This is a genomic window from Streptomyces sp. NPDC056144 (assembly GCF_042264145.1).
Taxonomy (GTDB): Bacteria; Actinomycetota; Actinomycetes; order Streptomycetales; family Streptomycetaceae; genus Streptomyces.
This window is the reverse complement of record NZ_JBHJVF010000014.1, coordinates 54,557-108,284: the sequence shown is the minus strand read 5'-3', so window position 1 is coordinate 108,284 and position 53,728 is coordinate 54,557. Positions and strand designations below refer to the sequence as shown.

Below are 53,728 nucleotides of genomic sequence, written 5' to 3'. Positions count from 1 at the left end.
GGCAGCGGGACCTGGCCGACCTGGACGCCCTTCTTCGCGGCCTCCTTGAGGAGCGAGGGGTGGCCGTTGAGCATGCCGACGTCACCCGCGGCGAAGGAGGCGAACGCGGCCTTGCGGTCGAGCTTGCCGGGGGCGACGGGGCCGGTGAGGCCCTTGCCGACGAGGTCGTCCTTGAGCCAGTCGAAGGTGGCGACGTTGGCCGCCGAGTCGACGGCGTACCGGTCGCTGAAGTCGGTCCAGCCGCCCCCGCCGCTGAGCAGCCACATCATGGCCTCGGCCTGGGCCTCCTCGGGGCCGAGGGGCAGCGCGAAGGGGGTGCGCACGCCGTCGTCCTTGAGCTTCTTCGCGGCGGCGGCCAGCTCGTCCCAGGTGGTGGGGGGCTTGGCGCCGGCGGAGGTGAAGAGGGCCTTGTTGTAGAAGAGGGTGCGGGTGGAGGCGACGAACGGCAGGCCGTACTGGATGCGGTCGGTCTCCCCGGCGGCGGCGAGCGCGGGCAGGAAGTTGGCCTGGACCGGGATGGAGAGCAGGTCGTCGGCGGGGTACAGCTTGCCGTCGGCGGCGTAGTCGGCGTAGGCGCCGATCTGCGCGATGTCGGGGGCGTCGCCGGCCTTGACCATCTCGGCGACCTTGCGGTCGACGTCGGTCCAGGACTCGACGCTGACCTCGACCTTGACGTCGGGGTGCTCGGCCTCGTAGGCGGCGACGAGGTCGTTCCAGTACTTCTTGGTGGTGTCCCCGCCGGTGAGGTCGTAGTCGGCGGCGACCAGTCTGAGGGTCACGGGCCCGGAGTCGCCTCCGAGAACGCCGCATCCGGAGACCGTCGCGGTCAGTCCGAGGGCGGCGGCGGCCGCGGTCAGTCCAAGGAATCGTCGCCGCTCCACGGCTCATCCACCTTTGGTCGTCAGTTGCTCGTCATTGAGCCGATCGCGCTGCGGGATCCGTCCCGCAGAGAGCCGTCAGTCTCCCCTGCCGCCGAGCGAGAGGTCTAGTCCACTCACGTATCGCTTGCGCAACGCCGACGGGACCATGGACCCATGAGGTGTCCAGCAGGGGTCCCGAATTTGTATCCGAGCGCAACAATCCAGGTAAGTGGACTAGACCTATGAGGGGGCCGCGCGACAGACTGTCCCCCGTGAGACACGTCATCGCCCTGGATGTGGGCGGCACCGGCATGAAAGCCGCCCTCGTCGGGGCGGACGGCACCCTGCTCCACGAGGCCCGCCGCGCCACCGAGCGCGAGCGCGGCGCCGAGGCGGTCGTCGAGACCATCCTCGGCTTCGCCGCGGAGCTCCGCGCCCTCGGCGAGGAGCGGTACGGCGAACCCGCCGCCGCGGCCGGAGTCGCCGTACCCGGCATCGTCGACGCCGAGAACGGCATCGCCGCCTACTCCGCCAACCTCGGCTGGCGCGACGTACCGCTGCGCGCCCTCCTCAGCGAGCGGCTCGACGGCGTCCCCGTCGCCCTCGGCCACGACGTCCGCACCGGCGGCCTCGCCGAAGGCCGGATCGGCGCGGGCAACGGCGCCGACCGCTTCCTCTTCATCCCCCTCGGCACCGGCATCGCCGGCGCCATCGGGATCGCCGACCGCATCGAGACCGGCGCCCACGGCTACGCGGGCGAGATCGGCCACATCGTGGTCCGCCCCGGCGGCATCGAATGCAGCTGCGGCCAGCGCGGCTGCCTGGAGCGGTACGCCTCCGCCTCCGCCGTCTCCCTCGCCTGGGCCACCGCCTGCGGCGACCCCGACGCCGACGCCGCCGACTGCGCGAAGGCCGTCGCCTCCGGCGACCCGCTCGCCGCCCGCGTCTGGCAGGAGGCCGTCGACGCGCTCGCCGACGGGCTCGTCACCGCGCTCACCCTCCTCGACCCCCGCACGCTCATCATCGGTGGCGGTCTGGCCGAAGCCGGGGAAACCTTGTTCACACCACTTCGGGCCGCGGTGGAGGAACGGGTCACGTTCCAGAAGCTGCCCGCCATCGTCCCGGCGGCCCTCGGGGACACCGCCGGATGCCTGGGAGCGGGCCTCCTCGCGTGGGACCTGCTCGCCGCCCGGCAGGACGGGCACGACCGGCACGACCAGGCCGACCGGCACGACCAGGCCGACCGGCACGACCAGGCCACCCGGGCCGACCAGCACGCCCCGCGCCCCACCGACTCGGAGGTTTCCGCCTGATGGCCGATCACAAGGTTCTCGCCGGCGCACACGTCGTGCTGCCCACCGGGATCGTCGAGAACGGACGCGTGATCGTCGACGGCGAGCGCATCGCGGGCGCGGCTCCCGAGAGCGCCGAGACGATCGACCTCACCGGCCACTGGCTCGTCCCCGGCTTCGTCGACATGCACAACCACGGCGGTGGCGGCGGCTCCTTCACCTCCGGCACGGTCGAGGACGTCCTCAAGGGCGTCCACACCCACCGCGAGCACGGCACGACCACCGTCGTCGCCTCCTTCGTCACCGGCGACATGGACTTCCTCGTCCAGCGCGCCGGACTGCTCTCCGAGCTCGCCGAACAGGGCGACATCGCGGGCCTCCACTTCGAGGGCCCGTTCATCTCCCCCTGCCGCAAGGGCGCCCACGACGAGACGCTGCTCCGCGACCCGCACCCGGCCGACGTCCGCAAGCTCGTCGAGGCCGGACGCGGCCACGCCAAGATGGTCACCCTCGCCACCGAGCTGCCGGGCGGCATCGACTCCGTACGGCTCCTCGCCGAGCACGGCGTGATCGCCGCGATCGGGCACACCGACGCGACGTACGAGCAGACCGTCGACGCGATCGACGCGGGCGCCACCGTCGCCACCCACCTCTTCAACGCGATGCCCGGCCTCGGACACCGCGCGCCCGGCCCCATCGCCGCGCTCCTGGAAGACCCGCGGATCACCGTCGAGCTCATCAACGACGGCACCCACCTCCACCCCGCCGCCCTGGAGCTCGCCTTCCACCACGCGGGCGCCGAGCGGGTCGCCTTCATCACCGACGCCATGGACGCGGCCGGCTTCGGCGACGGCACCTACATGCTCGGCCCGATGGAGGTCGAGGTGAAGGACAGCGTCGCCCGGCTCGTCGAGGGCGGCTCCATCGCCGGCTCGACGCTCACCCTCGACCGCGCCTTCAAGCGCGCCGCGACGATCGACGGCCTCCCCGTCGAGTCGGTCGTCCAGGCGATCTCCGCCAACCCGGCGCGACTGCTCGGCGTCTACGACCGGGTCGGCTCGCTGGAGCCCGGCAAGGACGCGGACATCGTGGTCCTGGACGCGGAATTCACCCTGAAGGGCGTCATGCGCAAGGGCGAGTGGATCGTCGACCCGACGAAGGCCTGAACCGCAGGGAAACGGCGGTCGGTCACAGGTCTGGGCCGCCCGCCGTTCCTTTGGCATGATCGGTGCCCGCCGACACAGACATCAACGGAGGGTGGCCGCGTCATGATCCTCACCGTCACCCTCAACACGGCCCTCGACCTGACCTACCGGGTCCCCGCCCTCACCCCGCACGCCTCCCACCGCGTCACGCAGGTGATCGAGCGCCCCGGCGGCAAGGGGCTCAACGTCGCCCGCGTCCTCGCCACCCTCGGGTACGAGACGGTCGCCACCGGCTTCGCGGGCGGCGCGACGGGCGCGACCCTCCGCGAGGCCCTCGCGGCCACTCCCGTACGCGACGAACTCGTCGAGACGGCGGGCCCCACCCGCCGCACGGTCGCGGTCGTCGACAACGCGACCGGCGACACGACCCAGCTGAACGAGCCGGGGCCGGGCATCACGCCCGCCGAGTGGACGGACTTCCGCACCCGCTTCACGTCACTCCTCGACGGGGCAGCGGCGGTCGCCCTCTGCGGCAGCCTCCCGCCGGGCGTCCACGTCGGCGCGTACGCGGAGCTGATCCGGCTCGCCCGTACGGCCGGGGTCCCGGTCCTCCTCGACACCAGCGGCGAACCGCTCCGCCGGGGCATCGCCGCCCGCCCCGACCTGGTCAAGCCGAACGCCGACGAACTCGCCCAGCTCACCGGCTCCCGCGAACCCCACCGCGCCACCCGCGACGCCCGCCGCCGCGGCGCCCACGCCGTGATCTCGTCCCTGGGCCCCGAGGGCCTCCTCGCCGCCACCCCCGAGGGCCTGTGGCGCGCGGCCCCGCCGGCCCCGGTGAAGGGCAACCCGACGGGCGCGGGCGACTCGGCCGTGGCGGGCCTGCTCTCGGGCCTGGTGGACGGCGTCCCCTGGCCCGACCGCCTGGCCCGAGCGGTCGCCCTCTCGGCGGCGACGGTCCTCTCCCCGGTGGCCGGGGAGTACGACGCGACGGCTTACGCGGAGCTGCTGCCGAAGGTGGCGGTCACCCCCGTTACTGCGTGACTTCCAGCCAGTCGAGCAGCACGTCGCACTGGTTGCCGGTCTCGCACGAGATCTTGATCTCGTTGTCGCCCTTCTGGAGGTCGACCGGCGCCCAGGTGGTCTGCCAGTTCTTCTCCAGGTTCGGGTCCGTGGACTTGATGAAGTTCTTGAGCCCGAGCGGCGAGGAGTTGGCCTTGCCGTTGACCGTCAGGGTGGCGTTGGCGTCGACCGCGGGGATCGCGTAGCGGACGGTCAGGCGGTACGAGCCCTTCGTCGGCATCTTCGCTTTCCAGGTCACCGAGGAACCGACCTGGTTGAAGCCGGAGACGTACACGCCGTTCGCGCCCTCGGCACCCGGCGTGACCTTGTCCGTGGCGGCCGAGCCGCCAAGCTTCAGCGTCGCCGCGTCCTGCTTCGGGAGTTCGACCTTCGTCGGCTCCGTGCTCGGGGCCTTGGTGGGGGGCTGTTCCGAGGACTGCTGGGAGGGCGCGGCCGAGGAGGTGGCGCCTCCGCCGGCCTGGTCGTCCTTCTTGTCGCCGCCCTGGTTGCTGATCACGGCCGCGGCGATGCCGACGACCACGACCGCGACGACCGCGACCGCGCCGATCAGCAGGCCGCGGGTGTTCGGGCCGCGGCCGCCGCCGCCGCGCTGGGGCGGCAGGGGCGGCGGGGTCTGGCGGGGCGGCTGGCCGTACGTCTCCGGGGCCGCGTACTGCGCGTGCGGCTGGCCGTAGGGGGGCTGCTGATGGCCCGGCTGCTGGCCGTACGGGGCCTGCTGCTGCGGCGGCAGGTAGCCCTGCTGGCCGCCCATCGTCGGGCCGCCGCCGTACTGGCGCTCGCCGACCGTCCTGACCTGGTTGTACGAGGTCCGGGGCACGCCGGGCTGCGCGGGCGCGGGGCCTGGGTAGCCGTAGCCGCCGCCCTGCGGCGCCTGGGCGCCCGCTGCCTGACCATCCGCGTACAGGTAGCCGAACGGATCGTCGTCCTCGGGCTTGTTCGCGCCGTCGTTTCCGGCAGCCATCCGGGCCTTCCTCTCCATGCTCGCCAGCCGTCGCCGACCGGCCGAGCCTACCTCGAACAGACCAACGCCCGGCGAGGGCCTTGACAGCGGGAGAGGCGACGGAGCCTCAGCCGGCCCTGCGGTGGACCTTGGCGCGCGAGCGCTTCTCCACGTACATCCGCTGGTCGGCGGAGTTCAGGACCTCTTCGACGGTCATGCCGCACTCGGCCCAGCCGATGCCGAAACTCGCCCCGACGCGGACCGCCCGCCCGTCCACCCGGATCGGCGGAATGATCGCGTTCCGGAGCCGTACGGCGAGGTCGGCGGCGTCCGCCGAGCCGAGCCCGTCGGCGAGGACGACGAACTCGTCGCCGCCGAGCCGCGCCACCGTGTCCCCGTCCCGGACGCCGGTGGTGAGCCGCCGGGCGACCTCGACGAGGACCGCGTCGCCCGTGTGGTGCCCGAAGCGGTCGTTGATCGACTTGAAGCCGTCGAGGTCGCAGAAGAGGACCGCGAGCCCCTTCGTCCCGTCGTCGGCCTCGCCCGAGGCGGCGGCGGGCGCGACGGTGTGGACGTGGTGGTCGTACGGCCCGGCGCCGTGCCCCGCGTCGAAACCGAAGCCGTGCTCGTGTTCGTGCTCGTACGGGGAGTCGTAGCCCGACTCGTAGCCCGACTCGTAGCCGGAGTCGTAGCCCCCGTCGGCTCCGCTCTCGTACCGGGCGGCGCCGCCGTATCCGCCGTCGTGGCCGCCGCTCTCGTGGCCACCGCCCTCGTACCCCGCGTACGGCCCGCCGGCGCCGACCGTCTGGGCGGCCGGGCGCTCGCAGATCCGGGAGGAGAGCCGGGAGCGCAGCTCGGCGCTGTTGGGGAGGCCGGTGAGGGCGTCGTGCGAGGCCCGGTGGGCGAGCTGGAGCTCGTGGCGCTTGCGCTCCTCGATGTCCTCGACGTGGGTGAGGAGGAAGCGCGGTCCGTCGGCGGTGTCGGCGACGACGGAGTTCCGCAGGGAGACCCAGACGTACGTGCCGTCGCGCCGTCCGAGCCGCAGCTCGGCGCGCCCGCCCTCGGCGGAGGTCCGGAGCAGGGTGCCTATGTCCTCGGGGTGGACGAGGTCGGCGAAGGAGTACCGGCGCATCACGGACGCGGGCCGGCCGAGGAGGCGGCAGAGGGCGTCGTTGGTGCGGAGCAGCCGGCCGTGCTGGTCGCCGCCCATCTCGGCGATGGCCATGCCGGAGGGGGCGTACTCGAAGGCCTGGCGGAAGGACTCCTCGGAGGCCCTGAGGGCCTGCTGCTCGCGCTCCAGGCGGACGAGGGCGCGCTGCATGTTGGAGCGGAGCCGGGCGTTGCTGATGGCGATGGCGGACTGCGAGGCGTACATCTGGAGCGCCTCCTGTCCCCACGGCCCGGGGTGGCGGCCGTTGCGCGGGCGGTCGACGGATATGACGCCGAGCAGCTCGCGGCCGGAGCCCGAGGCGTACATGGGGGCGTAGAGGCGGTCGTGGGGGTGCCACTCGTCCTCGAAGCGCGGGGCGGGGCCGTCGGTGTGCCACTGGGGGACGTCGTCCTCCATGAGGACCCAGCCCTCGGTGTGCGGGATGAACCGCAGGTCGCCCCAGGCGTCGCCCATGGCGAGGCGGCGGTCCCAGGAGGCGCGGGAGCCGACGCGGCCGGTGATCAGGGCCTCGGCGGCGGAGCTGCCGGCGAAGGCGGCGACGACGAGGTCACCGTCGGGGCGTACGAGGTTGACGCAGGCCAGCTCGTAGTTGAGGCCGGTCACGACACCGTCGGCGACGGTCTGCAGGGTGTCCGCAAGGCTGCGGGCTGTGTTGAGATCCGCCACGACCTGATGCAGCTGCCGCAGGGTCGAGAGACGGACGTACGGCTCCGACTCGGTCTCCATCGCTCGCTCTCCCCGAGACCTCGACAGCAACTCCAGGGTTCTCATCGGCTTCGTGCTCACTGTCCCTGCCACTGAATCACAGTGAGCTGTGCACTCGGTACACAGGGTCAGCAAATAGTGCCCTCTGTGACTCAAGTCACAGCAGGTCATGGCGGGTCGCGTGCAACCCCTGGGCGAGGTCTGGACCTCACCGGCACCGGTCCTAGGACCGTCGGGGGATGCCGGGTCTGGTCCCGGGGCCCGATGCGGCGCTCTCCGCGCTCGGACTAGCGTGCGGGTGTGCTCCAGACGACCCCTCTCCCGCTCCGCGCCGCCCCGCCGGTCACCGACCTGGCCATCCCGCATGCTGAGGGGGTGAGCAACGACGAGTTCCGCGCGGCGATGTCCCGCCTCGCCGCCGGCGTGGTCCTGGTGACCGCGCACGCGCCCGACGAGGGCCCGCGCGGCGAGGACGTCGGCATGACGGCCACCGCCTTCATGTCGGTCTCGCTCGACCCGCCGCTCGTCCTCGTGAGCCTCCGCAACGGCTCCCGCATGGACGACCTGCTCGCCGAACAGCCCCTGTGGGCGGTCTCCGTCCTCGCGGAGAGCCAGCGGCAGGTCGCCGGCTGGTTCTCCATGAAGAACCGCGTCAGCGACCGCCTGCTCTTCGACGGCGTGCCGCACACGCGCGGCGAGGCGAGCGGGGCGCTCCTCCTCGACGGGGCGCTCTCGGTCCTGGAGTGCCGGACGGAGAGCCGGGTCGTGGCCGGCGACCACACGCTGGTCGTGGGACGGGTCCTGACGGCCGGCCTGCCGACGGCGGACGGCAGCGGCCCCCTGACGTACTTCCAGGGCAAGTACCGCCACCTGAGCTGACCGCCAGCTGAGCTGACCGCCACCTGACTGACCGCCACCTGAGTTGACGGACTCGGCGGCCCGTCAGCCCCAGTCGCCGCCGCCGCGCGACTGGCGCGTGCGCTTCGTCTCCGAGCGCTGCTTCTTCTCCCGCAGCCGCCGCTCGTTGATCCCGCGCGGGATCTTCGTCGCCCTGCGGGGCTTCGGCGGCGGTGCCGTCGCCTCGGCGAGGAGCGCGGCGAGGCGGACGGCGGCCGTCTCTCGGTTGCGCCACTGGGAGCGGTGCTCCGACGCCCGTACGGACACGACGCCGTCGACCAGGCGGTCGGCGAGGCGCTCCAGGGCGCGGGCCTTCCACACCTCGGGCAGTGCGGTGGTGGCGGCCAGGTCGAAGCGGAGTTCCACCTTCGAGTCGCTGGTGTTGACGTGCTGCCCGCCGGGCCCCGACGACCGCGAGAAACGCCACTGGAGCTCGGCCTCGGGAAGCGAGACGGAGCCGCGGATGGGATAGGGACCGGACATGTCATCCATGTTCCCCGGAGGGGGCCCGGGGAGTCATCCTGTTTTCGCGACGCCGCATCCGGGAACCGTGGGCGGCGGAAGCGCGTTTCTCCAGGCGAGCGACGACATCACGACGAAAGTAGGGACTTTCCATGGCTGTGAGCCTGTCCAAGGGTGGCAACGTCTCCCTGACCAAGGAGGCCCCCGGCCTCACCGCCGTCACCGTGGGCCTCGGCTGGGACGTCCGCACCACCACCGGCACCGACTTCGACCTCGACGCCTCGGCGATCGGCGTGGACGCGGCCGGCAAGGTCGTCTCCGACGGCCACTTCGTCTTCTTCAACAACAAGTCGACGCCGGACCAGACCATCGTCCACACCGGTGACAACCGCACCGGCGAGGGCGGCGGCGACGACGAGCAGATCAACGTCAACCTCGCGGGCCTCCCGGCGAACGTCGACAAGATCGTCTTCCCGGTCTCCATCTACGACGCGGTCAGCCGCTCGCAGAACTTCGGCCAGGTGCGCAACGCGTACATCCGCATCGTGAACCAGGCCGGCGGCGCCGAGATCGCCCGCTACGACCTCTCCGAGGACGCGGCCGTCGAGACCGCCATGGTCTTCGGCGAGCTCTACCGCAACGGCGCGGAGTGGAAGTTCCGCGCGGTCGGCCAGGGCTACGCCTCCGGCCTTGAGGGCATCGCCCGCGACTTCGGCGTGAACCTCTAAGAAGCACCCGCAGCGCCACCGAGCCCCCGCCGGGATCCCCGGCGGGGGCTCTACGCTCGGCCGGGTGATCGTCGAAACGCTCGCCCCCAAGGCCCTGGAGGACGGCGCGGCCCTCCCCGGCGCGCTGCTCACCGAACTCACCGCGCTCTACGCGTCGAACGAGGAGTTCCACGAACTCAGCGGCGACTTCCCGGACCCCGCCGACGTCCGGCCCGAGCAGGTCGCCGCGGCCCTCGCCGACGACCTCGCCGAGCCGTCCGCGGAGGTCCTCCTCGCCCGCTCCGAGGGCCGCCTCGTCGCCGTGGCCGTGACCCTCGGCCGGCACCCCGACCCGGCCGACCCGGACCCCTGGCTCGGCCTGCTCCTCGTCCACGCCGGGGAACACCGCGCGGGCCACGGCCGCCGCCTCGCCGCGTACGTCGAGGACCGCTTCCGCGCCCGGGGGCGCGAGGGGCTGCGCCTCGCGGTCCTGGAGAACAACCCGAAGGCGCTGGCCTTCTGGACGTCCCTCGGGTACGAGGAGACGGACCGCCGCCCGGACCTGGCCAAGGGCCGGGCGTGCGTGGTGATGCGGAAGAGCCTGGTCTGACCGGCCCGGCGGCCCCCTACGGCTTCGCGGGCTTCCCGTCCCCGTACAGCCAGACCTTCCACAGCTCGTCGAGCTCCTCCTTGAGGTCCGCGCCCGCCACGCTCTCCGCGTACGCCGTGAAGTCCTCCGTCGACGCGTTCGCGTGGCGGTACTTCGCGGGCCAGCCCTGGAGGATCTCGTCGAAGGCCTCGTCCCCGACCGTCTCGCGCAGCTGGTGGAGGACCATCGCGCCGCGCTGGTACACGGGCGGGTCGAAGAGGTTCTCAGCGGCGGGCGGGTCGGCGGGCGGGAAGGCCCAGTTGGCGTCCTGGGCGTAGGCGCGGTCGAAGTGGGACTGGGCGGGGACGTCCTCGTACTCCTCCGTGTACAGCCATTCGGCGTACGTGGCGAAGCCCTCGTTCAGCCACAGGTCCTTCCAGGTCTCCGGCGTGACCGAGTTGCCGAACCACTGGTGGGCCAGCTCGTGGACGAGGGTCGTGCGGTCGAAGGAGGCGGCGGGGAAGACGGGGCGGGTCTGGGTCTCCAGGGCGTACCCGAGGGTGCCGTCCTCGGTGACGGTCGCCCCGGCGGCCGAGAACGGGTACGGGCCGAAACGCTTCACCTGACGGGAGAGGATCTCCGGGATCTCGCCCCGCAGCGCCGCGCTGGCCTTCGCGACCGAGGGCTCGGCGGCGGTGAGGACGGGCAGGGAACCGGGGCCGGTCGCCGACGCCGTGTCGTACCGGCCGATGGCGACGGTCGCGAGATAGCTCGCCATCGGCTCGGCGGTGTGCCAGACGGAGGTGACCCGGCCGTCGGGGTCCGTCCGCAGCTCGCTCCTGACGCCGTTGGACAGCGCTTCGAGCCCGGCGGGGACGGTGAGCCGGATGTCGTAGGTGGCCTTGTCGGAGGGGTGGTGGTTGCCTGGGAACCAGGTCATCGACCCGGTGGGTTCGCCGACCGCGACCGCGCCGCCGTCGGTGCGCAGCCAGCCCTCCTTCGAGCCGTCCGCGTCGGTGACCGGCTCCGGGACACCCGAATAGGTGATGTCGACCGTGAACTCGTCGCCCTCGCGGAGGTCGTCGTGGGGGCGGATCGTGAGCTCGTCGCCCGCCCTGTTCTGCGCGGCGGTGGCGCCGTTCACGCGCGCGCCGGTGACGGTGAGCCCGGCGAGGTCGAGGTTGAAGGCGCTGAGGTCCTGGGTGGCGCGCGCGGTGATCGCGGCGCTGCCGTCGAGCCGCCCGCTCGCCGGGTCGTAGGCGAGGGTCAGGTCGTAGTGGCGTACGTCGTAGCCGCCGTTGCCGAGCTTCTGGAAGTACGGGTCCCGCAGCCCGGCGGCCCCGGGCGTTCCCCGTACGCCGGTGGCGTCGTCGTCGCAGGCGCCCGCGAGGACGGCGAGGGCGAGGAGGCCGGCTGCGGCGCCGAAGCGGCGGCGCCTGCTCACGTGCGCGTACACATCCACGTACCGATCCTAGGCAGTGTTCACAATTCGCACGAAAACGGCGGTGACGCCCGGCGGGGGAACCGGGCGTCACCGCCAGTCGAGGGTGACCCGAGAGGGTCAGTTCGCGAGGGCGGCGACGCCGGCCTGGGCGAACTTCTCGTCCAGGTCGCCGGAGGGGGCGCCCGCGACGCCGATGCCCGCGATCGGGGCGCCCTTGGCGGTCACCGGGGCACCGCCGGCGAGGAAGAGGGTGCCGGGGATGTCCTTCAGGGTCGGCGCGTTGGCGAGGCGGCCCGCGAGGACGGAGGTCGGGGCGTTCCAGGAGACGGCGGTGAAGGCCTTGCGCTCGGCCGACTCGTAGGACTGCGGGCCGGCGCCGTCGCCGCGGAGGGTGACGATGGTGTTGCCGTTGCGGTCGACGACGGCGACGGAGACGCGCTGGTTCTCCTTCTCGGCAGCGTCGAGCGTGGCCTGCGCGGCCTTCGTCGCGGCCTCGATCGTGAGGTGCGTCGACTGCTGGAGGTTGTCGTTGCCCGCGTCGGCCTTCACGACGGCGGCGGGGGCGGCGGCCGGGGCGGAGGCGTTCGCGGAGACGGCACCGAAGGTACCGGCGGCGACGACAGCGGCAGCGGTGGCACCGAAGAGGATCTTCTTCATGAGGAACTCCGTGAGGTGAGAAGGAGGCGGAGGCCGGGTGCCCCGTTCGCTCTGAGATCCATCCTGTGGCCGCCCCCGGGGCCTTTCGGTCCACGGTCCGGCTGCCCTCCTCACGCACACTGGTGGACAGGCGGGTCAGCCGATCGGTTGATGCCCACCTGGCCCTAACGGGCCAGGATGGACAGATACCCCCAGGTCAGAGCAGTACATCGGAGCGAAGGGAAGGCCGGCAGGTGACCACGACCCAGCCGCCCACCGGGAGCGACCAGGACCCGGACGCCCCCTGGCTCGCCCGCGTCATGCACATCGCGTTCTTCCTCCTCCTCGGCGCCTCCCTCGCCCGCTTCCTCCTCCGGCACCCCTGGGAAGCCCGCAGCCCCTGGATCATCGCCCTCTCCGGCGCGCTCGCCTCCCTCTACCTCCTCGGCCCCGTCCTCGGCACCCGCGCCGCCCCCCGCCGCATCGCCTGGCTCGGCACGGTCGTCGCCGTCTGGATCGTCCTCGTCGTCCTCGCGCCCAGCTTCGCCTGGTGCGCGGTGCCGCTCTTCTACACCGGCCTGCGCACCCTCCCGCCGCGCGCCGCGCTCGGCCTCGTCGTTCTGCTCACCGCCTTCGTCGTCTTCGCGCAGGTGCAGCTCGCGCACGGCGGCTGGGACCCGAACCTCGTCGTCGCGCCGCCGGCCGTCGCCGCCATCGCGACGGGCGTGTTCGTGTACTCGGACCGGCAGGCCGCCCGGCAGCGGGCGCTCATCGACGACCTCATCCGCACCCGCCGCGAACTGGCCGCGATCGAGCGCCGCGAGGGCACGCTCGCCGAACGCCAGCGGCTCTCGATGGAGATCCACGACACCCTCGCCCAGGGCCTGTCCAGTCAGCAGATGCTGCTCCAGGCGGCCGACCGCACGTGGGACAGCGACCCGGGGACGGCCCGCCGTCATGTCCGTACGGCCGAGTCGATCGCCGAACGGAACCTCGCCGAGGCCCGCCGCTTCGTCCACGACCTCGCGCCCGCCGACCTCGCCGAGGGCGGCGGCCTGGAGGAGGCGCTGCGGGGCCTGGCCGCGCGGGAGGCGGCGGAGTTCCGGGTGGACGGGTCGCCGGTGCCGCTGCCCGACCGGGCGCAGTCGGCGCTCCTGCGGATCGCGCAGGGCGCCCTCGCGAACATCCGCGAGCACGCGGGCGCGACCTCCGCCGCCCTGACCCTGACCTACCTCGACGACCTCGTCGTCCTCGACATCGCCGACGACGGCCACGGCTTCGACCCGGCGCTCGCCCGCCCCGACCGGGGCGACCGGGGCCACGGGCTGCCCGCCATGCGGGTCCGCGCGCAGCAGCTCGGCGGCACGCTCACGGTCGAGTCCGCCCCCGGCGAGGGCACGGTCCTCTCGGCGTCCATCCCCCTCACCCCCGCTTCCCCTCTGGAGTCCTGATGTCCGTACGGATCCTCCTCTGCGACGACCACGTCGTCGTCCGCGCCGGCCTGCTCGCCCTCCTCGGCAGCACCCCCGACATCGAGGTCGTCGGCGAGGCCGGCAGCGGCGAGGAGGCCGTCGCGATGGCCGCGAAGCTGAAGCCGGACGTCGTCCTGATGGACCTCCAGCTCGGGGCGGGCATCGACGGGGTGGAGGCGACCCGCAGGATCGCGCCCACCGGGGTCCACGTCCTCGTCCTCACCACGTACGACACGGACGCGGACATCACGCGCGCGATCGAGGCGGGCGCGACCGGCTACCTCCTCAAGGCCGAGCGCCCCGAGGAGCTTTTCGCCGCGATCCACTCGGCCGCGCAGGGCCGCACCGCGCTCTCCCCGCCGGTCGCGAGCCGCGTCATGGACCGGATGCGGGGAGCGGCGGGCCCCTCGCTCACCGACCGGGAACGGGACATCCTCGGGCAGCTGGGGCGCGGGCTCGGCAACCGGGAGATCGCCCGGGCGCTGTTCATCAGCGAGGCGACGGTCAAGACCCACCTGGGCCGGATCTACGCGAAGCTCGGCGTGGACACCCGGGCGGGCGCGGTGGCCGTGGCGAAGGAACAACGCCTCCTCCCGTAGCTGCTACCGTGCGTGGCCATCCGACCGCACCATGTGACGTGGCGGTCTCAGTCTCCGTGGGAGCGCACGTGAAGCTCGCCATCGTCGGCGGTGGCCCCGCCGGCCTGTACCTCTCGATCCTGCTGAAGCGGCAGGACCCGTCGCACGACATCACCGTGTACGAGCGGAACCCGGAGGGTTCCACGTACGGCTGGGGCGTCACCTACTGGGCCGGGCTCCTCGACAAGCTGCGCGCCGGCGACCCCGAATCCGCGGCGGCCGTCGCGGAGGCGTCGGTGACGTGGAACGACGGGGTCGCGATCGTCCGCGACGAACGGACGGTGCACCGGGGCGACGCGGGCTTCGGCATCGGCCGCCGGAAGATGCTCATGCTCCTCGCGGACCGGGCGGAGGACCTGGGCGTCACGGTCTCCTTCGAACACGACATCACCGGCCCCGACGCCCCCGAACTGGCCGACGCGGACCTGGTCGTGGCGGCCGACGGGGTGAACAGCGTGCTGCGGGAGGCGCACGCGGAGCACTTCGGCAGCGCGACGACGGCCGGCCGGAACCAGTACATCTGGCTCGGTACGACGAAGGTCTTCGACTCGTTCAGCTTCGCGTTCAAGGAGACGGAGCACGGCTGGATCTGGTGCTACGCGTACGGGTTCAGCGGCGAGCGGTCGACGTGCGTCGTGGAGTGCTCCCCGGCCACGTGGAAGGGGCTCGGCCTGGACACCGCCGACGAGCCCGACACCCTCACTCTTCTTGAAAAGCTCTTCCACGACCTCCTCGACGGCCACGAGCTGATCGGCCGGGCGCAGGCCGACGGGGCGCCGCAGTGGCTCACCTTCCGCACCCTCACCAACCGGGTCTGGCACCGCGGCAACCTGGTCCTCCTCGGCGACGCGGCCCACACCACGCACTACTCGATCGGCGCGGGCACGACCCTGGCCCTGGAGGACGCGCTCGCTCTCGCGGCCGCCCTGCGCCGCGCCCCCGCCGACGGCCTGGACGCGGCGCTCACGACGTACGGGAAGCGGCGGCGCGCCGAACTCGTCTCGGCGCAGAGCGCGGCCCGGTACAGCGCTCAGTGGTACGAGAACCTCCCCCGGTACATGCGCCTGGAGCCGTCCCAGATGTTCGCGCTCCTCGGCCAGCGGCACTCCCCGCTGCTCCCCCACATCCCGCCCCAGCTGTACTACCGCATCGACCGCGCGGCGGAGCAGCTGGAACCGCTGCGGCGCCTCAAGCGGTGGCTGGGCCCGCGGGTGGCGAAGGCGGTCCACGGCCGCCGCTGAGGCGTGACACCATCGGCAGGTGCTCGACATCGGCTACTCCCTCTCCCGACGCTTCCCCGACCCGCCGCAGACCGACTACCGGCGGGCGGACGTCCACGCGCTGCGGCACGACCTCTTCTGCGGGGACGTGTACCTCGCGGACACCGAGACGGACCGCGAGGTGTCCACAGCCTGGGGATGGGTACCGGTGCTCGACTTCGCGTGGGCGCTGTGCGACATCGTCGAACAGCTCGACCAGGACCCGCGCGGCAGCCGCGCGGCACAGCCGCAGTACGCGGAGCTGGACTTCACCGAATCCTCGGACCGGATGCTCTTCGAGCGACGGTTCGGGTGGGTGGACGTGGAGGCGGACTGGATGCCGGGGGACGAGCCGCCGGTCACCTTCAACCACGCCGAGCTGCGGCGCGAGGCGCGCGACTTTCTCCACGACCTGATCGCCGACCTCACGGACATGCACGAGGGCCTGTCCGACAACCCCGCCATCTGGACCCTCCAGTCCCGCTTCCCCCGCACCCCGTAACCCGCCACTCCGCCGCGGACCGCGCCCGCCGCACCCCCGTGTGGGCGGCGCCCCGCCGTTTCGTTGTGGGCCGCGCCCGCCGCACCCCCGTGTGGGCAATCGTCCCGCAGGGCGGGACGGGTGGGCACACGGGACGGCGCCCTCAGCGGCGCCTCGCACCCCGCGCCTGAACCCGCACCGGTACCGCACCGCACTGGGGGTGCGGGTCCAGGCACGGAAGCCTCGGGCGCCGGCAAGGGCGCCGTTCCGTTGTGCCCACCCGTTCCGCCCTGCGGAACGACTGCCCACAACGAAACGGCGGGCGCGGCCCACACGGGGGTGGGCACCGGCCCCCGAGCGGGGCACCGCCCACCGGGCGCGGGCACGGCCCCGTGCGGCCGGGGGCCGTCAGTCCTCGACGCGGAGGCCCAGGTGGGTGGCCAGGACCGGGGCCAGGTCCAGGAGTTGGGTCGTGGAGATGCGCGCGCCCGAGAGGCAGTCCACGCCCCGCGCGACATCCAGCCGGTGCACGCCCCGCAGGTCCACGTCCTTCAGCCGCGCGGCGGAGAAGTCCGCGCCCGTCAGGGCGCAGTCCACGAACTCCACCCGCTCCAGCACCGCACCCCCGAAGTCCGGCTCACTCAGCACGCACCCTTCGAAGACCACGTCCTTCAGCTTCGCCGCCCGCAGGTTCAGGTAGTCGCTCTTCCCGCCCCGCACCACCACCCGCTCCAGCACCGCCCCGTGCAGCTGCGCCCCGCCGAGCCGCGCCTCCACGAGCTCCACGTCCCGGAACTGGGCCCCTGACAGGTCGGTCCCCACTCCCCGTACCCCCGTGAGCACCGAGTCGAGGAACCGGGCTCTCGTCAGCCGTGCCTCGTCGAGCCCGCAGTCGCGCAGCGCGCAGTCCAGGAAGCGGGCGCCTTCGCCGGACTGCCCGGTCAGGTCGAGGCCGGTCAGCTCCAGGCCGTCGTAGTCGCCGTCCGGTTCGAGACCGCCCTCGTACGGCGTGAGGGGAGGCAGCCGGAGCTCCGGCCGTCGCGCGCTCGCCGTCGTGGTCTTCTTCTTCGCCATGCCCCCATGGTGATCCACGCCACTGACAACGCGGCGCCTCGATGTCACAAACCCGGGGCCGCCGTCCGTCCTCCCCGTGAACGGGAAAACGCCACCGCACGAGGGAGAGCGACATGCGCAAGCTCACGATCATCGGCGCCGGCTTCGCCGGTCTCACCGCCGCCATCACGGCCGCCGAGGCCGGCGCCAAGGTGACCGTGTACGAGGCCCACCGGACCCCCGGTGGCCGCGCCCGCACCGCCGAGGGCCCGTACCGCACCAACGAGGGCCCCCACGCCCTCTACAACGGCGGCCCGCACTGGACCTGGCTCAAGCAGCGCGGCCTGATCGGCAAGGGTGACATCGCCGCCCTCCCGCCCGCCGAACTGCTCCGCTTCCGCTTCCAGCAGGACGGCGCCCTCCGTCACGTACCCCCGCTCGGTCTCCTCCGGCTCGCCCGCCGCGCCCCCGAGCAGGCCCCGGTCGACCTCGACTTCCACACCTGGGCCCGCGGCCTCGCCGGCGAGCGGACGGCACGTCAGGCGGCCACGTTCAGCGCCGTCGCGCTGTTCCACCACGACCCCGGCGCCCTCTCCGCCCGCTTCGTGCAGGAGCGCCTGCACCGCGTCACCGGCTTCCCGGCCGAGGCGCACTACCTGCGCGGCGGCTGGGGCGAGCTCATCGAGCGGATGGTCGCGCGGGCGTGGGAGATGGGCGTACGGATCGAGACCTCGGCCCGCGTCGACGCCCTCCCGACCGACGGCGGCCCCGTCGTCGTCGCCACCGCCCTGCCCGCCGCCGCCCGGCTCCTCGGCGACCCGTCCCTGACCTGGGACAGCGGCCGTACGGTCCTGTTCGACCTGGCGCTGCGCACCCGCAAGGGCGACCCGTTCATCGTCTCCGACCTCGACGCTCCCGGCTGGATCGAGCGGTTCACGGCCCCGGACCCCTCCCTCGCCCCCGCCGGGCAGCAGCTGATCCAGGCCCAGCTGCCCATCGGCCCCGACGCGGCCAAGGCGGACGGCGTCGCCCGTGCCGAACGCCTCCTCGACCTCGCGTTCCCCGGCTGGCGCGAGCGGACCGTCTGGCGGCGCGAGGCCGTCTCCCAGGGCCGTACGGGCGCGGTCGACCGCCCCGGCAGCACCTGGCGCGACCGGCCGGCCATCGACCGGGGGGACGGGATCTACCTGGTCGGCGACCAGGTCGCCGCGCCGGGCGTGCTGTCGGAGGTCTCGTTCACGAGCGCCGTCGAGGCGGTCTCCCTGGCCATGCGGAGCGAGGTGCTTGACCTCAAGCGCGCTTGAGGTCGCACGCTCGACACCAAGCCGCCAAGCCGAGCCGAGCCGCCAAGCCGAGCCGCCCCAGGAAAGCGAGTCCCCGTCATGCACGCCATCCGCCTCCACGCCTTCGGCCCCGCCGAGAACCTCACCTACGAGCAGGCTCCCGACCCCGTCCCGGGCCCCGGCCAGGTCCGTATCCGTGTCGCCGCGGCCGGCGTGCATCTGCTCGACACCGCCCTCCGCGAGGGCGCGACGGGCCCCTTCCCCGCCCCCGCCGAACTCCCCACGATCCCCGGCCGCGAGGTCGCGGGCACCGTCGACGCCCTCGGCGAGGGCACCGATCCGGCCTGGCTGGGCAAGCGGGTCGTCGCCCACCTCGGCATGGTCCCCGGCGGGTACGCCGAACTCGCCGTCACCGACGCCGCCCGCCTCCACGAACTCCCCGCCCATCTCGGCGAGGCGGAGGCCGTCGCGATGATCGGCACGGGCCGGACGACGCTGGGAATCCTCCAGTTCACCGAGCTCGGCCCCGGCTCGACCGCGATCGTCCCGGCCGCCGCGGGTGGCATCGGCACGCTCCTCGTCCAGTACGCGAAGAACGCGGGCGCCACCGTCATCGGCCTCGCCGGCGGCCCCGCCAAGGTCGCCCTCGTCGAGGCGAACGGGGCCGACCTCGCCGTCGACTACACCCTCCCCGACTGGCCGGAGAAGGTCCGCGCCCACCTCGACGAGACGGGCCGCGGCGCCGCCACCGTCGTCTTCGACTCGGTCGGCGGCGACACCGGCCGTGCCGCCGTCGACCTCCTCGGCCCCGGCGGACAGCACGTCGTCTTCGGCTGGTCGGGCTCCGGCGGCGGCCTCCACGACGGCGAGCCGCTGACCTTCACGCCCGAGGAGCTCGCCGGACGCGGCATCACGTCCGAGTCCGTCCTCGGCCCCGTCATGCTCCGGAAGGCGGGCGGCGACATCCGGACGCTCGAACTCGCCGCCCTCGCCGCCGCGGCCGACGGCACCCTCCGCCCGGCGGTCCACCGCTTCCCGCTCGCGAAGGCGGCGGAGGCCCATCACGCCCTGGAGAACCGGGGCACGACGGGCAAGGTGGTCCTGATCCCGTAGACCGGACCGGGGAAGCCCGGGGAAGCCCGGGGAAGCCCGGGGAAGCCCGGGGAAGCCCGGGGAAGCCCGGGGATCAGATCCCGAGGACGTCCCACGAGTGCGCCTTGAACTCCTTCTGGAACTCGGCGTGGTCCTCCCACATCCGCGCCGCCGACCGCAGCACGTCCCAGTTGTGCTCCAGGGCCTGGTCCACGACGGGCCGCAGCTCCGGCGCCGACTCACGCTTCTCGACGAGGCCCTTCACCGCCGACGCGGCCTGCACGGTGTAGCGCAGGGCACGCAGGGCGCGGGAGGTGTCGTCCATCCCGAAGCCGTGGTCCTTGCCGTTGGCCGGGTCGAAGAGGGGCGTGAGGCGTGCCTCGATGAAGTCGGTGATCCGCTGGAAACGCTGCTCGATGTCCGAGGCGGTGTCCGTGGCGATGTCCATAGTCATGCCCCCTTCCTACAGCACGGCTTCCCCCGCCACGCCTACAGCACCCCGACCCCGCCCCCGAGCTCCGCGAGCGCCGTGTCCGTCAGGCGGTAGACCGTCCACTCGTCCTGCGGGCGGGCGCCGAGGGACTCGTAGAAGTCGATCGCCGGCGTGTTCCAGTCGAGGACGGACCACTCCAGGCGCTCGTACCCCCGGTCGACGCAGATCCGGGCCAGCTCGCGCAGCAGCGCCTTGCCGTGGCCGCCGCCCCGCGCCTCCGGACGGACGTACAGGTCCTCCAGGTAGATGCCGTGGACCCCGCGCCAGGTCGAGAAGTTGAGGAACCAGAGCGCGAAGCCGGCGATCTCGCCGTCCTCGGTCTCGGCGATGTGCGCGAACGCGGCGGGGTGCGGGCCGAAGAGGGCCTCGTGGAGCTGGTCCGTGGTGGTGCGGACCTCGTGGAGCGCCTTCTCGTACGCGGCGAGGTCGCGGATCATGGCGAAGACGACGGGCACGTCGGCGGGGGTGGCGGTACGGATCATGGGGCCACCTTGCCCCCGTCAGGCCCTCCTGGCCAGCAGGATCCGCGCGAGCTCCACCTGTTCGGGGTCGGGGCCGTCCCCGTCCTCGGCGTCCCACAGCGCGTTCTGGAGCACCCGCCCGAGCGTCCACGCCACCGCCCGCCGCCGGTCCCCGACGACGTCCGCGAGCAGGTCGAACCGCCACAGGACCTCGTCGGTACGGGGATCCCACCGGTCCATCAGGGCGGGAAGGAGCTCGAAGCCGGGGTCGCCCGCGAGGGGCTTGGGGTCGATGGCCAGCCACGGTTCGCGTGCACCCGCGAGGACGTTGCCGAGGTGGAGGTCCCAGTGCAGCAGCCGGTCCCCGGGAGCGTCGGCCACGTCCCGTACGGCCGCCGCGCACTCCTCCACCAGGGCCGCCTCCTCCGCGCTCATCCCGGAGACGGCCTCCGGCACCTCGGCCAGCATCCCCGCGGCGATGTCGCCGAGCCGCCGCAGCCCGTCGGGCGCGGGGAGGGCGACGAGCCGGGCGAGCAGTCCCGCCACGACCCGCAGGGCCTCGCGGGGGTCGTCGAGGGAGGACAACGGCCGCCCCGCGTCGAGCCGTTCGAGCAGCAGGGTGCCGCTCACGGGATCGTGGTCGAGGAGCCGTACGGACCCTGCCCCGTCCCACTCCCGCAGCGCCACCGGCTCGCCCTCGGTCTCCTCGTCCACGAGGGTCAGCTTCAGCGCGGCGGGCGTGCCGTCCGCGATCCGCGCCACGGGCAGGACGAGCGAGACGGCCCCGTGCAGGGAGGGCCCGGTGACCCGCAGCCCCCAGCGGCCGAGGAACTCCTCGGCGAGCGCGGGCAGTCCGGCGACGAACTCCCGCCCGGTGTCACCGTTGAACAGGGCCTGGGTGCGCGCGAGTTCGCCCGGTACGTGGATCACGCACCGAGCCTAGAAGAGCGAGCGCGAGATCACACCCCGGCGTCGCGCAAGGCCCTCGCGAACGCGTCCGCGTCGTACAGCGCGTTCCCGGCCGGCAGCGCCGTCCCGTCGACGAGGACCGTCGGCGTGCCGCCCACGCCCGCGTCCTCGAAGGCCTTCTCGGCGTCCGCGACCCACTGCTTGTGAGTGTCGTCCCGCACGGCCTTGTCGAAGGCGTCCCCGCGCAGCCCCTCGACCTGGTCGGCGATCCGGAGCAGGTGGTCGACCGAGAAGCCGTCCTCGGACTCGCCGGCCGGCTGGGAGGCGAACAGGGCCGCCTGGAACGCGGCGAACCTGCCCGTCCCCGCGTCCGCCGCCGCGCGCAGCGCGTTCGCCGCGCGGGCCGAGGCCGTGCCGCCCGTGCGGGCGTCCAGGAAGGAGGCGACGACGTACTCGACGCGCACCTTCCCCGCCGCCGCCTCGTCCGCGAGGACCGTCCCGGCGCTCGCCTCGAACTTCGCGCAGTAGCTGCACCGGGGGTCGACGAAGACGGTGACGGTGTGCGGGGCCTTCGCCGGACCGACGACGATCTTCGTACCCTCGACGGCCGACGGGAGCTTCGCGAGCACCTCCGCGTGGTCGTCGGGGACGACGGTCACGGCCGCGGCGACCGGCGCCCCGTCCTCCGCACCGCCCGAACACCCCACGGCCGCAAGCCCGATGAGACCGGCCGAGAGGGCGGCGGCGACGAGGCTCCGAGTCCTGCGTACGGGCATGGGAGGGTCCTTCCGGAACGACGAAATCCGTCGGCGCCGCGCGGGGAAAGAGGTGGCGACACGTACATCCGAACCTAGGCCGCCCCCGCCCCCGGAACCCGCGTCGAAAGGCCCGTATCCACAGGACCAAGGCCCCCGGTAACGTCCCGCCCACGCACCCGGAAGAGGGATACACATGAGTACGGTCAACGGCGGCATTTCGTTCTGGTACGCGCAGGAGGGCGCCCCCGCGCCCCGCGAACCGCTCCCCGGAGACACCACGGCCGACGTCTGCATCGTGGGCGGCGGCTACACCGGCCTGTGGACCGCCTACTACCTGAAGAAGGCCGTCCCCTTCCTGAACATCACGGTCCTGGAGGCCAAGTTCTGCGGGTACGGGGCCTCCGGCCGCAACGGCGGCTGGCTCTACAACGGCATCGCGGGCCGCGCCCGCTACGCCAAGCTCCACGGCCACGAGGCCGCCCTCCGCCTCCAGCAGGCGATGAACGCGACCGTCGCCGAGGTCGTCGAGGTCTGCGAGACGGAGAAGATCGACGCCGACCTCCACCAGGGCGGTGTCCTGGAGGTCGCCCTCTCCCCCGCACAGCTCGCCCGCCTCAAGGAGTTCCACGCGACCGAGCTCGCCTTCGGCGAGACCGACCGCACCTTCCACGGAGCCCGCGAGACCGCCGAGCGCATCCGCGTCACCGGCGCCGTCGGCTCCTCCTGGACCCCGCACGGCGCCCGCCTGCACCCGGTCAAGCTCGTCAAGGGCCTCGCGGACGCCGTCGAGGCGCTCGGCGTCACCCTCCACGAGTCGACGCCGGTCACCGAGATCAAGCCGAAGCACGCGATCACCCCGTACGGCACGGTCCGCGCCCCGTACGTCCTGCGCTGCACCGAGGGCTTCACGGCCTCCCTCGCGGGCCAGCGCCGCACCTGGCTCCCCATGAACTCCTCGATGATCACCACCGAGCCGCTGACCGACGCCCAGTGGGAGTCGATCGGCTGGGAGGGCCGCGAGACCCTCGGAGACATGGCCCACGCCTACATGTACGCCCAGCGCACCGCCGACGGCCGCATCGCGCTCGGCGGCCGGGGCGTCCCGTACCGCTACGGCTCGAAGACCGACAACGACGGCCGCACCCAGCCCCAGACCATCGAGGCGCTCCGCGAGATCCTGGTCCGCTTCTTCCCGCAGCTCGCCGGCGTCGGCATCGACCACGCCTGGTCCGGCGTCCTCGGCGTCCCCCGCGACTGGTGCGCCACCGTCACCCTCGACCGCTCCACGGGCCTCGGCTGGGCCGGCGGCTACGTCGGCTCGGGCGTCGCCACCGCCAACCTCGCGGCCCGCACCCTCCGCGACCTGATCCAGCAGGACTCCGGCCAGTCGGGCCCCACCGACCTCACCGCCCTCCCCTGGGTCAACCACAAGGTCCGCAAGTGGGAGCCCGAGCCGCTCCGCTGGCTCGCCGTCCAGACGATGTACGCGGCCTTCCGCGGCGCCGACCGCCGCGAACTGACCAGCCACACCGCGACGACCGACCCGGTCGCGACCCTCGCCGACAAGGTCTCGGGCCGCCACTGAGAACGACGAAGGCCCCGGACACGAGATGTCCGGGGCCTTCGGCACGTGCAGAGCACGTACAGAGCCGCCTGTCGGAATCGAACCGACGACCTCAAGATTACAAGTCAAGCGCTCTAGCCAACTGAGCTAAGGCGGCAGCGGGAGCAGTCTAACCAACCCGCGCGACCGGCGGTCGGAAATCTCACGCCCTTCGAACTACTGACAGAACGCGGCCCGCCGGGTAGCGTCGCCCGGAGTCCGCTCCGGTGGACTGGACCACATCCTTCCTTTACTCGGATCGTCCGGCACGTTCCTGCCGGTGAGGGGACACATCACCATGGCTTCCGTCACGTTCGACAAGGCGACCCGGATCTACCCCGGCGCCACCAAGCCGTCCGTCGACCAGCTCGACATCGAGATCGCCGACGGCGAGTTCCTCGTCCTCGTCGGCCCCTCCGGCTGCGGCAAGTCGACCTCGCTCCGCATGCTCGCGGGCCTCGAGGACGTCAACGCCGGCGCCATCCGCATCGGCGACCGCGACGTCACGCACCTGCCGCCGAAGGACCGGGACATCGCGATGGTGTTCCAGAACTACGCGCTGTACCCGCACATGACCGTCGCCGACAACATGGGCTTCGCGCTCAAGATCGCCGGCGTCAACAAGTCGGAGATCCGCGCCAAGGTCGAAGAGGCCGCGAAGATCCTCGACCTCACCGAGTACCTCGACCGCAAGCCGAAGGCGCTCTCCGGCGGTCAGCGCCAGCGTGTCGCCATGGGCCGCGCGATCGTCCGCGAGCCGCAGGTCTTCCTCATGGACGAGCCGCTGTCGAACCTCGACGCCAAGCTCCGCGTCTCGACCCGTACGCAGATCGCCGGTCTCCAGCGCCGTCTGGGCATCACCACGGTCTACGTCACCCACGACCAGACCGAGGCCCTCACGATGGGCGACCGCGTCGCCGTCCTGAAGGACGGTCTGCTCCAGCAGGTCGACACCCCGCGCAACATGTACGACAAGCCCGCGAACCTCTTCGTCGCCGGCTTCATCGGCTCCCCCGCCATGAACCTCGTCGAGGTCCCGATCACCGACGGCGGCGTGAAGTTCGGCAACAGCGTCGTCCCGGTCTCCCGTGACGCCATCGCCGCCGCCTCCGCCAAGGGCGACACCACCGTCACCGTCGGCGTCCGCCCCGAGCACTTCGACGTGGCCGGCTCCGACAGCGACCAGGGCCTCGCCGTCACGGTCAACGTCGTCGAGGAGCTCGGCTCCGACGGCTTCATCTACGGCTCCACCCGCGTCGGCGGCGAGGACAAGGACCTGGTCGTCCGCGTCGGCGGCCGTGACGTCCCCGCCAAGGGCTCCACGCTGCACGTCGTCCCGCGCGCGGCCGAGCTGCACGTCTTCTCGACGTCCACGGGCGCCCGCCTCAGCGACTGACACAGCGACTGACACAGCGCCTGGCGCGGCGGCCGCCCTCGGCGACCGATACAGCCGCTGCCCGAGTGACTGACCGGACGGCCCCGCATCTCTTGCAGATGCGGGGCCGTTGGCCTAAGTGGCGGCAAGAAGGGGTTTACCCCGGAAAACCCCGGCATTCGGGGCCCTCCACCAGGTCGCGCACACCCGCTCAGGACCCCCGCGTCAACACGTAATTCGAAAAGCCACCTCGAACCATCCCCCGCGAGAGTGACTAAATGTCGCCATATCACTACCGGCCGCTACGCTCGCCTGCGTGACGCACACTGCCCGCCGAATCGGCCGCTCTCTCGCCCTCGTCCTGCCCGTCGTCCTGGTGCTCTCGGGAACGCTCGCGGTGTCCGCCGTTCCGTGGGCCGGACAGGACTCCGCCACCCAGCTGACGGCATCCTCCTCCGAGGTGTCCACCCGCGCCAAGTCCCGCGCCCCGCAGGACCTCCTCCGCGACCAGCTCCTCGCCGAGCTCCAGGAGAAGGACCCCGGCACGGCCCTGACGCACCTCCAGCGCGAGGTCGAGAACCGGCCGTCGCTCGCCAAGCACTGCATCTCCATCGCCCGCGCCCTCGGCCGCGCCGCCGTCGAGCACTACGGCCCCTCCCGCGCCCAGTCCTTCTCCCGCCCGGTCTGCGACACCTCGTACGCGACCGGCGTCATGCGCGCGAGCTGACGGTCCGAGAGCCGGCGGCCCGCGAGCTGAGCGGCCCGGTGCGTACGGGACGCCTATCGTTCCCCGTATGCACTCCACTCCGACGCAGGCCGTGGTCCTGGCAGGCGGCCAGGGCTCACGGCTCCGCCCGTACACCGACGACCGCCCCAAGCCGATGGTCGAGATCCCGGGAACCGGGACCCCGATCATCGGCCATCAGCTTTCCTGGCTCGCCGCCGAAGGCGTGACCGACGCCGTCGTCTCCTGCGGTCACCTCGCCGAGGTCCTCCAGGAGTGGCTGGAAACCGCGGACCTCCCCCTCAAGGTGACCACGGTCGTCGAGACCGAGCCCCTCGGCCGCGGCGGCGGCCTCAAGTACGCCGCCGCGCACCTCCCCGCGCCCGAACAGCCCTGGTACGCGACCAACGGCGACATCTGGACCCGCTTCTCGCTGCGCGAGATGGCCGAGTTCCACGCCGAGCGCGACGCCACCGCCACGCTCGCCCTCGCCCGCCCCCGCATCCCCTGGGGCGCCGTCGAGACCGACACCTTCGGCCACATCACCGACTTCGTCGAGGCGCCGCCGTCGCCGTTCCTCATCAACGCCGGCGTGTACGTCTTCTCCGCCGCCTTCACCGAGCTCCTCCCCGACCTCGGCGACCACGAGCGGACCACGTTCCCCCGCCTCGCCCGCGAACGGCGCCTGGCGGGCTTCCCGCTGCCCCAGGGCGCCTACTGGAGGGCCATCGACACCGCCAAGGACCTCACGGAGGCGGCGAAGGAGCTCGCCGCCCAGCGGGCCTGATCCGGGCCCCTCGGACGTACGAGAAGGGCGGTACCGCTTCGGAAGCGGTACCGCCCTTTCTCGTACGCGGGCGGGCTCAGCCCAGCAGGCCGCCGATCGGGTTCCGCGCCCCGCCGTCCGAGGGCGAGCCGCCGTCCGTCGGCGTGCTCCCCGTCGAACCGGTGGTGCCGGTCGAACCCGTCGTCCCCGCCGGGCTCTTCGGGGTGTCGCTGGTCGCCGGCGGGGCCGCCGGCTTCGACTCGGCCGGCGGGCGGGTCGTCGAGGAGGACGAGGACGAGGAGGACGACGAGGAGGAGCCCGTGCTCTCCTGCGTGGCCGCGGGGCGCTGCTCCTGCGTACGGGGAGCCTGCGGGGTCGTCTCCGTCGGCCGGGCCGCCTCCTCGGTCGCCTCGCGCTCGGCCGTGGCCTCGCTCGTCGTGCTGCTCGCCTCGGGCTCGGGCGCCTTCGAGGCGCTCGACGACGGAGCCCGGCGGGTCGGCTCGGCCGGCAACGGCTGACCGGGAAGGTGGTTGATCGGGTCGTCGTTCGGACCCGGGACGGTGACCATCTCGGTGGAGCGGACCGCGCCGCCGAGGACGGAGCCGACGAGGAGGGTGAGGCCGACGACGACGGAGGCGAGGAGGGTGCTGCGGCGCACGACGCGGCGGCGGAGGTCCCACAGCTCGGCGCGCGGCCCGAGGGTCCGCCAGGCCTCGCCCGCGAGGCGGGCGTCGAGGGAGTAGACGGGGGCGCCCGCGATGATCAGCGGCGACCAGGCGGCCAGGTAGATGATGTCGGCGGAGTCGTAGACCGGGACGGTCTTCCAGCTGACGGTCAGCAGCAGCGCGGCGGAGAGCAGCGCGCCGATGACCGCGGCGACGCGCTGCCAGAGGCCGAGGACGGTCAGGACGCCGACGACGACCTGGAGGAAGGCGACGGTGAGCCCGGCGCCGACCGGGTGCTGGAGGGCGAAGTCACGGAGCGGCTCGGCGAGCGCCCACGGGTGCAGCGAGTTGAGCCACTTGACCATGGAGCCGCGCTCGCCGCCGTCGAAGTAGACGGGGTCGCAGAGCTTGCCCATGCCCGCGTAGATGGAGATGAAGCCGAGGAAGACGCGCAGCGGGAGCAGCACGACGCCGAGGTTCATCCGGCGGCCCGGGTAGTAGGCGTGCCGGACCGGGTCGTGGGCTCCTCGCCGGGAGGCACGGCCGTCGGCCGGGTCGGCCGGGTCGTCGTACGGGCCGGGGGCGCCGGGCCTGAGCTCGTACACCTCGTCGTACGCGCCCTCGGCGCGGCGCATCGGCGGCAGCAGCGGCGCGGCGGGCTGGTCCGGCACGACGGGGGTCGGCATGGTGTCGTCGATGCGCGGGATGGCCTGGGTGGCGCCGGCGTCGAGTCCGGCGTGTCCCACCGACGGGTCGAGCGTGGCGACGGAGGATTCCCGTACGGCCTGGAGCAGTCCGGTCGCGCCCGGCGCGGACTTGCCCGTCCACACGACGGGGCGACGGCGCGCGCCCGCGCCGCCCGCCGCTCCGGCGGCTCCCGCGACCGCGCCCGCACCGGCGAGCGCGGCGAGACGGGGATTGGCGGCGAACGTCGGCGCCTTGGCCGGCGCGAGCCGCACACGGAAGCTGGCGTGGTTCACGATCACCTGAGCGGGATCGGAATCCACTTTGACCATGCTCAGCGCGGGCTGGTCGTCGAACCCCGGCCGGGGCGTTCTGGTGTCCACACTCATCTAACCGAGTGATCTGGGTTTAGGACACTGCCTTGACGGCTCGCAAATGTCCGAGACCCGTCAAGATCACGCCATGGCCGGGGTGCGGCCCGTCGGTCAGCCCATGCGGCGGCGGGCCGCCTCGTACAGGACGACACCGGCGGCGACACCGGCGTTCAGCGACTCGGCGCCGCCCGGCATCGGGATGCGGACGAGGAAGTCGCAGGTCTCGCCGACGAGGCGGGACAGGCCCTTGCCCTCGGAGCCGACGACGATGACGACGGGGCCGCCCAGCTCCTCCAGCTCGTGGACCGCGCGGTCACCGTCGGCGGCCAGACCGACGACCGTGATGCCGGCCTTCTGGTACGCCTCCAGGCAGCGGGTCAGGTTGGTCGCGCGGGCGACCGGGGTACGGGCGGCGGTGCCGGCCGAGGTCTTCCACGCACCGGCGGTCATGCCGGCCGCGCGGCGCTCGGGCACGACGACGCCGTGGCCGCCGAAGGCGGAGACGGAGCGGACGACGGCGCCGAGGTTGCGCGGGTCGGTGACGCCGTCGAGGGCGACGATCAGCGGCTCGTCGTGGTCGTCGTACGCGGCGGCGGCGAGGTCCTCCGGGTGCGCGTACTCGTACGGCGGGACCTGGAGGACGAGACCCTGGTGGTTCAGGCCGTTCGTCATCCGGTCCAGCTCGGGGCGCGGCGCCTCCATGATGTGGATGTTGCCGCGGCCGGTGGCGAGGTTCAGGGCCTCGCGCACGCGCTCGTCGTTGTCGATGAACTGCTGCACGTACAGGGTCGTGGCGGGCACGCCGTCGCGCAGCGCCTCGAAGACCGGGTTGCGGCCGACGACCATCTCCGACTGGCCCTTGCCGCCGCGGCGGGCGATGGGCGGCTTGCGCTTGGCCGCGTTGCGGGCCATCGCGTTGGAGACGCGGAAGGCCTTGTGGCCCTTGCGGTCCTCGGCCTTGGGGGTCGGGCCCTTGCCTTCGAGGCCCTTGCGCCGCTGGCCACCGCTGCCGACCGTCGCACCCTTCTTGTTGGACGTGCGACGGTTCCTGCGCTGGCTGTTCCCGGCCATGACTACCTGTTTCCTCTGATGCCTGCGTACACAAGTCTGTAAGTGAAGTGTGCCGCCCGGGGACCCGGGCGGCACATCATCGGCGTTCTAGCGGTTGCCCAGCGTCCACCGGGGACCGTCGGGGCCGTCCTCGATCGCGAGGCCGGACTGGGTCAGCTGGTCGCGGATCGCGTCCGCGCTCGCCCAGTCCTTCCGCTCACGGGCCGACTCGCGCTGCTGGAGCACGAGCCGGACGAGGGTGTCGACGACGCCGTGGAGCTCCTCGCCGCCACCGGACTCCGCGGCCCACTGCGGGTCGAGCGGGTCCAGGCCGAGGACGCCGAGCATCGCACGGACCTCGGCGAGGCGGGCGACGGCCTCGTCCTTGTCGTCCGCGGCGAGGGCGCTGTTCCCCTGGCGCACGGTGGTGTGGATGATCGCGAGGGCGTGCGGAACGCCCAGGTCGTCGTCCATGGCCTCGGCGAAGGCCGGCGGCACCTCGGCGGCGGGCTCGACGGTCGTCCCGGCCTTCTCGGTGGCCCGCTGGACGAAGCCCTCGATGCGGGCGAACGCCGCCTCGGCCTCGCGCAGGGCCTCCTCGCTGTACTCGATCATCGACCGGTAGTGCGGGGTGCCGAGGTAGTAGCGCAGGACGATCGGGCGCCAGTTCTTCACCATCTCGGACACGAGCACGCTGTTGCCGAGCGACTTCGACATCTTCTCGCCGCTCATGGTGACCCAGGCGTTGTGCACCCAGTAGTGGGCGAACTCGTCGCCGAAGGCCTTGGCCTGGGCGATCTCGTTCTCGTGGTGCGGGAAGATCAGGTCGAGGCCGCCGCCGTGGATGTCGAAGGCGGAGCCCAGGTACTTGTGGGCCATCGCCGAGCACTCCAGGTGCCAGCCGGGACGGCCGCGGCCCCACGGGGTCTCCCAGTCGGGCTCGCCCGGCTTGGTCGCCTTCCACATCGCGAAGTCGCGGGGGTCGCGCTTGCCGGTGATGCCGTCCTCGGCGGGCTGGCGGAGGTCGTCGATGTCCTGGTTCGACAGCTCCAGGTACCCCGGGAACGAGCGCACGTCGAAGTAGACGCTGCCGTCCGCCTCGTAGGCGTGGCCGCGCTCGATGAGACCGCGCATCATCTCGATCATCTCGGGGACGTGCCCGGTGGCGCGGGGCTCGTAGGTCGGCGGGAGGCAGCCGAGGGCCTGGTAGCCGTCGTTGAACGCCCGCTCGTTCTCGTACCCGATGGACCACCAGGGGCGGTTCTGCTGGTCCGCCTTCCAGATGATCTTGTCGTCGATGTCGGTGACGTTCCGGATGAACGTGACGTCGTAGCCGCGGTAGGCGAACCAGCGGCGCATGATGTCGAAGTTCAGCCCCGACCGGATGTGGCCGATGTGCGGGGCCGCCTGCACGGTGGCACCACAGAGGTAGATCGAGACACAGCCCGGCGTGAGCGGGGTGAAGTCACGGATCTGCCGGGCGCTGGTGTCGTACAGGCGAATAGTCACGCCTCCAGGGTAGTGGGCGTGTGGTAGTGCCCCGCGACCGTTCGGGTGTCGCGGGGCACGTTTTTCCGTACGCGCTCCGCGTCTACGGGGCCTGTACGGGGTAGACCAGGGCGGTCGCGAGGGCGGCGAGGCCCTCGGCGCGGCCGGTCAGGCCGAGGCCGTCGGTCGTCGTGCCGGACACCGAGACGGGCGCGCCGGCCGCCTCGCTCAGCGCCTTCTGCGCCTCGTCGCGGCGCTTGCCGATCTTCGGGCGGACGCCGACGACCTGCACGGCGATGTTGCCGATCTCGAACCCCGCGGCGCGGACGATCCGGGCGGCCTCGGCGAGGAGGGTGACGCCGGAGGCGCCGGAGTACTCGGGACGCGAGGTGCCGAAGTGGGCGCCGAGGTCGCCGATGCCGGCGGCGGAGAAGAGCGCGTCGCAGGCGGCGTGGGCGGCGACGTCACCGTCGGAGTGCCCGGCGAGCCCGTACTTCTCCTCTTCCCAGAGCAGACCGGCGCACCACAGCTCACGGCCCTCCTCGAAGGCGTGGACGTCGGTGCCGATGCCGACGAGCGGGATGAGGGGGGTCTGCGGGGTGTTCTCAGAAGCCATCGTTGGCCCTCCTGCGGGCGAGTACGGCCTCGGCGAGGACGAGGTCGAGGGGGCGGGTCACCTTGAAGGCCTCTTCGTGGCCGGGCACGACGACGACGGGCGCGCCGAGCCGCTCGACCATGCCGGCGTCGTCGGTGGCGCCCTCGCCGGCGAGGGCGATGGTGGCGTGGGCGTTGACCAGCGTGTCGTGGTCGAAGCCCTGCGGGGTCTGGACGGCGCGGAGGCGGGCGCGGACCGGGGTCGCGACGACCTGCTCGGGGTCGCCGGGCTTCTCGGCCGGCTCGACCTCCTTCACGGTGTCCGCGAGGGGCATCGCGGGGACGACGGCGACGGCCCCGTCCCGTACGGCCTCGATGACGGCGTCCACGGTGTCGACGGGGACCAGGGGGCGGGCCGCGTCGTGGACGAGGACGGTGGTGACGCCCTCGGGCAGCGCCTTCAGGCCGAGGTGCACGGACTCCTGGCGGGTCGCGCCGCCGGGCACGACGAGGTAGTCCGTCCGCTCGGGCAGGGCGTGCGCGTCGAGGAGGTTCTTGACCTCGGCGGCGCCGTCGGGCGGCGCGACCACGACGACGAGCGAGACCGCTCGGGAGGCGGCCATCGCGCGGACGGCGTGGATGAGCATGGGGGTGCCGCTCAGCGTGCGGAGCGCCTTGGGGGCGCCCGGGCCGAGGCGTACGCCCCGTCCTGCCGCCGGGATCACCACGGCGGTACGAGAAGGACGCGCTTCGTCTGACATCGGTTGCACTCCGACAGGTTTGTTTCCGCGGCCGACATGGGTATGGCCTCAGCGTGCCGGACGCACCGCCTTGACCGGGCCCTTTCCGTGACGACGGTCGAGGCGTTGGCCGCGTGGGCACTGGGGTTCGGACAGCAGGGGGTGCGGGTTACTTCAGCGGCGTACGGGCGCGCCTGTACGCGAACATGCCGCAGCGCCCGGCGACAGCGCTGTGTGGTTCACAGCGCGCCATCGGGCACCGCGGCATCGCTTCACTTGGAGCTATCGCCCATTCAGGACGCGAGGACCTCGTCGAGGAGAGCCTCGGCCTTGTCCTCGTTCGTGTTCTCCGCGAGGGCCAGCTCGCTGACCAGGATCTGCCGCGCCTTGGCGAGCATGCGCTTCTCACCGGCGGAGAGACCGCGCTCGCGCTCCCGGCGCCACAGGTCGCGGACTACTTCGGCGACCTTGATGACATCGCCGGAGGCGAGCTTCTCGAGGTTCGCCTTGTAGCGACGGGACCAGTTCGTGGGCTCTTCGGCGTACGGCGCGCGAAGCACCTCGAAGACCCGGTCCAGCCCATCCTGACCGACCACGTCGCGAACACCGACGAACTCCGCATTGTCCGCCGGCACACGAACCGTCAGGTCGCCCTGCGCGACCTTGAGCACCAAGTAGGTCTTGTCCACGCCTTTGATCTGGCGAGTTTCGATGGCCTCGATCAGCGCGGCCCCGTGATGGGGATAGACCACGGTGTCGCCAACCTTGAACGTCATGTGACAGGTACCCCTTCCGTGGCTATCCAGGGTAACACGGATTCAGCTTCTTCTGAATGGCGTTTTCGCAGGTCAGGGCATATCTCGGGGCTTGACAACGGCATCACGGACGTGCTGCGGAGGGCTTCCGGAAGGCGGTATTCGCAGGTCGGAGCGGCTGTGTCGACGGAGAGAAACGCGCACGTTACACGCGCCCGGAGGCCCTCCAGAGGGCTCCGATGCCCCGATTTGTCCGGTTCAGAGTGGCCTTCTTCACGTACTCCGTTCGAGGATCGTCCACTCGTACGGATGCACGCCGGGGTGATTCCGAAATTTGATCAGGTCGACGACTGTGCGTGATTTCCCGGAGACGGCCGCGGAGAATGCGGGGCGATCACGGAATTGATCAAGGCGGATATGTGAACGGCGGGTCAATGGGGCGAGATCCGGCCACGACGACTTGATGACGGTGTCCGGAGAAGGTGAGGCCGCACCCCGTCCCCGTACCCCTCCGTGCCCGCCCGAGCACACGTCCGAGTCGGTCGCTCGCGACGGCGGTGGCTCGTTAGGGGCGGGTCGGGTGCGGGACGGAGAGTGCGGCTCGGTAACCTAAGCGCGCTGACACACCTTTAGCTCGTCCTTAGTTTTTCCCCGCCTGTCCGTTCGTCCAAGGAGATGCCGCCGCCGTGAGCCGCAGCCTTCGACGCGGCGCCCTCGCCGCCACCGCCATCGTGTTCTCGATCGCCGCGCTGTCCGCCTGTGGCGCGGGCAACGACGCCCAGACGCTCGGCATCAAGCCGGACAACGCTGCCGTCTCGGTGGACGACGTCAAGATCCAGAACGCGCTCGTCATCACCCAGCCGTTCGAGCGCGTGAAGGGCCCGGCCGTCGTCTCGGCCACCGTCTTCAACAACGGCCGCGTCCCGCAGACCGTCGACGCGATCACCCTGCCCGGTACGACCGCGACCGTGAAGCTGACGTCCGCCGAGGGCACCGGCCCGATCACCGTCCCGCCGCTCGGCTACGTCGTCATCGGCGGCGAGGGCAACGCCTCCGCCGTCATCGAGAACGGCGCCGAGGCCGCCAAGGACGGCGACCAGCAGAAGGTCGTCTTCAAGCTCAGCAAGACCGGCGACGTGAGCATCGGCGCCTTCGTCGTCCCGGCGAAGAGCTACTTCAAGGACTTCGGTCCGTCGATCATCCCGGCGCCCCCGGGCTCCTCCCCGACCGCCGAGGCGACCGAGGGCGCGGAGCACGGCGACGCCGGCACCGACGGCGGCGCCGAGCACGGCGAGACCCCGGCCGCGGGCCACTGACGCCGCCGCTGACGCGCTGATACGGAGAAGGGGCGCCCCCCATTGGGGGGCGCCCCTTCTCCGTACAACCGCCTCTGTTTTACGGCTCGAACTTGTAGCCCAGGCCGCGGACCGTCACCAGGTAGCGAGGCGCACCGGGGTCCGGTTCGATCTTGGCGCGGAGGCGCTTCACGTGGACGTCGAGGGTCTTCGTGTCGCCGACGTAGTCCGCGCCCCAGACCCGGTCGATGAGCTGCATGCGGGTCAGCACGCGGCCCGCGTTGCGCAGGAGCATCTCCAGGAGGTCGAACTCCTTCAGCGGCAGGTCGACCTTGCCGCCCGAGACCGTCACCACGTGGCGGTCGACGTCCATGCGGACCGGGCCGGCCTCCAGGGCCGCCGGGGTGACCTCCTCCGGCTCGCCGCGGCGGCGGAGCACCGCGCGGATGCGGGCGACCAGCTCCCGCGAGGAGAAGGGCTTCGTCACGTAGTCGTCGGCTCCTATTTCCAGGCCGACGACCTTGTCGATCTCGCTGTCCTTGGCGGTCACCATGATGACCGGGACGTTGGAGCGGCCGCGCAGCTGGCGGCAGACCTCGGTGCCGGGCAGGCCCGGCAGCATCAGGTCGAGGAGGACGAGGTCGGCGCCGTTGCGCTCGAACTCGTCGAGGCCGTCGGGCCCGGTCGCCGCCACGGCGACCTCGAAGCCTTCCTTGCGGAGCATGTAGGACAGGGCGTCGCTGAAGGATTCCTCATCCTCGACGACGAGCACTCGGGTCACGGAAGGACCTCCGGGGCGGGAAGCGGTTCGGTCATGAGATCAGGGGTGGGGGAGGTCACGGGCGGCCGGCGGTCGCGCGCGACGCCCGCCTCGGGCAGCCGCAGGGTGAAGGTGGAGCCCTGTCCCTCGGTGCTCCAGACGGTGACCTCCCCGCCGTGCGAGGCGGCCACGTGCTTCACGATGGCCAGGCCGAGGCCCGTGCCTCCGGTGGCCCGCGAGCGGGCCGGGTCGACGCGGTAGAAGCGCTCGAAGACGCGCTCCTTGTCCTTGTCGGGGATGCCGATGCCCTGGTCGGTGACGGCTATCTCGATGAGGTCGCCGCCGGGCGCGGCGACCTTGCGGGCCGCGATGCCGACGCGGGTGTGGGCGGGTGAGTAGTTGACGGCGTTCTCGACGAGGTTGCCGAGCGCGGCGGCGAGCTGGCCGCGGCTCCCCCAGACCCGCAGGTCCGCCGCGCCGCCGGAGACCATGGAGATCTGTTTGGTGGAGGCCGTGTGCCGGGAGCGGTCGATCGCCTCGGCGACGAGCTCGTCCACGGAGACGGGCTCGGAGTCCTCCAGCGGGTCGTCGTTCTGCACGCGGGAGAGGTCGATGAGCTCCTGTACGAGGTTGGTGAGCCGGGTCGCCTCGATCTGCATGCGGCCGGCGAAGCGGGTGACCGCCTCGGGGTCGTCCGAGGCGTCCATGACGGCCTCGGAGAGCAGGGAGAGCGCACCGACGGGTGTCTTGAGCTCGTGGCTCACGTTCGCGACGAAGTCGCGCCGTACCGCTTCGATACGGCGGGCCTCGGTGAGGTCCTCGACCAGGAGCAGCACGAGCCGCGAGCCGAGCGGGGCGACCCGGGCGGAGACGGCGAGGGCCTCGCCGCGTCCGGTGCCGCGCCGCGCCAGGTCCAGCTCGACCTGGCGTATCTCCCCGTCGCGGCGGGTGTCGCGGGCCATGTTGAGCATGGGCTCGACGGCCAGCTTGCCGCCCCGCACCAGTCCGAGGGCGTACGCCGCCGAGCTGGCCTTCACCACGGAGTCGCTCTCGTCGAGCACGACCGCGGAGGAGCGCAGGACGGACAGCACCGTGTCGACGCCGGGCGGGAGCACGGCGTCGGTGTGCAGGGAGGTCCGGGTGGGCCGGGCCTGGTCCCGCTCGCTCCAGCGGAACGCCAGCATGGCGATCACGCCGGTGCACACGCCGGCGATCGCTGCCAATGCGGCGACCGCCGCGTTCACGTCCATGCCCACCAGGTTATGCGGGGCGACGGACACTCTCCCAGCCGTCCGAGTGGCTGCTCGAACAGTCGTCGCCCAGAGTTCACCATGGCGACGGTAGTGGTTCATTTGCCCCGAAGCCCGCAGCGACGCGAGTCGCCCAGAGTTCACCTAGGGGAAAGTGCCGGTTCATTTCAGGGGGTGGAGCCGGACGCACGAGGGGCCGAACGTGGGAGCGTGGGAGTCCGAGGATCAGTGGACCGGACCCCTGAGCTTGTGCAGAAGAGCTTGTGCAGAGAGCTTTGCCGTAGGCAGGAGAGAGGGACCCCATGCGGGACGCGTACCACGAGGAACTGGACTCGATCGGTGAAGGGCTGGTCGAGATGGCCCGGCTCGTCGGGTCGGCGATCGGGCGTGCCACGACGGCGATGCTCGACGCGGACCTGAAGCTCGCGGAGAGCGTGATCGCGGCGGACCAGAAGGTCGACGACCTCCAGCACGACCTGGAGGCCCGGGCGATAGCGCTGCTCGCTCGGCAGCAGCCGGTGGCGACGGACCTGCGGATCGTGGTGACCTCGCTGCGCATGAGCGCCGACCTGGAGCGCTCGGGCGACCTGGCCCAGCACGTGGCCAAGCTGGCCCGGCTGCGGTTCCCGGCCACGGCGGTGCCGCGCGACCTGCACGCCACCATCCTGGAGATGGGGCAGCTGGCGCAGCGTCTGATGGCGAAGGCGGCGGAGGTCATCATCACGAAGGACGTCGACCTGGCGCTCCAGCTGGAGCAGGACGACGACGAGATGGACCTGCTGCACCGGACGCTCTTCCAGCACCTGATGGACGACCGCTGGAAGCACGGCATCGAGACGGCCGTCGACGTGACGCTGCTCGGCCGGTACTACGAGCGGTTCGCCGACCACGCGGTGTCGGTGGCGAAGCGCGTCGTCTACCTGGTGACCGGCGAGCACGCGGACGAGCTCCAGGCCGGGGACTCCCCGGTTGAAGGCGCGTAGCACCGCCGCGGACGGCGCCTCGGGGGCTCGGGCGCCTGTGCGCCGTCGATGCGCCGTTGTCGTGCCGGTCGGAGTGGGCATGCAATGGGGGGAGGCGATGTGCGCCTCGAAAGGGAGGGACCCCATGGCCGAATCCCCTATGACGATCGACCCGCAGCAGGAGGCTCCTCGTGAGCCGACGCTGCTGCCCGTGCTCGGCGCCTGCGGTTGCGGCTCGGGCTGCGGCTGCGGCTGCCAGTCGGGCGCGCCGTGCCAGTGCGGGGGCTGACCGGCGGCACGTAGAGAGGAGGGGAAGGGCAGGGCCACACGGCCCCGCCCTTCCCCTCCGCGTCCTCTCACACGTCGATGACGCCGACGGTCTGGGTGCCCGCGAGCTCTCCGGTCGTACGGAAGCCGAGCCGCTCGTAGAAGGCGCCGGGGCCGTTCTCGCCGGGCTCCCAGGTGACGTACATCTTCGGGATGCCCCGGCGGCGGAGTTCCTCGCGCACGGCCTCGACGGCGAAGCGGCCGTACCCCTTGCCCTGGGCGTCGGCGGAGATGTTGAGGCGCCAGAGTCCGCTGCGGATGTCGTCGGGGTCGTCCTGCTCCTCGCCCCACGCGATGCCGAGGAAGACCATGAGGAACCCGACGAGCTCGTCGCCGTCGAAGATCAGCCGCGGCCAGGCCGTCTCGCCCCTGACGTACGCCTCGGCGAGGGAGTGGGCCACCGGCGCCACGTTCTGTTCCTGATGGGGGTGGACGCGCAGGGCGATCGCGGCGTCGACGGTGGCGGGGGTGACCGGTTCCAAGCGAAGTGACGTGCTCATGCGCATGAAGGTAACGATTCACCGCGATGTCCGCCGGTGAATATCCGGGGGCCGCACGGGCGGGCCAGGATGCCGACATGATCGCCACCTGGGTCCGCCGCGCCCTGCTCACCGCCGCCGTCCTGCCGCTGGTGCCCACGCTCGCCGGCTGCAGCGTGCCGCCGGCGGGGTTCACGGGCGTCTCGGTGACGGCGGACGGGAAGCCCCTGATCGTGGCCCTGGCATGCCACGACGGGATCGACCAGGTGCTCCTGTACCCCGACCCGGAGGCCGCCGACCCGGACGCGGAGGCCGCCGACCCGGACGCGGAGGCCGCCGTCGAGCCGGAGTACACGGACGTCTGGAACGCGGCGGAACCGGTCGGCGGGTTCACCTCCTTCCCGCTGACCGACCCGGCCGGCGGAAACGGCTGGACCCCGGACGAGACCCCGCGCGCGCTGAAGCCGGAACAGCTCTACGAGGTGTACGGGGCGACCACCGACAACTCCTGGATGACGCTCCACCACTCCTTCACCCTCGCGGACCTGAAGGAGCTCACGCCGGACCAGGTCGCGTACACCGACGACGACAAGGTCCGGACGACGACCGTGGCGGACTTCCGCGCTCACGCCTGCGACGGCTTCTGACACCCCGTCGCGCTCGCGCTCGCCTTCGCGTCAGCCGTCGAGGAACACCACCGAGCGCAGCAGGAGCCGGTCGGAGGCCGGCCGGCCGTGCGGCCGCAGGGTCCACTGGTCACCCGTGCAGTCGGTGCCGGTGAAGACGACGGCGTACGCGTCGGTGTCGTTGTGCGGCGCGAAGGCGGGCTCGGAGGAGCCGGGGTCGGCGGCCTCGGGGATCGTCACGCACTCGCCGCTCGGCGGGTCGTACAGGGTGCCGGTCTGCGGGTCGCCGCTGATGCCGACGAACCGGTAGTGGAACTCGCCGGTGGCCGCGTGGGCGGGCGCGGCGAGGGCGGCGGTCAGGGCGAGGGCGCCGCAGACGGCGGTGAGGGAGGAGCGGAGACGCACGGGACTCTCGTTTCATGGACGGACGGGTACGGGGACACCGGCAGACCTACCGCGCCCCGCCCCCGCCATGCGCCCCTCCCGGCGCCGTAAGGTTTCGCCCTCACCCGTATGGCCCAGGAACCGCCCCGCCTACGGGGTGAAGACCTGCTCCAGGCGGTGGATGGCGCCGTCGTCCCCGGTCGCGTACCGGAAGACGAGGCCCGCGTCGGGGTGCGCGTCGATCCAGTCGATCAGTTCCTGGACCCCGATCCGCCGGCTGGCCGAACCGTCGACGATCGGGTTGGTGGCGGTGACGTACGCGGCCTGGTCGAGCGCCCAGCGGCTCTCCTCGCCGGTCCCGACGAACGGCGCCGCCTCGCCGTCCTCCCCCGGGCATCCCCAAACGCCGTGCTGGAGGACGAGGTTGACCTTCCCCGTACTGGGGTCGAGCTCCTCGACGCGGTAGACGGCGACCTCGTCGGGGTCGACCTCGTCGGGGCTCGGCGGAGTGTCGACGCAGTCGGGCGAGGACGGCGACGAGGGCTTCTTGATGCTCGTCTTGCCCCCGGTCTTGCCGCCGGTCTTGCTCCCCTTCTTGCTCCCCGACTTGGCCCCGGACTTCGTCGGCACCTTGGCCGGCGCCTTGGTGACCGGCGGCACGGGAGCCTCGTCGACCGGCTCGGCGGGAACCTCCTCGGGCACGTCCGTCGGAAGGTCCGCCGGCTCCTCCACCGGCACCTCGACCGTCACCTCGTCGACACCGGCCGAACCGTCATCCCCCGCCCCCGCCCCCTGGCACCCGGTCAGCGCGGCAGCGGCCAGCGCGACGGCGGCCAGCGCGAGGACCGCGGGTCTGATCCGATCGACGTTCATCCGGGACTCCCCCCTCCGGGCGGCCCCACGGACCGCACCCCGCCCCGGAACGTAGCGCCGCCCCGCCCCCACCGCAGCCCCTCGCCCCGACCTGTCACCGACCTGCGACACCCCGGGGACTCCCCCAGGACACGGCAAAGCCCCCGCCCGCCGCGAACGGCAGGACGGGGGCTCTCTCGTGGGTAAGCGTTACTTCTTCTTGCCCTGGTTCTTGACGGCCTCGATGGCGGCCGCGGCGGCCTCCGGGTCGAGGTACGTGCCGCCCGGGTTGAGGGGCTTGAAGTTCTCGTCGAGTTCGTACGAGAGGGGGATGCCGGTCGGGATGTTGAGGCCCGCGATGTCGGCGTCCGAGACGCCGTCCAGGTGCTTCACCAGGGCGCGGAGGCTGTTGCCGTGGGCCGCGACCAGGACCGTGCGGCCGGCGAGGAGGTCCGGGACGATGGCGTCGTACCAGTACGGGAGCATCCGCTCGACGACGTCCTTGAGGCACTCGGTCTGCGGGCGCAGCTCCGGCGGGATCGTCGCGTAGCGGGCGTCGTGGGCCTGCGAGTACTCGTTGTCGTCCGCGAGGGCCGGCGGCGGGGTGTCGTAGGAGCGGCGCCACAGCATGAACTGCTCCTCGCCGAACTCGGCGAGGGTCTGGGCCTTGTCCTTGCCCTGCAGAGCGCCGTAGTGGCGCTCGTTGAGCCGCCAGGAGCGGTTGACCGGGATCCAGTGGCGGTCAGCCGACTCCAGCGCGAGCTGCGCCGTGCGGATGGCGCGCTTCTGGAGGGAGGTGTGCAGGACGTCGGGCAGCAGGCCGGCGTCCTTGAGCAGCTCGCCGCCGCGCGTCGCCTCCTTCTCGCCCTTCGCGGTGAGGTTCACGTCCACCCAACCGGTGAACAGATTCTTCTCGTTCCACTCGCTCTCGCCGTGGCGGAGGAGGATCAGCTTGTACGGTGCGTCGGCCATGCGTCCGAGCCTAATCGACCCCCGACGATTGACGCGCACCGTCAATTCACTGGCGTCCACCATAAGAGATACGTAAGTTACGAGGGCCGAGGTAGGGGCTTACAGACAGCAAGGGGTCGGCCGCCACATGTCCTTCGATTCGCTCAAACGATCAGCACTCACCACCGTTTCGGGACTTCCGCAGGGCTTCTGGTGGCTCTGGCTGTCGACTTTGGTCAACCGCACCGGGGCCTTCGTCACGACTTTCCTCTCCCTCTACCTCACCCAGGAGCTCGGGCACTCCGCCTGGTTCGCGGGACTCGTCGTCGCCCTCCACGGCCTCGGCGGCGTCGCCGGCTCGCCGCTCGGCGGTCAGCTCACCGACCGCTGGGGCCGCCGCCCCACCATGATCACGATGCACCTGGCCGCCGCCGTCTGCGCCGGCGCCCTCGCCTTCGTCACCAGCGCCTGGGGCGTCGCCACCGTCGTCCTGCTCATGGGCGTCGCCATGCAGGCCGTCCGGCCGTCCATCAACGCCACGATCGCCGACATGGTCCCCGCGGGCGAGGTCCGCCGGGCGTTCGCCCTCAACTACTGGGCCCTCAACCTCGGCTTCGCCATCGCCGCCATCGGCGGCGGCGCCGCGATGGTCCTCGGCTACCGCACCCTCTTCGTCGCCGACGCCGTCGCCACCGCCCTCTGCGCCCTCATCGTCTTCCTGCGGCTCCCCGAGACGCGCCCCGAGATCCCCGTCGACAAGGCGGGCAAGCCCGAGGCCGAGGCCAAGGTCAGCATGCTCACCGTGCTGCGCGACGCGCCCTTCCGGACCCTCGTCCTGCTCAACCTCCTCGTCTGCCTCGTCTTCCTCGCCCCCTGGATCGGCCTCCCGCTGACCATGAGCGAGCAGGGCCTCGCCCCCTCCGCGTACGGCATGGTCATCGCCGTCAACGGCGTCGTGATCGTCGCCTTCCAGCTGCTCGTCAACAAGCTCACCGACAAGCGCTCCCCCGTCGTCCTGCTCGCCTTCTCCTCCCTCCTCTTCGCCGTCGGCACCGGCGCCACCGCCCTCGCCGGCTCCCCCGTCGCGTTCGCCGCGACGGTCATCGTCTGGACGGTCGGCGAGATGATCCACGTGCCGACGAACTCCGCCGCCACCGCCCGTCTCGCCCCCGAGCACGCGCGCGGCCGCTACCAGGGCGTCATGGGCATGTCGTGGGCCGTCGGCGGCTTCGTCGCCCCCGTGGCGGCCGGCGCGATCGTCGACGGGCCCGGGTCGGACGTGCTGTGGGCGGCCTGCGCCGCCATCGGTCTCGTCGCCGCCCTCGGGTACTACACCCGGCTGCGGAAGGCCCTCGCGGACACGGAGGACGAGACCCCCGTGAAGGACGAGAGCCTGGTGATGAAGGAGGAGGTCCCCACCCCTGTGAAGGACGAGACCCTGGTGAAGGACGAGATCCTGGTGAAGGACGAGATCCTGGTGAAGGACGAGGCGCCGGTGAAGGGCGCGAGCCCCTCCGTCAGCGCCTGAGCCGCCCTTCTCCTCAGCTCTCGGACTTCTGGAGCAGGTGGCTGAAGGCGTCGAGGTTGCGGGTCGACTCGCCGCGCGAGACCCGCCACTCGTACTCCCGGCGGATCGCCGACGCGAACCCGAGCTCCAGGAGCGTGTTGAAGTCGCCGTCCGCCGCTTCGAGGACCGACCCGAGGAGCCGGTCGAGCTCCTCGGGCGTGACGGCGGCGAGCGGGAGCTTGCCGGCGAGGTAGATGTCGCCGAGGCCGTCGATCGCGTACCCGACCCCGTACAGCTTGAGGTTGCGTTCGAGCAGCCAGCGGTGGACGCCCGCCTCGTTCTCGTCCGGGTGGCGGATGACGAAGGCGTTGAGGGAGAGCGAGTGGCGGCCGGCGCGCAGCGAGAGCGTCGTGAAGAGCTTGCGCGTGCCGGGGAGCTTGACGACGTAGTCGCCGGGGCCGGTGGACTCCCAGTCCAGTTCCGCGTCCTGGAGCGTGGACTCGATGATCCGCCGTACGTCCCCTGCTACGTCCTCAGCCATGGTGGGAGCGTACGCGACGGCGGTTCTCGCGCACCCGGTGGTCGTGCATGGCCGCCGTGTACACGTCCGCCGTGCCCGAGGCCGCCGTGTCCCAGCCGAACGAGCCCGCGTGCAGCGCCGCCGCCTCGCCCATCCGGACCGACAGCGTCGGGTCCGCGACGAAGCGGCCGAGCGCACGGGCGTAGTCCACCGGGTCGTGCCCCTGCACGAGGAAGCCGGTCACCTCGTCCCGTACGGCCACGGGCAGACCGCCCACCGCCGCCGCGACGACCGGCGTGCCCGCCGCCTGCGCCTCGATGGCGACGAGCCCGAAGGACTCGCTGTACGAGGGCATGACGAGGACGCTCGCCGCGCGGAACCAGTCCGCGAGCCGCTCCTGCCCCACCGGCGGGTGGAAGCGGACGACGTCGGAGATGCCGAGCCTGGCGGCGAGCTTCTGGAGCCCCTCCGGCTTGGCGAGGCCGCTGCCGCTCGGGCCGCCGACGACCGGGACGACCATCCGGGTCCGCAGCGTCGGGTCCTGTTCCAGGAGCCGGGCGGCGGCGTGCAGCAGGATGTCCGGGGCCTTGAGCGGCTGTATCCGCCCGGCGAAGACCGGGATGAAGGCGTCCTGCGGGAGGCCGAGGCGCGCGCGGGCGGCGGCGCGGCCGTCGGCGGGACGGAAGTGGTCGAGGTTCACGCCCGGGTGGACGACGGCGATCTTGCCGGGGTCGGCGTCGTAGAAGCGGGCGAGCTCGTCCGCCTCCTCGGCCGTGTTGGCGATCAGCCGGTCGGCGGCGGAGACGATCTGCGTCTCGCCGATGACCCGGGCGGCGGGCTCGGGGGTGTCGCCCTCGGCGAGCGCCGCGTTCTTGACCTTCGCCATGGTGTGCATGGCGTGGACGAGGGGCACGCCCCAGCGCTCGGCGGCGAGCCAGCCGACGTGGCCGGAGAGCCAGTAGTGGGAGTGGACGAGGTCGTAGTGGCCGGGGCGGTGGCCCGCCCAGGCCTGCATCACGCCGTGCGTGAAGGCGCAGAGCTGCGCGGGCAGCTCCTCCTTGGCCAGACCCTCGTACGGGCCCGCGTCGACGTGCCGGACGAGGACGCCGGGGGCGAGCTCGACGACGGGCGCGAGGCCGCCGGTGGTGGCGCGGGTGAAGATCTCGACCTCGATGTCGATGGCGGCGAGACGCTTGGCGAGCTCGACGATGTAGACGTTCATGCCGCCCGCGTCGCCGGTGCCCGGCTGGTGCAGCGGGGAGGTGTGAACGCTGAGCATGGCCACCCGGCGCGGGGGCCGGTTGCGGCCGGGAAGCCGGAGCCGGGGCGGCGCGGGGTGCCGGTGCCGGGTGCCGGCGAACCGGGACACGTACTGGCTCACGTCGGCGGTCCTTCCGCTAGGGCCTGTCCGACCATTGGCGTCGGATCAGGCCGGGTCGTTCGGTGCGTGCGATCGGCGTGCGGCCGGGACGTCCTCGTAGCGGAGCTACGTGGGCGTTTCGGCCGTGCGGCGAGCGTGCGTGCCGGGCGGGCCGGACCCGACGCTAGTGGTCGGACAGGCCCTGGGCTGCGCCCGGCCCTGGCGGGGCCGGCCCTGTGGAGCTGGGCATGGCGAGGAGAGGACGCGACGCCCTTTCGGTGCACACAACAGCGGAATGACACCTTTCATTTCCGATGACTTCGAGAAACACGCCACTTTGCCAATTCATTACGGTCATGGGGCGGCGTGTCCCGCGCGAGCCAGGGGCGTACGCGTGAGCGCGCGGCCCGGGGCCGTACACCCGGGCCCAGGGCCGTACGCTCGTGTCATGGCCCCGCGCACCACCCGCCCCGTCGGCAACCCGACCCGCGGGACCACCAACCCCAACCGGCTGCGCCGCATGGACCGCTGGATCGCCGCCGTCCACGGGCCCGCGCTGCGCCGCTCCCCCGAGCCGCCCGTCGCCGTCGACCTCGGGTACGGCGCCGCCCCCTGGACCGCCGTCGAGCTCCTGGCCCGGCTCCGCACCGCCGAACCCCGCACCCGCCTGTACGGGATCGAGATCGAGCCCGCGCGCGTCGAGGCCGCGAAGCCGTACGAGCACGAGGGCCTCGGCTTCCTGCACGGCGGCTTCGAGGTGCCGGTGCCCGGCCGGGTCGACCTCATCCGCGCGGCGAACGTGCTCCGCCAGTACGACGAGGAGCAGGTCGCGGCCGTGTGGGCCCGGCTGTGCGCGCGGCTCGCGCCCGGCGGGCTGCTCGTCGAGGGCACCTGCGACGAGATCGGGCGGCGGCACGTCTGGGTGGCGCTCGACGGTGCGGGGCCGCGGACGGTGACCTTCGCGACCCGGCTCGGCTCGCTCGACCGGCCCTCGGACCTCGCCGAGCGGCTGCCGAAGGCGCTCATCCACCGGAACGTGCCGGGAGAGCCGGTCCACGCCTTCCTGCGGGACTTCGACCGGGCGTGGGCGGCGGCCGCCCCGTACGCCTCGCTCGGCGCCCGGCAGCGGTGGATCCGCTCCGTGCGCGACCTCGCCGCCGACTGGCCGCTCGCGGACGGGCCGCGACGGTGGCGGCAGGGCGAGGTGACGGTGCGGTGGGAGGCGCTGGCACCGCGCGCGTACGCGTAGGGGTGGCGAACCCGCCGCGCGCGTACGCGTAGGGGTGGCGAACCGCCGCGCGCAGGGGCGTTCCCCTGACTTTCTCTCGGGTTTCCCCAACTCCGGCTGAATTTCCGGTGCGTCGGGAACGCCTCTCGCGCCCCACTCGTCACCCCGGAGGAGGGTCGGCCCGACAGGCCCTGGTTTCCCCTGTTGCTTTCCGGTTTCGCGTGGCACTATCGCGAAGGCCGCCGACAAGTTACTGACGGTAAATCAGATTCGGCCGGGGCTGTTCAACGAGGGGGAGCTTGTGAACCGACGTCGCCACACCACCGCCGCGATCACCGTGATCTGCGCCCTGGCGGTGCTGGCCTCACCCGCGCTCACCCTCCAGGCCTCCGCGGCCCCGCTCCCGCCGCCCCCTCCGAAGAAGAGCCTGGAGGAGGTCCGGACCGAGATCGACGCCCTCTACCGTCAGGCCGCCGTCGCCACCGACGCGTACAACCTCGCCGAGGAGCAGACCAGGGAGCAGTCCTCCGAGATCGTCAGGCTCGCCCGGATGATCGTCGAGGGCCGCGAGAAGGTCGACGACCTCAAGGCGAAGGCGGGCGCCGCCGCCCGCGCCCAGTACCGCAACGGCGGGCTCCCCGAGGGCGCGCAGCTCGTCCTCACCGACGACCCGCAGATCTTCCTCGACACCGCCGGACGGCTCCAGGCCGGCGCGAAGGCGACCACCGACCTCCTCGGCGAGATGACCCGCACGCAGGCCGAGCTGGGGACGTACGCGAAGGACGCCGGCGACAACTGGACCAAGCTGGAGGCCCACCGGGTCAAGCAGGAGCAGGCGAAGAAGGAGATCAACGACAAGATCGCCGCCGCGAAGAAGCTGGAGTCCGAGCTCGCCGCCGAGGAGCGCGAGCGGCTGCGCCGCCTGGAGGAGCAGGCCCAGTACCGCGCGCAGACGACCTGGCTCGACACCGGCATCCTCGACGAGCTCAAGGCCTCGGCGACCCCGGAGGGCCGGAAGGCGGTCGCGTTCGCGACGGCGCAGATCGGCAAGCCGTACGTGTGGGGGGCCGAGGGCCCCGACTCGTTCGACTGCTCGGGGCTGACCCAGAGCGCCTGGACCGCGGCGGGCCGGAACATCCCGCGCACCTCGCAGGAGCAGTGGCGGCTGCTGCCGCGCGTGGACATCAAGGACATGCGGCCGGGCGACCTCATCGTCTACTTCAAGGACGCGAGCCACATCGGGATGTACATCGGCAAGGGCGCGATCGTGCACGCCCCGCGGCCCGGGCGGAACGTGACGCTGGCGGGGGCGGGCTCGATGGAGATCCTCGGGGTCGTACGACCGGGCTAGGCCCTGTCCGACGACGGGCGGGTGACAGGAGTCACCCGGCCGCTCACCCGCCCGCTCACCCGGCCGCTCACCCGCCCGCCGGACACAACGGCGGAATCCGACCCTCCGACCTGACGGACGCCTTCTCCCCCGGCGTGACCTTTCTCATTGCCACCGGCCGGGTCCACCACGCTCACGCGCCCTTTACGGCGGCAACTACCTCCCCTTCCGGGGCATATGCCGATCCCGCCGGGCCCGCTCACCCCGTGATCGCCATTCCGCTGCGCACCGACCTACCGCTAGGGTCCGGGACGGGTCAGATCAGAGCCAGAGAAACGTCTCTGCGTACGCGGGACCCGGCGACGCCACCGCTATGGATGCCACCGTGATGACCGGCACAGGAACAGGAACAGCAACCGACCGCACCGATCTCACCCTTCTGGTCGTCGAGGACGACCCGGCGGGTGCCCTCGCCGTACCCGAACTGCTCGACGCGGCCGGCCCCGCCGGCACCCGCGTGCGCATCCGCACCGCCCGCAATCTGACCGAGGCCGAGCGGCTCCTCACCGACGACGTCCACTGCGTCCTCGTCGACCTCTCCCTGCCCGCGCCCCGCGTGGCCGCGGGCGAGGACCCCCTCGCGCCGCTCCGCCACATCCTCCGCCTCGCCCCGCGCCACGCCGTCCTCGCCCTCGCCGCCTCCGCCGACGCCGAGCTCGCCGCCGAGGCCGTACGCGTCGGGGCCCAGGACCACCTCTTCCGCGAGGAGCTCGACGGGCGCCTCCTCAGCCGGGCCATCCGGTACGCCGTCGAGCGCAAGCGCGCCGACGCCGTCCAGGTGAAACTGGCCGAGTCCCGGCTCCGCGCCCAGGAGAACGCCCGCCTCGAACGCGGCCTCCTCCCCACCCCGCTCCTGGAGGGCTCCGACCTCCGCTTCGCCGCCCACTACCGGCCCGGACGCTCCCGCGCCCTGCTCGGCGGAGACTTCTACGACGTCGTCCGCACCCCCGACGGCACCGTCCACGCCATGATCGGCGACGTCTGCGGCCACGGCCCCGACGAGGCCGCGCTCGGCGTCGAGCTGCGGATCGCCTGGCGCGCCCTGACCTTCGCGGGCCTCTGCGGCGACGAGTTGCTCTCGACCATGCAGCAGGTCCTGGAGCACGAGCGGGAGAGCGACGAGATCTTCGCGACCCTCTGCACCGTCGACATCGCGCCCGACGGCCGCCGGGCGGCCCTCGCCCTCGCCGGCCACCCGTCGCCGCTGATCGCCCGGCAGGGACGGGCCGCACACCTCCTCCCGTACGAGGACGGGGGCCCCGCCCTCGGCCTGCTGCCGCGCGCCCGCTGGCCGCGCCGCCAGGTGGAGCTGGGCGGGGCGTGGAGCCTGCTCATGTACACGGACGGCCTCATCGAGGGCCGCTCGGCGGGCCCCGGCTCGCCGCGCCTCGGCCAGGACGGCATGGTCACGATGATCGACCGACAGCTGGCGGCCGGGCTGCGGGGCGAGGAGCTCCTGGAGGCGGCGGTCACCGAGGTCCGCTCGCTGAACGGCGGCGAGCTCACGGACGACGTCGCCGTCCTGGCCCTGGAACGGGACAGGACCCGGGGATGATCCCCGGGCCCTGTGCGATGTCCTGACGGCTTGACCGCTTGACGGCGTCACGGCTGACGGCTCAGCGGCCCCCGTTGTACGGCCCGTACGGTCCGTCGCTGCTGGAGCCTCCGCCCCGGCGCCCGCCACGTCCCCCGCCCGAGACCTGGGCGAGCGCGGGGCGTACGTCCACCATGAAGACGATGGCGGCGATCAGACCCGCGATCTGGAGGAACAGCATCGGCAGCACCAGGTTCAGGAGCAGGTTGATGCCGAGGATGATCAGCCAGAACTTCTTCGTCTGCTTCTCGGCGGCGCGGTAGGCGTCCTCGCGGGCCATGGCGGCGAAGACGAGCGCCGCGATGGCGAAGCCGGTGAAGATCAGGAAGAGCAGGATGTTGAGAAGGGAGTCGAACCCCGCTGCCAGCATGCTGAGCACCGCCTAGTGGTGATGGAGAGAGAGCGCCTCGCGGTCAAGGTACCCGTTACAACGCCCCGAGCACCCGCATTGGTGCCCGCGCTCGCTGTTACTCCTTGGTCCCAGTGTCCGCCCCGGACGCGACGACCGCCTCCGGCGCGTCGTCCGCCGCCGGCTCCTCGGCCGCTTCCGGCTCCTTCGCCGCCTCCGGCTCGACGGCCACGGCGATCTCGACGATCTCCTCGGCGGCCTCGCCGCGCCACGTCTTCACGGCCTCCTCGCCGCGCGCCGCGACCTCCTCGTACTTCTCGCGCGCCTTCACGGCGTACTCGGCGGCGACGCCGACACCGCGCAGCGCGAGGTCCTGGGCGGTCTCGCCGAGCTTCTTGAGGTCCGTGTCGAGCCCGCCGACGACCTCGGCGAACTTCGCCTGCACGGTCGCCTGGGCCCCCTTGGCCTGCGCGGACACCTTCTCCTGCACGACCTTCGGGTCGGTCTTCCGGACGGCCTCGATACGGGCGGGCGCCTCGGCGGCCAGCTGCTCGATCAGGCCGGGGACCTTCTTGGCGCCCTGCACGGCGAGGTCGGCGGTGCCGGCGGCGAAGAAGAGAGGGGTACGCAGTTCGTCGATGATGGCCATGCTGGTGGTCCTCCCGGATGTGGCGTACTGACTCTTGGCTCTTAGCTCTGAGGCTTCTCGGCATCGGCATCGGCATCGGCATCGGCGCCGGCCTCGGTCCCGGCGGCTGCCGAGGCTTCGGCCGCCGCCGCGGACGCGGCGTCCGCGGCGTTCTCCTTGCGGAACGAGTCGTAGATCTGGAGCAGCACCTGCTTCTGCCGCTCGTTGATCGAGGGATCGGCCACGATGACGGCCCGCGTCTCCAGCTCGTCCAGTTCCCGCTCGTCGAGGATCCCGGCCCGCACGTACAGCGTCTCGGCCGAGATCCGCAGCGCCTTGGCGACCTGCTGGAGCACGTCGGCGCTCGGCTTGCGCAGCCCGCGCTCGATCTGGCTCAGGTACGGGTTCGAGACCCCCGCCGCCTCGGCGAGCTGCCGCAGGGACAACTGCGCGGTCCGCCGCTGCTCGCGGAGGTACTCGCCGAGATTGCCGACGTTGAGCGATGCCATGCCCCGACCATGCCAGCCCGCGCTAACTATTGCAAGCATCTGCTTGCAACAGGCTCCCCCTGGCGTGTCACACCGGCTGTGACTCGCAGCGGCATCCGTCACTTCGCAGGGGTTTCCGTCACCAGCCATCCGCAGTCGTCGGACCTTGAGCCGTGACGGGCAAGGCGGGAACCGAAGCGAAGAACCCGCTCACTAGGGGACCAGGGCCGCCACGCCATCGAAGATCCGCTCCAGGCCGAAGTCCAGCGGACTCCCCCCCTGCGGGGCGAAGGCGCCCGCCGCGATCGCCTCCGTCAGGGCGGGAAAGCGCTCCTCGTGCCGCTCCAGGACTTCGGCCGTCAGATGCGCCCACTCTTCGTTCGCCGACCCGTCGTGGTCGACGTACTGCTGGGCGACATTGCGAATATGGCCCACGAGCAGGAGGAACGTGTCATGCCGCTGGGTGGCCGACAGCCCTGTTTCGGCCAGTGCGGCCAAGGCCGTGTCCAGCCAGCCGAGTTGATGAGGGCCCATGATCTGGCGGCGCATGCCGGTCGCCGTCAGGATCCACGGGTGGCGGCGGTACATCGCCAGGCACTGCCGGGCCCACTCGGTCAGCTGCGGGCGCCAGCCGCCGGGGATGTCGCCGACCGGGACCGGGGGGCCGATCGCGAGGTCGACCATCAGGTCGAGGAGTTCCGTCTTGCCGGGAACGTACCGGTAGAGCGCCATCGCGGTGACGCCGAATTCCTTGGCCACCCGCGCCAGCGAGACTGCGTCCAGGCCCTCCCTGTCGGCGATCCCGATGGCCGCCTCCGCGATCCGGCCCGCGGTGAGCGAGGGCTTCGGGCCCCGGCTCGGCAGCTCCTGCTCGCCCCAGAGCAGCGCGAAGCTCGCCTTCACGCCGGCCTGCCTCCCGGCCTTCTTCGTTGCCACACGCGCCTCCTCCGCCGATTCCCGTTGACACCCCACTCTAACTGTTTATAACGTATAGCCAACCGCTTACGGCATATACAGTTTCGCTGGAACGGACACTCAAGGAGTCGTCATGCTCGCCGCCATCGTCGCCACCTCCGCAGCCGCCCTCCTCGCCGCGCCGACGGCCGGCGTCCTCGGCCACCGCGCCCTCAAGCGCTCCCGCAACGCCTCCCTCATGAAGATCGACGCCCCGAACGGCATCGACGAGCAGGGCTTCGTCCGCATCGGCGGCATCGACCAGTGGATCTCGGTCCGCGGCGAGGATCTGGCCAACCCGGTCATCCTGGAACTGCACGGCGGCCCCGGAGCCTCGACCGCGATCTTCGGGCCGCGCACCAGATCCTGGGAGAAGCACTTCACGATCGTCCGCTGGGACATGCGCGGCGCCCTCAAGACCCTCGGCCGCGGCGGTCCGGAGGGACAGGGCGAGATGACCTTCGACCGGATCTACGCGGACGCGATCGAGGTCACCGACCACGTACGCACCCGCCTCGGCGCCGACAAGATCGTCCTGCTCGGCCATTCCTACGGGAGCGCCTTCGGCCTGCGGCTCGCCCGCGAGTTCCCCGAGCGCTACTCCGCATACGTCGGCACCGACCAGAACATCCACGACGCCGGCCGCGACAACTCCGTACACCAGGCCCTGCTCACCCGCCTGCGCGCTGCCGGAAAGCGTAAGGAACTGGCGGCAGTCGGGGCGCTCCACGCCGATGAGCAGCGGTGGACAGCCCGCGAACGCGCGATGCACGCCAAGCTGCTGGCCACCAGCGACCCGCTGACCCTGGACACGATGAAGAAGATCGTCATGGGGTCCCTGTGGCTCTCGCCGCTGCACTCGCTGCGAGAGCTGGGGCTCTTCGTCAAAGGCATGACCCTCTCGGAGCAGATCACTCAGGCCACCGCCGGGTTCGACGACTGGGCGGACGGCACGACATTCGAGCTCCCCTTCTTCATCCTTCAGGGCGAGAAGGACGTCCTTACGTCGCCGGAGCTCGCCCGCCGCTTTTTTGACGACGTCCAGGCGCCGGTCAAGGGCTTCGCGGTGATCGAGGACTGCAGCCACTTCGCGGCGTTCCGACGGCCGGAGCGGTTCCTGGAACTGCTGCTGGCCCACGTACGGCCGCTGGTCGCCAGCCAGTCGGCTGTTGCGGCACGCGCCTGACCAGAGGTGGCCGGTCTTGGAACTCACCTACGAAGCCAGGGCCTGCAGGCCTTCGACCCGGCCGACGTCGGCGTGTTCTTCCTGTCGGAAGACGAGTGACACTCATCGCTGTGAGTCGCACCGGCGTGCCACCCTGGAACACGTGCCCCTCGACCTCGACGACCTCGTCCGTCTCCGCCGCGCGCGGGACACGATGGACCGCGACTACGCGCTGCCGCTCGACGTGCCGGCGCTCGCGCGCGTCGCCCTCATGTCCACCGGGCACTTCTCGCGCAGCTTCCGCGCCGCGTACGGCGAGACCCCGTACGGGTACCTCATGACCCGCCGCGTCGAGCGGGCGAAGGCGCTGCTCCGGCGGGGCGACCTGAGCGTGACCGAGGTGTGCTTCGCGGTGGGGTGCACCTCGCTCGGGTCGTTCAGCTCGCGGTTCACGGAGCTGGTGGGCGAGAGCCCGAGCGCGTACCGGGCGAGGCGGCACGAGCCGGGGGCGGCGGTGATCCCGGCGTGCGTGGCGAAGGTCCACACGCGCCCCACGAGGAACACGGACTGATCAGGATCGGAGAAGCACCCTCCGCCTCCCCGCCGTAGCGTCGGTCCCATGAGCATCAACGTCACCCTCTCCCAGTGCTTCATCGCCGTCGACGACCACGACAAGGCCCTCGCCTTCTACCGTGACGCCCTCGGCCTGGAAGTCCGTAACGACGTCGGTTTCGAGGGCATGCGGTGGGTCACCGTCGGCTCCCCCGCCCAGCCCGGCGTCGAGATCGTCCTCGAACCGCCGCTCGCCGACCCGAACGCCTCCGCCGCCGACCGCCAGGTCATGGCCGAGCTCCTCGCCAAGGGACTGCTGCGGGGCGTGATCTTCTCCACCGACGACGTCGACGCCACCTTCGAGCACATCCGCGCGGCCGGCGGCGAGGTGCTCCAGGAGCCGGTCGACCAGCCGTACGGCGTGCGGGACTGCGCGTTCCGCGACCCGGCGGGCAACATGCTCCGCTTCTCCCAGCCCCGCACCTGACGACCCGCCACCGTTTGTCGTACCCCCGTGCCAGCATGGAGGCAACAGGGGAGGTACGACATGGCAGTTGAACGCATCTGGCTGGACGTCCCGTACGCGGAGAAGGACGAGGCCAAGCGCGGCGGCGCGCGCTGGGACGCCACGGCCCGACGGTGGTACGCGCCCCGCCCCGGAATCCCCGAGCTGGCGCGGTGGGCCGCCGCCGACGACGTACCGGACCTGCTGCCCGGCGAGGACCGGACGCTCGGCGCCGGCCTCTTCGTCGACCTCGTGCCGCGCACCTGCTGGTTCACCAACGTCCGCTCGTGCGTGGCGCAGGCGGACTGGGAGCGGCTGCGCCGGATGATCACCGGCCGCGCCGGTCTGCGCTGCGAGGCCTGCGGGGCGGGCGAGGACCGGGACGCGCGGCGGTGGCTGGAGGCCCACGAGCGGTGGACCTACGACGAGCGGTCCCGCACCCAGACCCTCAAGCGGCTGATCTGCCTCTGCACGGACTGCCACGAGGTGACCCACTTCGGCCTCGCCCAGGTGCGGGGCGTCGAGGACCGCGCCTTCGCCCACCTCGTACGGGTCACCGGGCTGAGCGAGCAGGCCGCACGCGAGCACGTCCGGTCGGCGTTCGCCGTGTGGGAGCGGCGTTCGCGCCACGACTGGCGGCTCGACCTCGGCATCCTCACCGACGCGGGCATCACCCTCGCCCCGCCCCCGGCCGCTGCCGAGCGCGCCCGCACGGCGAGCGACCTGCTGCCCCGCCCCCGCCAGGCCGGCCCGGGAGAGAACCGATGGTGAACGCGAACCCGACCGCGACCCCGAACCCGGGCCCGACACCTCCCCCGCCCCGCCGCCGCGCGGACGTCCTCGTCGAGCCGCTCGACGACGCCTCCCGGAGCCCCCGCTTCACGGGCCCCGCGACCGGCGACGAGCGCGCCATGCTGGTCCGCTTCCTCGCGGACCAGCGCCGCACCCTGGTCC

The 53,728-nt window shown here is 72.3% G+C and carries 58 protein-coding genes and 1 tRNA gene (2 of these 59 cut by a window edge); 29 read left to right on the top strand and 30 right to left on the bottom strand.

Features of this window, described 5'->3' with window-relative positions:
* Positions 1 to 881, bottom strand: partial view of an extracellular solute-binding protein gene (locus ACFC0Z_RS30870; RefSeq protein WP_376444910.1) — the 5' portion only. It extends 391 nt beyond the left edge of the window; 881 of the gene's 1,272 nt are visible here — the first part of the coding sequence; it begins with the start codon at positions 879 to 881; its stop codon lies off the left edge, out of view.
* A gap of 251 nt (positions 882 to 1,132) precedes the next feature.
* Between ACFC0Z_RS30870 and ACFC0Z_RS30865 the strand changes: the two genes are divergently transcribed.
* From ACFC0Z_RS30865 to ACFC0Z_RS30855, 3 genes are all read left to right on the top strand, one after another.
* Entirely contained in the window at positions 1,133 to 2,173 is a 1,041-nt protein-coding gene (locus ACFC0Z_RS30865; protein ID WP_376444908.1) for an ROK family protein, read from the top strand.
* Complete coding sequence (gene nagA, locus ACFC0Z_RS30860; RefSeq protein WP_376444906.1) at positions 2,173 to 3,318, top strand: N-acetylglucosamine-6-phosphate deacetylase; 1,146 nt, start codon at positions 2,173 to 2,175, stop codon at positions 3,316 to 3,318. Before ACFC0Z_RS30865 ends, nagA begins: the two co-directional genes overlap by 1 nt.
* Before the next feature lie 102 nt (positions 3,319 to 3,420).
* A complete protein-coding gene (locus ACFC0Z_RS30855; RefSeq protein WP_376444903.1) occupies positions 3,421 to 4,341 on the top strand; it encodes a 1-phosphofructokinase family hexose kinase in 921 nt (306 codons plus the stop codon).
* Here the strand turns inward: ACFC0Z_RS30855 and ACFC0Z_RS30850 are convergent.
* Complete coding sequence (locus ACFC0Z_RS30850; protein ID WP_376444900.1) at positions 4,331 to 5,341, bottom strand: CBM35 domain-containing protein; 1,011 nt, start codon at positions 5,339 to 5,341, stop codon at positions 4,331 to 4,333. The two genes, ACFC0Z_RS30855 and ACFC0Z_RS30850, sit on opposite strands and share 11 nt — an antisense overlap.
* Positions 5,342 to 5,447: 106 nt before the next feature.
* Entirely contained in the window at positions 5,448 to 7,217 is a 1,770-nt protein-coding gene (gene cdgB / locus ACFC0Z_RS30845) for a diguanylate cyclase CdgB (RefSeq protein WP_376444897.1), read from the bottom strand.
* 279 nt (positions 7,218 to 7,496) lie between these two features.
* Here cdgB and ACFC0Z_RS30840 point away from each other — a divergent pair, with 279 nt between their 5' ends.
* Entirely contained in the window at positions 7,497 to 8,075 is a 579-nt protein-coding gene (locus tag ACFC0Z_RS30840; RefSeq protein ID WP_376444895.1) for a flavin reductase family protein, read from the top strand.
* 63 nt (positions 8,076 to 8,138) lie between these two features.
* Here the strand turns inward: ACFC0Z_RS30840 and arfB are convergent, their stop codons facing one another.
* On the bottom strand, positions 8,139 to 8,585 hold the full coding sequence (gene arfB, locus ACFC0Z_RS30835) for an alternative ribosome rescue aminoacyl-tRNA hydrolase ArfB (protein WP_360799472.1): 447 nt from the start codon (positions 8,583 to 8,585) through the stop codon (positions 8,139 to 8,141).
* A gap of 122 nt (positions 8,586 to 8,707) precedes the next feature.
* On the opposite strand from arfB, the gene ACFC0Z_RS30830 reads away from it, so the two are divergent.
* Together ACFC0Z_RS30830 and ACFC0Z_RS30825 are read left to right on the top strand one after the other, a co-directional pair.
* The gene (locus tag ACFC0Z_RS30830; protein ID WP_360799469.1) at positions 8,708 to 9,283 is read left to right on the top strand and encodes a TerD family protein; all 576 of its coding nucleotides are present in this window, start codon (positions 8,708 to 8,710) and stop codon (positions 9,281 to 9,283) included.
* Between the two features lie 64 nt (positions 9,284 to 9,347).
* On the top strand, positions 9,348 to 9,872 hold the full coding sequence (locus ACFC0Z_RS30825; RefSeq protein ID WP_376444892.1) for a GNAT family N-acetyltransferase: 525 nt from the start codon (positions 9,348 to 9,350) through the stop codon (positions 9,870 to 9,872).
* Positions 9,873 to 9,888: 16 nt separating this feature from the next.
* Here the strand turns inward: ACFC0Z_RS30825 and ACFC0Z_RS30820 are convergent, their stop codons facing one another.
* Positions 9,889 to 11,307 carry a M1 family metallopeptidase gene (locus ACFC0Z_RS30820; RefSeq protein ID WP_376445091.1) on the bottom strand — a complete coding sequence of 473 codons (1,419 nt, stop codon included), beginning with the start codon at positions 11,305 to 11,307 and terminating at the stop codon, positions 9,889 to 9,891.
* A gap of 105 nt (positions 11,308 to 11,412) precedes the next feature.
* Positions 11,413 to 11,952, bottom strand: a complete 540-nt coding sequence (locus ACFC0Z_RS30815) for a heme-binding protein (RefSeq protein ID WP_376444889.1) — start codon at positions 11,950 to 11,952, stop codon at positions 11,413 to 11,415.
* A 299-nt stretch (positions 11,953 to 12,251) separates the two neighbouring features.
* Here ACFC0Z_RS30815 and ACFC0Z_RS30810 point away from each other — a divergent pair, with 299 nt between their 5' ends.
* From ACFC0Z_RS30810 to ACFC0Z_RS30795, 4 genes are all read left to right on the top strand, one after another.
* Positions 12,252 to 13,382 (top strand): sensor histidine kinase, encoded by a 1,131-nt coding sequence (locus tag ACFC0Z_RS30810; protein WP_376445088.1) that lies wholly within the window; start codon positions 12,252 to 12,254, stop codon positions 13,380 to 13,382.
* Complete coding sequence (locus tag ACFC0Z_RS30805) at positions 13,382 to 14,002, top strand: response regulator (RefSeq protein ID WP_376444886.1); 621 nt, start codon at positions 13,382 to 13,384, stop codon at positions 14,000 to 14,002. The genes ACFC0Z_RS30810 and ACFC0Z_RS30805 overlap by 1 nt, the downstream gene beginning before the upstream one ends.
* A gap of 68 nt (positions 14,003 to 14,070) precedes the next feature.
* Complete coding sequence (locus ACFC0Z_RS30800) at positions 14,071 to 15,282, top strand: FAD-dependent monooxygenase (RefSeq protein ID WP_376444884.1); 1,212 nt, start codon at positions 14,071 to 14,073, stop codon at positions 15,280 to 15,282.
* A gap of 19 nt (positions 15,283 to 15,301) precedes the next feature.
* Positions 15,302 to 15,802: a hypothetical protein gene (locus tag ACFC0Z_RS30795; protein WP_376444882.1), complete on the top strand. Its 501-nt coding sequence runs from the start codon at positions 15,302 to 15,304 to the stop codon at positions 15,800 to 15,802.
* A 387-nt stretch (positions 15,803 to 16,189) separates the two neighbouring features.
* Here the strand turns inward: ACFC0Z_RS30795 and ACFC0Z_RS30790 are convergent, their stop codons facing one another.
* Positions 16,190 to 16,855, bottom strand: a complete 666-nt coding sequence (locus tag ACFC0Z_RS30790; protein WP_376444879.1) for a pentapeptide repeat-containing protein — start codon at positions 16,853 to 16,855, stop codon at positions 16,190 to 16,192.
* Positions 16,856 to 16,968: 113 nt separating this feature from the next.
* Between ACFC0Z_RS30790 and ACFC0Z_RS30785 the strand changes: the two genes are divergently transcribed.
* Complete coding sequence (locus ACFC0Z_RS30785; RefSeq protein ID WP_376444876.1) at positions 16,969 to 18,138, top strand: FAD-dependent oxidoreductase; 1,170 nt, start codon at positions 16,969 to 16,971, stop codon at positions 18,136 to 18,138.
* A gap of 78 nt (positions 18,139 to 18,216) precedes the next feature.
* The gene (locus ACFC0Z_RS30780) at positions 18,217 to 19,230 is read left to right on the top strand and encodes a zinc-binding dehydrogenase (RefSeq protein ID WP_376444874.1); all 1,014 of its coding nucleotides are present in this window, start codon (positions 18,217 to 18,219) and stop codon (positions 19,228 to 19,230) included.
* Positions 19,231 to 19,303: 73 nt separating this feature from the next.
* Here ACFC0Z_RS30780 and ACFC0Z_RS30775 read toward each other — a convergent pair whose 3' ends face one another.
* The 4 genes from ACFC0Z_RS30775 to ACFC0Z_RS30760 are packed head-to-tail and all read right to left on the bottom strand — an operon-like array spanning position 19,304 to position 21,848.
* On the bottom strand, positions 19,304 to 19,663 hold the full coding sequence (locus ACFC0Z_RS30775; protein WP_376444871.1) for a hypothetical protein: 360 nt from the start codon (positions 19,661 to 19,663) through the stop codon (positions 19,304 to 19,306).
* Between the two features lie 35 nt (positions 19,664 to 19,698).
* Positions 19,699 to 20,184, bottom strand: a complete 486-nt coding sequence (locus tag ACFC0Z_RS30770; RefSeq protein ID WP_376444869.1) for a GNAT family N-acetyltransferase — start codon at positions 20,182 to 20,184, stop codon at positions 19,699 to 19,701.
* 18 nt (positions 20,185 to 20,202) lie between these two features.
* Positions 20,203 to 21,093 carry an aminoglycoside phosphotransferase family protein gene (locus tag ACFC0Z_RS30765; protein ID WP_376444866.1) on the bottom strand — a complete coding sequence of 297 codons (891 nt, stop codon included), beginning with the start codon at positions 21,091 to 21,093 and terminating at the stop codon, positions 20,203 to 20,205.
* 29 nt (positions 21,094 to 21,122) lie between these two features.
* Positions 21,123 to 21,848 carry a DsbA family protein gene (locus ACFC0Z_RS30760; RefSeq protein WP_376444864.1) on the bottom strand — a complete coding sequence of 242 codons (726 nt, stop codon included), beginning with the start codon at positions 21,846 to 21,848 and terminating at the stop codon, positions 21,123 to 21,125.
* 175 nt (positions 21,849 to 22,023) lie between these two features.
* Here ACFC0Z_RS30760 and ACFC0Z_RS30755 point away from each other — a divergent pair, with 175 nt between their 5' ends.
* Complete coding sequence (locus ACFC0Z_RS30755) at positions 22,024 to 23,415, top strand: NAD(P)/FAD-dependent oxidoreductase (RefSeq protein WP_376444861.1); 1,392 nt, start codon at positions 22,024 to 22,026, stop codon at positions 23,413 to 23,415.
* 62 nt (positions 23,416 to 23,477) lie between these two features.
* Here the strand turns inward: ACFC0Z_RS30755 and ACFC0Z_RS30750 are convergent.
* A tRNA-Thr gene (locus tag ACFC0Z_RS30750) sits at positions 23,478 to 23,551 on the bottom strand.
* 180 nt (positions 23,552 to 23,731) lie between these two features.
* Between ACFC0Z_RS30750 and ACFC0Z_RS30745 the strand changes: the two genes are divergently transcribed.
* From ACFC0Z_RS30745 to ACFC0Z_RS30735, 3 genes are all read left to right on the top strand, one after another.
* Positions 23,732 to 24,829 carry an ABC transporter ATP-binding protein gene (locus ACFC0Z_RS30745; RefSeq protein ID WP_376444859.1) on the top strand — a complete coding sequence of 366 codons (1,098 nt, stop codon included), beginning with the start codon at positions 23,732 to 23,734 and terminating at the stop codon, positions 24,827 to 24,829.
* A 295-nt stretch (positions 24,830 to 25,124) separates the two neighbouring features.
* Positions 25,125 to 25,535, top strand: coding sequence for a hypothetical protein (locus ACFC0Z_RS30740; RefSeq protein WP_376444857.1), 411 nt, complete (start codon positions 25,125 to 25,127; stop codon positions 25,533 to 25,535).
* A gap of 67 nt (positions 25,536 to 25,602) precedes the next feature.
* Entirely contained in the window at positions 25,603 to 26,319 is a 717-nt protein-coding gene (locus ACFC0Z_RS30735) for an NDP-sugar synthase (RefSeq protein WP_376444854.1), read from the top strand.
* A 76-nt stretch (positions 26,320 to 26,395) separates the two neighbouring features.
* Here the strand turns inward: ACFC0Z_RS30735 and ACFC0Z_RS30730 are convergent, their stop codons facing one another.
* The 6 genes from ACFC0Z_RS30730 to ACFC0Z_RS30705 form a co-directional block, all read right to left on the bottom strand.
* Positions 26,396 to 28,036 (bottom strand): DoxX family membrane protein, encoded by a 1,641-nt coding sequence (locus ACFC0Z_RS30730; protein ID WP_376444851.1) that lies wholly within the window; start codon positions 28,034 to 28,036, stop codon positions 26,396 to 26,398.
* Between the two features lie 96 nt (positions 28,037 to 28,132).
* The gene (gene rlmB, locus ACFC0Z_RS30725) at positions 28,133 to 29,092 is read right to left on the bottom strand and encodes a 23S rRNA (guanosine(2251)-2'-O)-methyltransferase RlmB (protein WP_376444848.1); all 960 of its coding nucleotides are present in this window, start codon (positions 29,090 to 29,092) and stop codon (positions 28,133 to 28,135) included.
* Between the two features lie 87 nt (positions 29,093 to 29,179).
* A complete protein-coding gene (gene cysS, locus ACFC0Z_RS30720) occupies positions 29,180 to 30,580 on the bottom strand; it encodes a cysteine--tRNA ligase (RefSeq protein WP_376444845.1) in 1,401 nt (466 codons plus the stop codon).
* Between the two features lie 82 nt (positions 30,581 to 30,662).
* On the bottom strand, positions 30,663 to 31,175 hold the full coding sequence (gene ispF, locus ACFC0Z_RS30715) for a 2-C-methyl-D-erythritol 2,4-cyclodiphosphate synthase (RefSeq protein WP_376444842.1): 513 nt from the start codon (positions 31,173 to 31,175) through the stop codon (positions 30,663 to 30,665).
* Positions 31,165 to 31,914, bottom strand: a complete 750-nt coding sequence (gene ispD, locus ACFC0Z_RS30710) for a 2-C-methyl-D-erythritol 4-phosphate cytidylyltransferase (RefSeq protein WP_376444839.1) — start codon at positions 31,912 to 31,914, stop codon at positions 31,165 to 31,167. Before ispD ends, ispF begins: the two co-directional genes overlap by 11 nt.
* Before the next feature lie 272 nt (positions 31,915 to 32,186).
* The gene (locus ACFC0Z_RS30705) at positions 32,187 to 32,669 is read right to left on the bottom strand and encodes a CarD family transcriptional regulator (RefSeq protein ID WP_003953493.1); all 483 of its coding nucleotides are present in this window, start codon (positions 32,667 to 32,669) and stop codon (positions 32,187 to 32,189) included.
* A gap of 665 nt (positions 32,670 to 33,334) precedes the next feature.
* On the opposite strand from ACFC0Z_RS30705, the gene ACFC0Z_RS30700 reads away from it, so the two are divergent.
* The gene (locus ACFC0Z_RS30700) at positions 33,335 to 33,964 is read left to right on the top strand and encodes a DUF461 domain-containing protein (RefSeq protein ID WP_376444837.1); all 630 of its coding nucleotides are present in this window, start codon (positions 33,335 to 33,337) and stop codon (positions 33,962 to 33,964) included.
* A 79-nt stretch (positions 33,965 to 34,043) separates the two neighbouring features.
* Here ACFC0Z_RS30700 and ACFC0Z_RS30695 read toward each other — a convergent pair whose 3' ends face one another.
* Together ACFC0Z_RS30695 and ACFC0Z_RS30690 are read right to left on the bottom strand one after the other, a co-directional pair.
* On the bottom strand, positions 34,044 to 34,724 hold the full coding sequence (locus ACFC0Z_RS30695; RefSeq protein ID WP_017242433.1) for a response regulator transcription factor: 681 nt from the start codon (positions 34,722 to 34,724) through the stop codon (positions 34,044 to 34,046).
* Positions 34,721 to 35,953: a sensor histidine kinase gene (locus tag ACFC0Z_RS30690; protein ID WP_376444834.1), complete on the bottom strand. Its 1,233-nt coding sequence runs from the start codon at positions 35,951 to 35,953 to the stop codon at positions 34,721 to 34,723. Before ACFC0Z_RS30690 ends, ACFC0Z_RS30695 begins: the two co-directional genes overlap by 4 nt.
* A gap of 302 nt (positions 35,954 to 36,255) precedes the next feature.
* On the opposite strand from ACFC0Z_RS30690, the gene phoU reads away from it, so the two are divergent.
* On the top strand, positions 36,256 to 36,936 hold the full coding sequence (phoU, locus tag ACFC0Z_RS30685) for a phosphate signaling complex protein PhoU (RefSeq protein ID WP_376444831.1): 681 nt from the start codon (positions 36,256 to 36,258) through the stop codon (positions 36,934 to 36,936).
* A gap of 124 nt (positions 36,937 to 37,060) precedes the next feature.
* The gene (locus tag ACFC0Z_RS30680) at positions 37,061 to 37,204 is read left to right on the top strand and encodes a hypothetical protein (RefSeq protein ID WP_376444828.1); all 144 of its coding nucleotides are present in this window, start codon (positions 37,061 to 37,063) and stop codon (positions 37,202 to 37,204) included.
* Positions 37,205 to 37,271: 67 nt separating this feature from the next.
* Here ACFC0Z_RS30680 and ACFC0Z_RS30675 read toward each other — a convergent pair whose 3' ends face one another.
* Positions 37,272 to 37,742, bottom strand: coding sequence for a GNAT family N-acetyltransferase (locus ACFC0Z_RS30675; protein WP_376444826.1), 471 nt, complete (start codon positions 37,740 to 37,742; stop codon positions 37,272 to 37,274).
* Positions 37,743 to 37,819: 77 nt separating this feature from the next.
* Here ACFC0Z_RS30675 and ACFC0Z_RS30670 point away from each other — a divergent pair, with 77 nt between their 5' ends.
* Positions 37,820 to 38,368: a hypothetical protein gene (locus tag ACFC0Z_RS30670; RefSeq protein WP_376444823.1), complete on the top strand. Its 549-nt coding sequence runs from the start codon at positions 37,820 to 37,822 to the stop codon at positions 38,366 to 38,368.
* 30 nt (positions 38,369 to 38,398) lie between these two features.
* On the opposite strand, the gene ACFC0Z_RS30665 is transcribed toward ACFC0Z_RS30670, so the two are convergent.
* The 3 genes from ACFC0Z_RS30665 to ACFC0Z_RS30655 all read right to left on the bottom strand — a co-directional run bounded on the left by ACFC0Z_RS30665 (position 38,399) and on the right by ACFC0Z_RS30655 (position 40,555).
* The gene (locus ACFC0Z_RS30665) at positions 38,399 to 38,752 is read right to left on the bottom strand and encodes a hypothetical protein (protein WP_376444820.1); all 354 of its coding nucleotides are present in this window, start codon (positions 38,750 to 38,752) and stop codon (positions 38,399 to 38,401) included.
* Positions 38,753 to 38,881: 129 nt separating this feature from the next.
* Positions 38,882 to 39,604 (bottom strand): hypothetical protein, encoded by a 723-nt coding sequence (locus tag ACFC0Z_RS30660; protein ID WP_376444817.1) that lies wholly within the window; start codon positions 39,602 to 39,604, stop codon positions 38,882 to 38,884.
* Positions 39,605 to 39,793: 189 nt separating this feature from the next.
* The gene (locus ACFC0Z_RS30655; RefSeq protein WP_376444815.1) at positions 39,794 to 40,555 is read right to left on the bottom strand and encodes a phosphoglyceromutase; all 762 of its coding nucleotides are present in this window, start codon (positions 40,553 to 40,555) and stop codon (positions 39,794 to 39,796) included.
* A 127-nt stretch (positions 40,556 to 40,682) separates the two neighbouring features.
* Here ACFC0Z_RS30655 and ACFC0Z_RS30650 point away from each other — a divergent pair, with 127 nt between their 5' ends.
* A complete protein-coding gene (locus ACFC0Z_RS30650; protein ID WP_376444812.1) occupies positions 40,683 to 42,062 on the top strand; it encodes an MDR family MFS transporter in 1,380 nt (459 codons plus the stop codon).
* Between the two features lie 13 nt (positions 42,063 to 42,075).
* Here the strand turns inward: ACFC0Z_RS30650 and ACFC0Z_RS30645 are convergent, their stop codons facing one another.
* Both ACFC0Z_RS30645 and mshA read right to left on the bottom strand, forming a co-directional pair.
* The gene (locus ACFC0Z_RS30645; protein WP_376444809.1) at positions 42,076 to 42,582 is read right to left on the bottom strand and encodes a YbjN domain-containing protein; all 507 of its coding nucleotides are present in this window, start codon (positions 42,580 to 42,582) and stop codon (positions 42,076 to 42,078) included.
* The gene (gene mshA, locus ACFC0Z_RS30640) at positions 42,575 to 43,942 is read right to left on the bottom strand and encodes a D-inositol-3-phosphate glycosyltransferase (RefSeq protein ID WP_376444806.1); all 1,368 of its coding nucleotides are present in this window, start codon (positions 43,940 to 43,942) and stop codon (positions 42,575 to 42,577) included. Before mshA ends, ACFC0Z_RS30645 begins: the two co-directional genes overlap by 8 nt.
* A gap of 427 nt (positions 43,943 to 44,369) precedes the next feature.
* Between mshA and ACFC0Z_RS30635 the strand changes: the two genes are divergently transcribed.
* The 3 genes from ACFC0Z_RS30635 to ACFC0Z_RS30625 all read left to right on the top strand — a co-directional run bounded on the left by ACFC0Z_RS30635 (position 44,370) and on the right by ACFC0Z_RS30625 (position 48,094).
* Complete coding sequence (locus tag ACFC0Z_RS30635; protein WP_376444803.1) at positions 44,370 to 45,170, top strand: class I SAM-dependent methyltransferase; 801 nt, start codon at positions 44,370 to 44,372, stop codon at positions 45,168 to 45,170.
* 280 nt (positions 45,171 to 45,450) lie between these two features.
* Positions 45,451 to 46,500, top strand: coding sequence for a C40 family peptidase (locus ACFC0Z_RS30630; protein ID WP_376444801.1), 1,050 nt, complete (start codon positions 45,451 to 45,453; stop codon positions 46,498 to 46,500).
* 352 nt (positions 46,501 to 46,852) lie between these two features.
* The gene (locus tag ACFC0Z_RS30625) at positions 46,853 to 48,094 is read left to right on the top strand and encodes a PP2C family protein-serine/threonine phosphatase (RefSeq protein WP_376444798.1); all 1,242 of its coding nucleotides are present in this window, start codon (positions 46,853 to 46,855) and stop codon (positions 48,092 to 48,094) included.
* A gap of 61 nt (positions 48,095 to 48,155) precedes the next feature.
* On the opposite strand, the gene ACFC0Z_RS30620 is transcribed toward ACFC0Z_RS30625, so the two are convergent.
* The 4 genes from ACFC0Z_RS30620 to ACFC0Z_RS30605 form a co-directional block, all read right to left on the bottom strand.
* Entirely contained in the window at positions 48,156 to 48,503 is a 348-nt protein-coding gene (locus ACFC0Z_RS30620; protein WP_376444795.1) for a DUF2516 family protein, read from the bottom strand.
* Positions 48,504 to 48,600: 97 nt separating this feature from the next.
* Positions 48,601 to 49,131 carry a hypothetical protein gene (locus ACFC0Z_RS30615; RefSeq protein WP_376444793.1) on the bottom strand — a complete coding sequence of 177 codons (531 nt, stop codon included), beginning with the start codon at positions 49,129 to 49,131 and terminating at the stop codon, positions 48,601 to 48,603.
* A gap of 41 nt (positions 49,132 to 49,172) precedes the next feature.
* Positions 49,173 to 49,619 (bottom strand): helix-turn-helix domain-containing protein, encoded by a 447-nt coding sequence (locus tag ACFC0Z_RS30610; protein ID WP_376444790.1) that lies wholly within the window; start codon positions 49,617 to 49,619, stop codon positions 49,173 to 49,175.
* Between the two features lie 192 nt (positions 49,620 to 49,811).
* A complete protein-coding gene (locus ACFC0Z_RS30605; protein ID WP_376444788.1) occupies positions 49,812 to 50,534 on the bottom strand; it encodes a TetR/AcrR family transcriptional regulator in 723 nt (240 codons plus the stop codon).
* Positions 50,535 to 50,646: 112 nt separating this feature from the next.
* Between ACFC0Z_RS30605 and ACFC0Z_RS30600 the strand changes: the two genes are divergently transcribed.
* From ACFC0Z_RS30600 to ACFC0Z_RS30580, 5 genes are all read left to right on the top strand, one after another.
* Positions 50,647 to 51,738 carry an alpha/beta fold hydrolase gene (locus ACFC0Z_RS30600; RefSeq protein ID WP_376444785.1) on the top strand — a complete coding sequence of 364 codons (1,092 nt, stop codon included), beginning with the start codon at positions 50,647 to 50,649 and terminating at the stop codon, positions 51,736 to 51,738.
* 193 nt (positions 51,739 to 51,931) lie between these two features.
* Positions 51,932 to 52,288, top strand: a complete 357-nt coding sequence (locus ACFC0Z_RS30595; RefSeq protein ID WP_376445085.1) for a helix-turn-helix transcriptional regulator — start codon at positions 51,932 to 51,934, stop codon at positions 52,286 to 52,288.
* A gap of 48 nt (positions 52,289 to 52,336) precedes the next feature.
* Complete coding sequence (locus ACFC0Z_RS30590) at positions 52,337 to 52,756, top strand: VOC family protein (RefSeq protein ID WP_376444782.1); 420 nt, start codon at positions 52,337 to 52,339, stop codon at positions 52,754 to 52,756.
* A 60-nt stretch (positions 52,757 to 52,816) separates the two neighbouring features.
* Entirely contained in the window at positions 52,817 to 53,545 is a 729-nt protein-coding gene (locus ACFC0Z_RS30585) for a DUF5710 domain-containing protein (RefSeq protein WP_376444779.1), read from the top strand.
* Positions 53,539 to 53,728, top strand: partial view of a DinB family protein gene (locus ACFC0Z_RS30580; protein ID WP_376444776.1) — the beginning only. It continues 422 nt past the right edge of the window; 190 of the gene's 612 nt are visible here — the first part of the coding sequence; it begins with the start codon at positions 53,539 to 53,541; its stop codon lies off the right edge, out of view. The genes ACFC0Z_RS30585 and ACFC0Z_RS30580 overlap by 7 nt, the downstream gene beginning before the upstream one ends.

Coding starts and splice junctions, on each gene's coding strand:
- arfB (WP_360799472.1), bottom strand. CDS start 8,585: ATGGATGACATGTCCGGTCCCTATCCCATCCGCGGCTCCGTCTCGCTT.
- ACFC0Z_RS30805 (WP_376444886.1), top strand. CDS start 13,382: ATGTCCGTACGGATCCTCCTCTGCGACGACCACGTCGTCGTCCGCGCC.
- ACFC0Z_RS30585 (WP_376444779.1), top strand. CDS start 52,817: ATGGCAGTTGAACGCATCTGGCTGGACGTCCCGTACGCGGAGAAGGAC.
- ACFC0Z_RS30650 (WP_376444812.1), top strand. CDS start 40,683: ATGTCCTTCGATTCGCTCAAACGATCAGCACTCACCACCGTTTCGGGA.
- ACFC0Z_RS30680 (WP_376444828.1), top strand. CDS start 37,061: ATGGCCGAATCCCCTATGACGATCGACCCGCAGCAGGAGGCTCCTCGT.
- cdgB (WP_376444897.1), bottom strand. CDS start 7,217: ATGGAGACCGAGTCGGAGCCGTACGTCCGTCTCTCGACCCTGCGGCAG.
- ACFC0Z_RS30635 (WP_376444803.1), top strand. CDS start 44,370: ATGGCCCCGCGCACCACCCGCCCCGTCGGCAACCCGACCCGCGGGACC.
- ACFC0Z_RS30755 (WP_376444861.1), top strand. CDS start 22,024: ATGAGTACGGTCAACGGCGGCATTTCGTTCTGGTACGCGCAGGAGGGC.
- ACFC0Z_RS30810 (WP_376445088.1), top strand. CDS start 12,252: ATGCACATCGCGTTCTTCCTCCTCCTCGGCGCCTCCCTCGCCCGCTTC.
- ACFC0Z_RS30670 (WP_376444823.1), top strand. CDS start 37,820: ATGATCGCCACCTGGGTCCGCCGCGCCCTGCTCACCGCCGCCGTCCTG.
- ACFC0Z_RS30590 (WP_376444782.1), top strand. CDS start 52,337: ATGAGCATCAACGTCACCCTCTCCCAGTGCTTCATCGCCGTCGACGAC.
- ACFC0Z_RS30660 (WP_376444817.1), bottom strand. CDS start 39,604: ATGAACGTCGATCGGATCAGACCCGCGGTCCTCGCGCTGGCCGCCGTC.
- ACFC0Z_RS30790 (WP_376444879.1), bottom strand. CDS start 16,855: ATGGCGAAGAAGAAGACCACGACGGCGAGCGCGCGACGGCCGGAGCTC.
- nagA (WP_376444906.1), top strand. CDS start 2,173: ATGGCCGATCACAAGGTTCTCGCCGGCGCACACGTCGTGCTGCCCACC.
- ACFC0Z_RS30785 (WP_376444876.1), top strand. CDS start 16,969: ATGCGCAAGCTCACGATCATCGGCGCCGGCTTCGCCGGTCTCACCGCC.
- ACFC0Z_RS30645 (WP_376444809.1), bottom strand. CDS start 42,582: ATGGCTGAGGACGTAGCAGGGGACGTACGGCGGATCATCGAGTCCACG.
- ACFC0Z_RS30850 (WP_376444900.1), bottom strand. CDS start 5,341: ATGGCTGCCGGAAACGACGGCGCGAACAAGCCCGAGGACGACGATCCG.
- ACFC0Z_RS30595 (WP_376445085.1), top strand. CDS start 51,932: ATGGACCGCGACTACGCGCTGCCGCTCGACGTGCCGGCGCTCGCGCGC.
- ACFC0Z_RS30625 (WP_376444798.1), top strand. CDS start 46,853: ATGGATGCCACCGTGATGACCGGCACAGGAACAGGAACAGCAACCGAC.
- ACFC0Z_RS30855 (WP_376444903.1), top strand. CDS start 3,421: ATGATCCTCACCGTCACCCTCAACACGGCCCTCGACCTGACCTACCGG.
- ACFC0Z_RS30735 (WP_376444854.1), top strand. CDS start 25,603: ATGCACTCCACTCCGACGCAGGCCGTGGTCCTGGCAGGCGGCCAGGGC.
- ACFC0Z_RS30770 (WP_376444869.1), bottom strand. CDS start 20,184: ATGATCCGTACCGCCACCCCCGCCGACGTGCCCGTCGTCTTCGCCATG.
- ACFC0Z_RS30730 (WP_376444851.1), bottom strand. CDS start 28,036: ATGAGTGTGGACACCAGAACGCCCCGGCCGGGGTTCGACGACCAGCCC.
- ACFC0Z_RS30705 (WP_003953493.1), bottom strand. CDS start 32,669: ATGACGTTCAAGGTTGGCGACACCGTGGTCTATCCCCATCACGGGGCC.
- phoU (WP_376444831.1), top strand. CDS start 36,256: ATGCGGGACGCGTACCACGAGGAACTGGACTCGATCGGTGAAGGGCTG.
- ACFC0Z_RS30775 (WP_376444871.1), bottom strand. CDS start 19,663: ATGACTATGGACATCGCCACGGACACCGCCTCGGACATCGAGCAGCGT.
- ACFC0Z_RS30760 (WP_376444864.1), bottom strand. CDS start 21,848: ATGCCCGTACGCAGGACTCGGAGCCTCGTCGCCGCCGCCCTCTCGGCC.
- ACFC0Z_RS30780 (WP_376444874.1), top strand. CDS start 18,217: ATGCACGCCATCCGCCTCCACGCCTTCGGCCCCGCCGAGAACCTCACC.
- ispF (WP_376444842.1), bottom strand. CDS start 31,175: ATGGCTTCTGAGAACACCCCGCAGACCCCCCTCATCCCGCTCGTCGGC.
- ACFC0Z_RS30690 (WP_376444834.1), bottom strand. CDS start 35,953: ATGGACGTGAACGCGGCGGTCGCCGCATTGGCAGCGATCGCCGGCGTG.
- ACFC0Z_RS30745 (WP_376444859.1), top strand. CDS start 23,732: ATGGCTTCCGTCACGTTCGACAAGGCGACCCGGATCTACCCCGGCGCC.
- ACFC0Z_RS30830 (WP_360799469.1), top strand. CDS start 8,708: ATGGCTGTGAGCCTGTCCAAGGGTGGCAACGTCTCCCTGACCAAGGAG.
- ispD (WP_376444839.1), bottom strand. CDS start 31,914: ATGTCAGACGAAGCGCGTCCTTCTCGTACCGCCGTGGTGATCCCGGCG.
- rlmB (WP_376444848.1), bottom strand. CDS start 29,092: ATGGCCGGGAACAGCCAGCGCAGGAACCGTCGCACGTCCAACAAGAAG.
- ACFC0Z_RS30815 (WP_376444889.1), bottom strand. CDS start 11,952: ATGAAGAAGATCCTCTTCGGTGCCACCGCTGCCGCTGTCGTCGCCGCC.
- ACFC0Z_RS30615 (WP_376444793.1), bottom strand. CDS start 49,131: ATGGCCATCATCGACGAACTGCGTACCCCTCTCTTCTTCGCCGCCGGC.
- ACFC0Z_RS30675 (WP_376444826.1), bottom strand. CDS start 37,742: ATGAGCACGTCACTTCGCTTGGAACCGGTCACCCCCGCCACCGTCGAC.
- ACFC0Z_RS30610 (WP_376444790.1), bottom strand. CDS start 49,619: ATGGCATCGCTCAACGTCGGCAATCTCGGCGAGTACCTCCGCGAGCAG.
- ACFC0Z_RS30600 (WP_376444785.1), top strand. CDS start 50,647: ATGCTCGCCGCCATCGTCGCCACCTCCGCAGCCGCCCTCCTCGCCGCG.
- ACFC0Z_RS30620 (WP_376444795.1), bottom strand. CDS start 48,503: ATGCTGGCAGCGGGGTTCGACTCCCTTCTCAACATCCTGCTCTTCCTG.
- ACFC0Z_RS30655 (WP_376444815.1), bottom strand. CDS start 40,555: ATGGCCGACGCACCGTACAAGCTGATCCTCCTCCGCCACGGCGAGAGC.